At 60.5% G+C, this 57671-nt stretch carries 49 protein-coding genes (2 of these 49 cut by a window edge); 24 read left to right on the forward strand and 25 right to left on the reverse strand.

The window, feature by feature from the left end:
- The 3 genes from ACIGGE_RS08745 to ACIGGE_RS08755 form a co-directional block, all read left to right on the forward strand.
- Positions 1-222: the 3' portion of a sulfite exporter TauE/SafE family protein gene (locus ACIGGE_RS08745; protein ID WP_196846745.1), read on the forward strand. It extends 684 nt beyond the left edge of the window; only the last 222 of its 906 coding nucleotides appear in the window; its start codon lies beyond the left edge, outside the window; its stop codon occupies positions 220-222.
- On the forward strand, positions 219-971 hold the full coding sequence (locus ACIGGE_RS08750) for a TIGR02186 family protein (protein WP_375245302.1): 753 nt from the start codon (positions 219-221) through the stop codon (positions 969-971). Before ACIGGE_RS08745 ends, ACIGGE_RS08750 begins: the two co-directional genes overlap by 4 nt.
- Before the next feature lie 98 nt (positions 972-1069).
- A complete protein-coding gene (locus tag ACIGGE_RS08755; RefSeq protein ID WP_397490065.1) occupies positions 1070-3001 on the forward strand; it encodes a helicase HerA domain-containing protein in 1932 nt (643 codons plus the stop codon).
- A gap of 15 nt (positions 3002-3016) precedes the next feature.
- On the opposite strand, the gene ACIGGE_RS08760 is transcribed toward ACIGGE_RS08755, so the two are convergent.
- The 3 genes from ACIGGE_RS08760 to ACIGGE_RS08770 all read right to left on the reverse strand — a co-directional run bounded on the left by ACIGGE_RS08760 (position 3017) and on the right by ACIGGE_RS08770 (position 8152).
- Complete coding sequence (locus ACIGGE_RS08760) at positions 3017-4465, reverse strand: MATE family efflux transporter (RefSeq protein WP_397490066.1); 1449 nt, start codon at positions 4463-4465, stop codon at positions 3017-3019.
- On the reverse strand, positions 4462-5196 hold the full coding sequence (locus ACIGGE_RS08765) for a 7-carboxy-7-deazaguanine synthase QueE (RefSeq protein WP_397490067.1): 735 nt from the start codon (positions 5194-5196) through the stop codon (positions 4462-4464). Before ACIGGE_RS08765 ends, ACIGGE_RS08760 begins: the two co-directional genes overlap by 4 nt.
- A gap of 238 nt (positions 5197-5434) precedes the next feature.
- Positions 5435-8152: a valine--tRNA ligase gene (locus ACIGGE_RS08770; RefSeq protein ID WP_397490068.1), complete on the reverse strand. Its 2718-nt coding sequence runs from the start codon at positions 8150-8152 to the stop codon at positions 5435-5437.
- A gap of 102 nt (positions 8153-8254) precedes the next feature.
- Here ACIGGE_RS08770 and ACIGGE_RS08775 point away from each other — a divergent pair, with 102 nt between their 5' ends.
- From ACIGGE_RS08775 to ACIGGE_RS08790, 4 genes are read left to right on the forward strand one after another with little or no spacing between them, the layout of a single operon-like run.
- Positions 8255-9367, forward strand: coding sequence for an MlaE family ABC transporter permease (locus ACIGGE_RS08775; RefSeq protein WP_397490069.1), 1113 nt, complete (start codon positions 8255-8257; stop codon positions 9365-9367).
- Positions 9367-10269, forward strand: coding sequence for an ABC transporter ATP-binding protein (locus ACIGGE_RS08780; protein WP_103022725.1), 903 nt, complete (start codon positions 9367-9369; stop codon positions 10267-10269). Before ACIGGE_RS08775 ends, ACIGGE_RS08780 begins: the two co-directional genes overlap by 1 nt.
- A gap of 10 nt (positions 10270-10279) precedes the next feature.
- Complete coding sequence (locus tag ACIGGE_RS08785; RefSeq protein ID WP_103022520.1) at positions 10280-11230, forward strand: MlaD family protein; 951 nt, start codon at positions 10280-10282, stop codon at positions 11228-11230.
- Between the two features lie 11 nt (positions 11231-11241).
- Positions 11242-11835 (forward strand): ABC-type transport auxiliary lipoprotein family protein, encoded by a 594-nt coding sequence (locus ACIGGE_RS08790; RefSeq protein WP_196846741.1) that lies wholly within the window; start codon positions 11242-11244, stop codon positions 11833-11835.
- On the opposite strand, the gene ACIGGE_RS08795 is transcribed toward ACIGGE_RS08790, so the two are convergent.
- From ACIGGE_RS08795 to crcB, 6 genes are read right to left on the reverse strand one after another with little or no spacing between them, the layout of a single operon-like run.
- Positions 11832-12536, reverse strand: coding sequence for an ATP12 family chaperone protein (locus ACIGGE_RS08795; protein WP_397490070.1), 705 nt, complete (start codon positions 12534-12536; stop codon positions 11832-11834). The two genes, ACIGGE_RS08790 and ACIGGE_RS08795, sit on opposite strands and share 4 nt — an antisense overlap.
- Positions 12533-12742, reverse strand: coding sequence for a hypothetical protein (locus tag ACIGGE_RS08800; protein ID WP_103022523.1), 210 nt, complete (start codon positions 12740-12742; stop codon positions 12533-12535). The genes ACIGGE_RS08795 and ACIGGE_RS08800 overlap by 4 nt, the downstream gene beginning before the upstream one ends.
- On the reverse strand, positions 12729-13388 hold the full coding sequence (locus ACIGGE_RS08805; protein ID WP_397490071.1) for an HAD-IA family hydrolase: 660 nt from the start codon (positions 13386-13388) through the stop codon (positions 12729-12731). Before ACIGGE_RS08805 ends, ACIGGE_RS08800 begins: the two co-directional genes overlap by 14 nt.
- A complete protein-coding gene (locus tag ACIGGE_RS08810) occupies positions 13385-13984 on the reverse strand; it encodes an FMN-binding negative transcriptional regulator (protein ID WP_397490072.1) in 600 nt (199 codons plus the stop codon). The genes ACIGGE_RS08805 and ACIGGE_RS08810 overlap by 4 nt, the downstream gene beginning before the upstream one ends.
- Positions 13984-15105: an RluA family pseudouridine synthase gene (locus ACIGGE_RS08815; RefSeq protein ID WP_375245296.1), complete on the reverse strand. Its 1122-nt coding sequence runs from the start codon at positions 15103-15105 to the stop codon at positions 13984-13986. Before ACIGGE_RS08815 ends, ACIGGE_RS08810 begins: the two co-directional genes overlap by 1 nt.
- Positions 15102-15512: a fluoride efflux transporter CrcB gene (gene crcB / locus ACIGGE_RS08820; protein WP_103022527.1), complete on the reverse strand. Its 411-nt coding sequence runs from the start codon at positions 15510-15512 to the stop codon at positions 15102-15104. The genes ACIGGE_RS08815 and crcB overlap by 4 nt, the downstream gene beginning before the upstream one ends.
- Before the next feature lie 227 nt (positions 15513-15739).
- Here crcB and rpsU point away from each other — a divergent pair, with 227 nt between their 5' ends.
- From rpsU to gatB, 7 genes are all read left to right on the forward strand, one after another.
- A complete protein-coding gene (gene rpsU, locus ACIGGE_RS08825) occupies positions 15740-15946 on the forward strand; it encodes a 30S ribosomal protein S21 (RefSeq protein WP_011413239.1) in 207 nt (68 codons plus the stop codon).
- A gap of 80 nt (positions 15947-16026) precedes the next feature.
- Positions 16027-16602: an FKBP-type peptidyl-prolyl cis-trans isomerase gene (locus tag ACIGGE_RS08830; RefSeq protein ID WP_103022528.1), complete on the forward strand. Its 576-nt coding sequence runs from the start codon at positions 16027-16029 to the stop codon at positions 16600-16602.
- Between the two features lie 19 nt (positions 16603-16621).
- Positions 16622-18292: a DUF4153 domain-containing protein gene (locus tag ACIGGE_RS08835; RefSeq protein WP_397490073.1), complete on the forward strand. Its 1671-nt coding sequence runs from the start codon at positions 16622-16624 to the stop codon at positions 18290-18292.
- A 49-nt stretch (positions 18293-18341) separates the two neighbouring features.
- Positions 18342-18644 (forward strand): Asp-tRNA(Asn)/Glu-tRNA(Gln) amidotransferase subunit GatC, encoded by a 303-nt coding sequence (gene gatC / locus ACIGGE_RS08840; RefSeq protein ID WP_397490074.1) that lies wholly within the window; start codon positions 18342-18344, stop codon positions 18642-18644.
- Positions 18644-20125 carry an Asp-tRNA(Asn)/Glu-tRNA(Gln) amidotransferase subunit GatA gene (gatA, locus tag ACIGGE_RS08845; protein WP_397490075.1) on the forward strand — a complete coding sequence of 494 codons (1482 nt, stop codon included), beginning with the start codon at positions 18644-18646 and terminating at the stop codon, positions 20123-20125. The genes gatC and gatA overlap by 1 nt, the downstream gene beginning before the upstream one ends.
- Positions 20122-20262 (forward strand): hypothetical protein, encoded by a 141-nt coding sequence (locus ACIGGE_RS08850; RefSeq protein ID WP_158246564.1) that lies wholly within the window; start codon positions 20122-20124, stop codon positions 20260-20262. Before gatA ends, ACIGGE_RS08850 begins: the two co-directional genes overlap by 4 nt.
- A complete protein-coding gene (gene gatB / locus ACIGGE_RS08855; protein ID WP_397490076.1) occupies positions 20255-21751 on the forward strand; it encodes an Asp-tRNA(Asn)/Glu-tRNA(Gln) amidotransferase subunit GatB in 1497 nt (498 codons plus the stop codon). The genes ACIGGE_RS08850 and gatB overlap by 8 nt, the downstream gene beginning before the upstream one ends.
- A gap of 32 nt (positions 21752-21783) precedes the next feature.
- Here gatB and ACIGGE_RS08860 read toward each other — a convergent pair whose 3' ends face one another.
- The gene (locus ACIGGE_RS08860; protein WP_397490077.1) at positions 21784-22056 is read right to left on the reverse strand and encodes a hypothetical protein; all 273 of its coding nucleotides are present in this window, start codon (positions 22054-22056) and stop codon (positions 21784-21786) included.
- 209 nt (positions 22057-22265) lie between these two features.
- Here ACIGGE_RS08860 and ACIGGE_RS08865 point away from each other — a divergent pair, with 209 nt between their 5' ends.
- Together ACIGGE_RS08865 and ACIGGE_RS08870 are read left to right on the forward strand one after the other, a co-directional pair.
- Positions 22266-24446 carry a S46 family peptidase gene (locus ACIGGE_RS08865; protein ID WP_397490078.1) on the forward strand — a complete coding sequence of 727 codons (2181 nt, stop codon included), beginning with the start codon at positions 22266-22268 and terminating at the stop codon, positions 24444-24446.
- Between the two features lie 96 nt (positions 24447-24542).
- On the forward strand, positions 24543-25391 hold the full coding sequence (locus tag ACIGGE_RS08870; protein ID WP_103022533.1) for a hypothetical protein: 849 nt from the start codon (positions 24543-24545) through the stop codon (positions 25389-25391).
- Positions 25392-25478: 87 nt separating this feature from the next.
- Here ACIGGE_RS08870 and ACIGGE_RS08875 read toward each other — a convergent pair whose 3' ends face one another.
- From ACIGGE_RS08875 to ACIGGE_RS08885, 3 genes are all read right to left on the reverse strand, one after another.
- A complete protein-coding gene (locus ACIGGE_RS08875; RefSeq protein ID WP_397490079.1) occupies positions 25479-25784 on the reverse strand; it encodes a hypothetical protein in 306 nt (101 codons plus the stop codon).
- An 89-nt stretch (positions 25785-25873) separates the two neighbouring features.
- Complete coding sequence (locus ACIGGE_RS08880; RefSeq protein WP_397490749.1) at positions 25874-28738, reverse strand: M16 family metallopeptidase; 2865 nt, start codon at positions 28736-28738, stop codon at positions 25874-25876.
- A gap of 73 nt (positions 28739-28811) precedes the next feature.
- Entirely contained in the window at positions 28812-31040 is a 2229-nt protein-coding gene (locus ACIGGE_RS08885) for an acylase (protein WP_397490080.1), read from the reverse strand.
- 119 nt (positions 31041-31159) lie between these two features.
- Between ACIGGE_RS08885 and ACIGGE_RS08890 the strand changes: the two genes are divergently transcribed.
- The 3 genes from ACIGGE_RS08890 to clpB all read left to right on the forward strand — a co-directional run bounded on the left by ACIGGE_RS08890 (position 31160) and on the right by clpB (position 35766).
- Entirely contained in the window at positions 31160-32605 is a 1446-nt protein-coding gene (locus ACIGGE_RS08890; RefSeq protein WP_103022536.1) for an ATP-binding protein, read from the forward strand.
- Positions 32606-32636: 31 nt separating this feature from the next.
- A complete protein-coding gene (locus ACIGGE_RS08895) occupies positions 32637-32975 on the forward strand; it encodes a tRNA-binding protein (RefSeq protein WP_397490081.1) in 339 nt (112 codons plus the stop codon).
- Between the two features lie 214 nt (positions 32976-33189).
- The gene (gene clpB / locus ACIGGE_RS08900; RefSeq protein WP_397490082.1) at positions 33190-35766 is read left to right on the forward strand and encodes an ATP-dependent chaperone ClpB; all 2577 of its coding nucleotides are present in this window, start codon (positions 33190-33192) and stop codon (positions 35764-35766) included.
- Positions 35767-35841: 75 nt separating this feature from the next.
- Here clpB and ACIGGE_RS08905 read toward each other — a convergent pair whose 3' ends face one another.
- The 3 genes from ACIGGE_RS08905 to ACIGGE_RS08915 all read right to left on the reverse strand — a co-directional run bounded on the left by ACIGGE_RS08905 (position 35842) and on the right by ACIGGE_RS08915 (position 40600).
- Entirely contained in the window at positions 35842-38856 is a 3015-nt protein-coding gene (locus ACIGGE_RS08905; protein WP_397490083.1) for a TonB-dependent receptor domain-containing protein, read from the reverse strand.
- A gap of 190 nt (positions 38857-39046) precedes the next feature.
- Positions 39047-40045, reverse strand: a complete 999-nt coding sequence (locus ACIGGE_RS08910) for a hypothetical protein (protein ID WP_397490084.1) — start codon at positions 40043-40045, stop codon at positions 39047-39049.
- A gap of 81 nt (positions 40046-40126) precedes the next feature.
- Positions 40127-40600 (reverse strand): hypothetical protein, encoded by a 474-nt coding sequence (locus ACIGGE_RS08915; protein WP_397490085.1) that lies wholly within the window; start codon positions 40598-40600, stop codon positions 40127-40129.
- 330 nt (positions 40601-40930) lie between these two features.
- Here ACIGGE_RS08915 and ACIGGE_RS08920 point away from each other — a divergent pair, with 330 nt between their 5' ends.
- Positions 40931-43921 (forward strand): TonB-dependent receptor domain-containing protein, encoded by a 2991-nt coding sequence (locus ACIGGE_RS08920; protein ID WP_397490086.1) that lies wholly within the window; start codon positions 40931-40933, stop codon positions 43919-43921.
- Between the two features lie 99 nt (positions 43922-44020).
- Here ACIGGE_RS08920 and ACIGGE_RS08925 read toward each other — a convergent pair whose 3' ends face one another.
- The 3 genes from ACIGGE_RS08925 to ACIGGE_RS08935 all read right to left on the reverse strand — a co-directional run bounded on the left by ACIGGE_RS08925 (position 44021) and on the right by ACIGGE_RS08935 (position 47347).
- A complete protein-coding gene (locus tag ACIGGE_RS08925) occupies positions 44021-44842 on the reverse strand; it encodes a class I SAM-dependent methyltransferase (protein ID WP_397490087.1) in 822 nt (273 codons plus the stop codon).
- 79 nt (positions 44843-44921) lie between these two features.
- The gene (locus tag ACIGGE_RS08930; RefSeq protein WP_397490088.1) at positions 44922-46610 is read right to left on the reverse strand and encodes a tetratricopeptide repeat protein; all 1689 of its coding nucleotides are present in this window, start codon (positions 46608-46610) and stop codon (positions 44922-44924) included.
- Positions 46607-47347: a 2OG-Fe(II) oxygenase gene (locus ACIGGE_RS08935; protein ID WP_397490089.1), complete on the reverse strand. Its 741-nt coding sequence runs from the start codon at positions 47345-47347 to the stop codon at positions 46607-46609. The genes ACIGGE_RS08930 and ACIGGE_RS08935 overlap by 4 nt, the downstream gene beginning before the upstream one ends.
- 113 nt (positions 47348-47460) lie before the next feature.
- On the opposite strand from ACIGGE_RS08935, the gene ACIGGE_RS08940 reads away from it, so the two are divergent.
- The 4 genes from ACIGGE_RS08940 to ACIGGE_RS08955 all read left to right on the forward strand — a co-directional run bounded on the left by ACIGGE_RS08940 (position 47461) and on the right by ACIGGE_RS08955 (position 51122).
- The gene (locus ACIGGE_RS08940; RefSeq protein ID WP_221597868.1) at positions 47461-48633 is read left to right on the forward strand and encodes an acetyl-CoA C-acetyltransferase; all 1173 of its coding nucleotides are present in this window, start codon (positions 47461-47463) and stop codon (positions 48631-48633) included.
- A gap of 109 nt (positions 48634-48742) precedes the next feature.
- On the forward strand, positions 48743-49528 hold the full coding sequence (locus ACIGGE_RS08945; RefSeq protein ID WP_397490090.1) for an SDR family NAD(P)-dependent oxidoreductase: 786 nt from the start codon (positions 48743-48745) through the stop codon (positions 49526-49528).
- A 179-nt stretch (positions 49529-49707) separates the two neighbouring features.
- Positions 49708-50583, forward strand: a complete 876-nt coding sequence (locus ACIGGE_RS08950) for a crotonase/enoyl-CoA hydratase family protein (protein ID WP_397490092.1) — start codon at positions 49708-49710, stop codon at positions 50581-50583.
- Positions 50584-50651: 68 nt separating this feature from the next.
- Positions 50652-51122 (forward strand): MarR family winged helix-turn-helix transcriptional regulator, encoded by a 471-nt coding sequence (locus ACIGGE_RS08955; RefSeq protein ID WP_103022542.1) that lies wholly within the window; start codon positions 50652-50654, stop codon positions 51120-51122.
- 42 nt (positions 51123-51164) lie between these two features.
- Here the strand turns inward: ACIGGE_RS08955 and ACIGGE_RS08960 are convergent, their stop codons facing one another.
- The 6 genes in view from ACIGGE_RS08960 to cpaB are tightly spaced (at most 49 nt apart) and all read right to left on the reverse strand, a layout consistent with a single transcriptional unit that may run on beyond the window.
- Positions 51165-52163, reverse strand: a complete 999-nt coding sequence (locus ACIGGE_RS08960; protein ID WP_397490093.1) for a type II secretion system F family protein — start codon at positions 52161-52163, stop codon at positions 51165-51167.
- 20 nt (positions 52164-52183) lie between these two features.
- The gene (locus tag ACIGGE_RS08965; protein ID WP_397490094.1) at positions 52184-53155 is read right to left on the reverse strand and encodes a type II secretion system F family protein; all 972 of its coding nucleotides are present in this window, start codon (positions 53153-53155) and stop codon (positions 52184-52186) included.
- 49 nt (positions 53156-53204) lie between these two features.
- On the reverse strand, positions 53205-54497 hold the full coding sequence (locus ACIGGE_RS08970; protein ID WP_103022545.1) for a pilus assembly protein CpaE: 1293 nt from the start codon (positions 54495-54497) through the stop codon (positions 53205-53207).
- Between the two features lie 6 nt (positions 54498-54503).
- Complete coding sequence (locus tag ACIGGE_RS08975; protein WP_397490095.1) at positions 54504-55157, reverse strand: CpaD family pilus assembly protein; 654 nt, start codon at positions 55155-55157, stop codon at positions 54504-54506.
- Positions 55158-55171: 14 nt separating this feature from the next.
- On the reverse strand, positions 55172-56755 hold the full coding sequence (locus ACIGGE_RS08980) for a type II and III secretion system protein family protein (RefSeq protein WP_397490096.1): 1584 nt from the start codon (positions 56753-56755) through the stop codon (positions 55172-55174).
- A 41-nt stretch (positions 56756-56796) separates the two neighbouring features.
- Positions 56797-57671 carry the 3' portion of a Flp pilus assembly protein CpaB gene (gene cpaB / locus ACIGGE_RS08985; protein WP_397490097.1) on the reverse strand. Its footprint extends 193 nt past the window's final position, so 875 of the gene's 1068 nt are visible here — the last part of the coding sequence; its start codon lies beyond the right edge, outside the window; the stop codon is at positions 56797-56799.

Genomic DNA, 57671 nt, shown 5'->3' on the forward strand with positions numbered 1-57671 from the left:
CTCATGCACTCGCTGACCACCAAGGCGGTCGATATCGTGCTGGTGTTCCTGCTGCTGGTAGGTTCGGTGACGGGCGCGCAGATCGGCTCCCAGATCGCGGTCAAGGCAAAGCCCGAGATATTGCGCCTTATCCTCGCTGCGATCGTCCTGCTCGTGGCGTTCCGCATGTTCCTCGGCCTGTTCTATCAGCCGGACGAAATCTACACGCTGTATCCGTTGTGAGGGCGCTTCTTCTCATCCTCTTCGCTTTTGCGCTGATGGGTCAGCGGGATCCCATCCTCGTGCCCGAAGTGAGTCAGCATGAAGTGCGCGTACGGCAAGGCTTTACCGGAACCGAGTTGCTGCTTTTCGGCGCGGTGCTCGATCCGCTGGGCAGGGCGGCAGGCAGCGACTACGATATCGTCGTGGTTCTCAAGGGCCCGTCCGAACCGGTTCGACTGCGCGAGAAGGAGCGTTTCGTCGGCGTGTGGGTCAATGCGGCGAGCAGCGATTTCCGCTCCGTCCCGTCGTTCTTCGCCGTCGCCTCTTCGCGCCCTGTATCGGAGATCGTCGACGAGAAGACCGCCGCGATCTACGAGTTCGGAACCGACTACATCCAGTTGTCACCGAGCGGCGTGATCGATCCGGAAGAACAGGCGCGCTTCAAGGCCGGGCTTGTCGATCTCAAGACGCGCCAGCAGCTCTACAAGCAGGATTTCGAAGGCGTTCAGATCAGCGAACAGGTGCTCTACCAGTCGCGCATTTCGCTGCCGTCCAGCGTCTCTACCGGCACATATACGGCGGAAACATTCGCTGTTCGCGATGGGCGGGTCATTGCATCGGCTCAGGCGGAAGTCGAAGTGAAGAAGGTCGGCTTCGAACGGCTCGTAGCGGAATATTCTCAGGAATGGTCGCTGGCCTACGGCCTGATGGCGGTCGCTCTTGCCGTGGGGATGGGCTGGGCAGCAGGCCGGTTGTTCGCGTTGATGTAATCCTTTCTGGCGCGGCGGCGTTGACCACATCTTAAGCAGTTTCGGGCAGGCGATACGCTGGCGCAAATGGGGCGTCATACGTGGGGCACAGCTGACCGATGACCGAAATGGGCAATCCCAACTACCGTACCTTCGATCCGGCGATGGAAGATGGCGCAGAGCCGCCGCAGCCGCGCAGCAATTCGCTACGGGACCGGATCAGGCGCAGCGCCGAACAATCCGCTCCATATGTGTCCCCTTCGGGATATGTTCACCAGCCGCAGCCTTGCGGGGATGTGACATCTGACCAACCGGTGTCTGTCGAACCGATTGCGCCTGTCGAACGCATTACACCAACGCTGGGAGACGCGCCGCCGCGCCCGTCGGGCCTTGCACCGCAGCGCGAGCCTGCGAATGCGGTTGAAGCCACCGCAGAAGAAGAACCGGTCAGCGAGAATGCCACCCAACCCATTGGCGTGGTGCTGGAGATCGCCGGTTCGGGTTCGATGATTGCCATCGACCTGCAACGCCTCAACGAGTGCACCGAAGATGACGATCCATCGATCGCCATGGCCGGACAGGTCGGTTCGCAGGTCAAGATCCGCGTCGGCAACAGCTGGCTTCTCGCCAGCGTTCGCAATCAGCGCCAGGATCGCAAGGCAGGGTCCATCCTCGCCAATATCGATTTTCTCGGCGAAGGGATCGAGGAGAAGCTGACCGGAAAGCTCCATGGTTTCCGCCGCGGTGTGACACGCTATCCCGTTCCAGGCGGGATGGTCTATCCCGCGTCGACGCAGGACCTCAAGCAGGTCTATGCGAGCGACGGACGCAGCGCGGTAACGATCGGCAAGGTCTATCCCACGAAGGACATCCGTGCGGGCATCTATATCGATGCCATGCTCGGGAAGCACTTTGCGCTGCTGGGTTCGACCGGCACCGGCAAATCGACCAGCGCGGCCCTGTTGCTGCACCGTATCTGCGAGGCGGCGCCCGAAGGGCATATCGTCATGATCGATCCGCATGGCGAATATTCGGCGGCGTTCCGCCATACCGGCGTGATCCTCGACGTCTCGAACCTCCAGATGCCGTACTGGATCATGAATTTCGAGGAGCATTGCGAAGTGCTGCTCACCAGCAACGGCAATGAGCGCCAGGTCGATGCAGACATTCTGGCGCGCTGTCTGCTCAAGGCCCGGCAGAAAAGCCGCCTTGCCGAAAGCATGGGCAAGATCACGGTCGATTCCCCCATTCCCTATCTCCTGTCCGACCTGTCTAACGAGATTCAGGACGGGATGGGCAAGCTCGACAAATCGACCAACTCCGCCCCTTACATGCGGATCAAGAACAAGCTCGACGAGATCAAGGGCGACCCGCGGTACCAGTTCATGTTCTCCGGCATGCTGGTGGCCGACACGATGGCCGATTTCATCGCCAAGATCTTCCGCATGCCATCCAACGGCAAGCCGATTTCGATCATCGACGTGTCGGGCGTCCCCTCGGACATTACCGCGACCGTGGTTGCCGTGCTCAGCCGCCTGGTCTTCGACTTCGCCATCTGGGGCCGCGAGGAGCGTACATCGCCGATCCTGCTCGTGTGCGAGGAAGCGCATCGCTACGTTCCGAACGAGAAGAATGCCGATGGCAATTCGGTCGGCACCATCCTTAGCCGGATCGCCAAGGAGGGCCGCAAATACGGCATCTCGCTCGGCCTGATCACGCAGCGTCCGTCCGACCTTGCCGAAGGCGTGCTGTCGCAATGCGGCACGATCATTTCGATGCGCCTCAACAACGACCGCGACCAGGAATTCGTGCGGGCCGCCATGCCGGAAGGTGCGCGCGGGTTCCTCGATGCGATCCCGGCCCTGCGCAATCGCGAATGCATCATCTGCGGCGAGGGCGTGGCCATCCCCATGCGCGTCAGCTTCGACAATCTGGAGGAATCGCGGCGCCCGGCATCGGAAGACCCGAGCTTCGTGGAACTGTGGAACAAGACCGGCGGCGAAGAGGAAACCGTCCAGCGCACCGTGTTGCGCTGGCGTTCGCAGGGCTGATTCGATCTCGCGGCGTTACATGTCGGGCTTGAACCGCCCGACCGCTTCGCCATTCGTATTGACCTCCTCCGCCGCGCGTTCCGGCGAGATGGCGCGTGCCTTGAGGCGCCAGCCCTTGCGGCGATAGGCGACGATCGCCAGCGCAACGCCGACGAAGGAGCCGAAGGGGAAGCTCAGCCACAGGGCATCCTGTCCCAGCGTGTCGACCAGAGCGTAGTAGAAGCCGAGCCGCGCCGGGAACAGCGCGATCCCCAGCACGATCAGCGGCGCATAGACGACGCCGCCAGCGCGCATGGTGCCGAACAGCACGATCGTCACCCCGAAGATGATGAAGCTCCAGCTCGCCAGGAACTGGATGTGGCGGGCCAGCGCCACGGCAGGACTTTCGGGACCCAGGAACAGAACCAGCGCCGCGCGGTCGAACAGCAGCAGCAGCGCGGTCATGACGCCGGTCAGCACCAGGTTCGTGGTCACCCCGGCGCGGCTGATCTGGTCCAGCCGGTCCAGCTTGCCCGCCCCGATGGCCTGCGCCGCCATGGCACTGGCCCCGGCACCGATCGCCATCGCGGGCATCTGGAGATAGGTCCATAATTGCAGCGACGCGCTGTAGGCGGCGGCCGCAAGCAGCCCTTCGCGGTTGACGAGGCCGATGAAGACGATCCCCGCCGAAGACACCAGCAGCATCTGCGCCCCCATCGGCAGACCCTTGCCGAGGATGTAGCCCATTTCGGCCCGCCGCGGGATGAGATAGCCAATTTCCCTGCCGCGCAGCCGCAGGGGCAGATCGCGCCAGTAGACATAGGCGACCAGCCCGGCGAGCGACACATAGCCCGCGATCGCGGTGGACAGCGCCGACCCGGCAATACCAAGCCGCGGGAAGGGGCCGATCCCGGCAATCAGCAGCGGGTTGAGCACGATATCGAGCACGACCGTCAGCGCCATGAAAATGAAGGGCGTTCGCGCATCCCCCGAACCGCGCAGGCCCATGGCGATCATCACCGTGGCCATGGAACCGGGGATCGCGATGAAGATGACGCGCAGATATGACAAAGCGAGCGTGTAGGCCTGTTCCGGTGTGCCCAGCGCCTGCAGCAGGGCGGGCGATGCCAGCCAGCCTGCAATCGCCACAATCAGCGCGAGCGTAAGGCAGAACCCCATGGCGGTGCCGAATGTCCGCCGCGCCTGATCGGTATCGGATGCACCGAACGCCTGCCCCATCTTGACCGTTGCCGCCATGCCGAAACCGAAGACGGCGGCGAAGGTGAGGAACATGATGATATTGGCATTGGCGGTTGCAGCCAGTGCCGCTTCACCCAGCAGCCGCCCGACCCAGATCGAATTGACCGAGCCGTTGAGCGACTGGAGCAGATTGGATGCGAGCGTGGGCAGGCTGAACAGGACCAGTGTCTTGAGAACCGGTCCGCTGGTCAGATCGCGCGGCTTGGCTGGCGTCGGCGGTCTCATGTGGCCCGTGTGTCTCCGAACAGGTGGATGTGCAGGCGGTCGCTCAACCGGAAACCATGGCGCACGCAGAGCGGCGCGAGCCATTTCTCGCGCTCGCGCAAGGTCTCGCTATCGGTGCCTTCGGCCATCAGGAACACATGGCCGGGCCTGAAGCGGTACCGGTCGCGCAGCGCCAGGACCTCGTCGACGTCTGCGGGTTCCGCGATCACGAATTTGAACCACGCGCGCGGATCGGTGGCATAGGCATCGAGCCGTTCGGGCAGCAGCGCCAGTTCGGCGGGATTGCCGCTATGCGCCAGCTTGGGGCTGACGTTGAACTGGTCGATGCGGATATCGAGCGGGGCGGGGGCCCTGGTGGTCCCGTTGGTTTCGATCTCGACCGACACATCGGGCAACAGCTCGAGCAGGCGGCCAAGGGCAGGGGCCTGCAGCAAGGGTTCGCCCCCGGTTATGACAAGGCGGCTTTGCCCCAGCGCCGTGATGCGCGCGGCGACTTCATCTTCCGGCAGCGAGAGCTGGTTGGCCTTGCGGTCGTATTCCACGCCGCCGCGATGGGGGCGTTCGTCGCCCTGGAAATGCCAGGTATAGGCGGTGTCGCACCACACACAGGCAAGGTTGCAGCGCGACAGGCGCATGAAGGCGACCGGCATGCCCATGCTCGGCCCTTCGCCCTGAACCGACGCGAAAATTTCCGGCCCGCCTTCATCGTCGGTCGCGAGTATCAGCGCCATGCCAGTCCTGACGGGTTTACACCGACCCCATGCAAAATAAAAACTCCGGCAGGCCGCGACGCTGCGCTCAAATTATTGTGAGAAAACAGGAAAGTTGGCTTTCCCCAATTCGAAGGTGTCACCTTTCGCGCAGGCCCTGTCACGATGATTTCCCACATGCGTTTCGCGCAGATACGGATGGGCCGGGGATTCATATCCCCGGCATAGGCAAAATGTCCCCGTGTAGGAAAGAGCTACCTTACCCCAGCCGCGCCAGCGCAGCAGTCAGGCGTTCGACCTCTGCGGTGTGATGGGCGTGATCGGCGCGGGCCTTTTCGACCGCTTCGGGCTTGGCGCGATCGACGAAGTTCGCGTTGGACAGACGCCCTTCGAGCGACTTGGCTTCCTTGGTGGACGCTTCGAGCGCCTTGGAAAGGCGGGCTTTCTCGGACGCAATGTCGATCACACCTTCAAGCGGGATCACGAAGGCATCCTCGCCGGCTGCGATCTGCATGGCGGCACCGGCGGGGGCATCGGCCATGTGGATCGGGGTCAGGCGGGCAAGCCGCTCGATCGCTGCGCCATTGGCCTCGACCACCGATTTCGCCAGCGTGCTGGGCGCCGGGCAGAAAGCTTCGAGCTTCGCGCCCGGCGGAATGCCCAGTTCGTTCTTGGCGGTACGCACCGCGCTGGTCAGCGCGATCAGCCAGTCGATTTCCGCCTTGGCCGCCGCGTCGATCTCGGCCTGCGGATCGGGCCATTGCGCAGTGATCAGCGGGTAATCGGCGCGTTCGGCCTGCTTGGACCACAGCTCTTCGGTGATGAAGGGCATGAACGGGTGCAGCATGACCAGGATCTGGTCGAGCGCCCAGCCGGCTACCGCCTTCGTCTCGTCATCGAAATTGCCCTTGATCAGTTCGATGTACCAGTCGCAGAACCGGTCCCACACGAAGTGGTAGATCGTGTTCGCGGCCGCATCGAAACGCAGTTCGGCCAGCGCCTTGTCGAGCGCGTCCCTGGTTTCGATGACTTCGCCGATGATCCAGCGATTGACCGCCAGCTTGGGGGATAGCCCCGGGCCGGTATGATCGCCGATGCCGCCGACGATCCCGTTGGACTGGCAGAAGCGCGTGGCATTCCACAGCTTGGTCGCGAAATTGCGGTATCCCTCGATCCGCTTGTCATCCATCTTGATGTCGCGGCCCTGGCTTTCCATCGCCGCCATGAAGAAGCGCAGCGCATCGGCGCCGTACTGGTCGATCAGGCCCAGCGGATCGACGACATTGCCCTTGGACTTGGACATCTTCTGCCCGTCTGCCGCGCGGACAAGGCCGTGGAGATAGAGCCTGGGCCAGGGGTTCTGGCCGGTGTTGTACTGCCCCATCATCATCATCCGGGCATCCCAGAAGAACAGGATGTCGAAGCCGGAGATCAGCAGGCTGTTGGGGTAGTGCTTTTCGACGAGATCGGTCTTGTCCGGCCAGCCGAGGGTGGCGGACGGCCACAGCGCGGAAGAGAACCAGGTGTCGAGGACGTCTTCGTCGCGGGTCAGCGCGATGCCGTCGCCAGCCTGTGCCTGCGCCTCTTCTTGCGTCATCGCGACATAGGCTTTGCCGTCGGCGTCATACCACGCCGGGATCCGGTGACCCCACCAGAGCTGGCGGCTGACGCACCAGGGCTGGATGTTTTCCATCCAGTTGAAGAAGGTCTTCTCCCAGCTTTTCGGGACGATTTCGACTGCGCCGCTCTTCACGGCCTCGATCGGCTTCTTCGCCAGCGTTTCGGCATCGACATACCACTGGTCGGTCAGCCAGGGTTCGATCACCACGCCGCCGCGGTCGCCGAACGGCGTCGCGATGGTGCGCGGTTCGGCATCGTGCTCGACAGCGTTGCCTTCCTTGTCCTTCGTGACATGCGGAATGAGGCAATCCAGTTCCTTCAGTCGCCGGACGACCAGTTCGCGGGCGCCGTCCACGCCCTCGCGCTTGAAGCGGTGAAGGCCGAGGAATTCCTCCGGCACCAGCCCGTCCGCTGTCTGGCAGACATTGGCTTCGCCATCGAGCATGTTGAGCATGTCGGCTGGCTTGAACCCGGCGCGCTTGCCGACTTCGAAATCGTTGAAGTCGTGGCCCGGCGTGATCTTGACCGCGCCCGAACCGAGTTCGGGATCGGCATGTTCGTCCGCGACGATGGGCACGCGGCGGCCGGTGATGGGCAGCACGACATGCTTGCCCACGACCGATGCGTAACGCGCATCATCGGGATGCACGGCAACCGCCATATCGGCCAGCATGGTTTCGGGCCGCGTGGTGGCGACTTCGATGTAATCGCGCCCGTCGGCCAGCGTCACACCGTCTTCGAGCGGATATCTGAAGTGCCAGAAACTGCCCTTCACATCCTGCGTCTCGACCTCGAGATCGGAAATCGCCGTCTTCAGCTTGGGATCCCAGTTGACCAGCCGCTTGTCGCGATAGATCAGCCCGTCATTATGCAGGTCGACGAAGGTCTTGAGCACGGCCTGCGAAAAATGATCGTCCATCGTGAACTGTTCGCGCGACCAGTCCATCGAACAACCCAGACGGCGCAGCTGGCGGGTGATCGTGCCGCCGCTTTCTTCCTTCCATTCCCACACCTTCGCGATGAAATCCTCGCGCGAATAATTGGTGCGTTTGTCCTGACTGGCCTCGAGCTGGCGTTCCACCACCATCTGCGTGGCAATGCCTGCGTGATCGGTGCCGACCACCCACAACGCATCCTTGCCGCGCAGCCGTTCGTAACGGATCATCACGTCCTGCAGGGTGTTGTCGAGCGCGTGGCCGATATGCAGGCTGCCGGTCACATTGGGCGGCGGGTTGACGATGGTATAGGGTTCGGCCTGCGGGCGGTCGGGGCGGAACAGGCCCTCTCCTTCCCAATGCGCGTACCAGCGCGCCTCGATTTCGGCGGGATCGAATGTTTTCGGTAGCTCGGTGCTCATGGCGTCGCCTTTGCCAGCGCCCTTGTTGCGATGCAACGCTGCAGGTGATGTGCGGCGATAGTCGCTTGGCAAGCGACTCATTTCCCCTCATACCCGCCCGCAATGGGTGGTATTGCCGAATATGAGCTGGTCGAAGGGGATGACGGGGGCAATGTGCTCGTCCTGTCGGGACCCTTCCTGGTGTCCACGATCGGCCAGGTCGATCACGATCTGCGCGCGCTGGACGGGCAGATAACCAAGGTCGACCTGTCCGCAATCAGCGAAATCGACACGGTCGGCGCCTGGGTGGCCTGCAGTATTTCCAGAGAATTCAACGCCGACTTGACCGGGGCGAGCCCGCGGGCGGAACGTCTGATCGAAGCGCTGAAAGACACCGGCTCGAAGGAAGACATCGGCGCTCCGCGCCTGCCGGTGTTCGAACGCGTACCCGAAGCGATCGGCCAGAAGATGCTCAATGCCCGCAAGGGCGTTTACGGCGTGGTCGGCTTTCTGGGCGCGCTGCTTTTGTCCATCGGCAGCCTGATCCGCCATCCCAAGCGGTTCCGCTGGCTGGCGCTGGTCCGCCAGCTGGAACTGGTGGGTATTTCGGCCCTGCCGATCGTGGGGCTGATGAGCTTCCTGATCGGGATCGTCATTGCGCAGCAGGGGGCCGTGCAGCTGGCGCAGTTCGGGGCGGAAACGCTGACCGTGAACCTCGTCGGCCGGATTACCCTGCGCGAACTGGGCGTGCTGATGACCGCAATCATGGTCGCGGGCCGTTCGGGCAGCGCCTTTGCCGCGCAGATCGGCACCATGCGCCTGACCGAGGAAGTCGACGCCATGCAGACCATCGGCATATCCCCGATGGAAGCGCTGGTCGTGCCGCGAATCATGGCAGCAGTGCTGATGATGCCGCTGCTGGGCTTCTACGCTGCAGCCGTCGCCATCATCGGCGGCGCCGTGGTCGGGGAGTTCATGCTGGGCATACCGTTCTGGACCTTCCTGAGCCGTATTCAGGATGTCGTCCCGATCTACGATTTGTGGGTCGGCCTGCTCAAGGCGCCGGTCTTCGGCCTGATCGTGGCGCTGGCCGGTTGCTATCACGGCATGCAGGTGAAGGGGAATTCCGAAGACGTCGGCCTGCGCACCACAATGGCGGTGGTTACCGGCATCTTTGCCGTGATCGTGATCGACGCCTTCTTCGCGGTGTTCTTCACCAAGGTCGGGTGGGCCTGATGGCACAGGACGAAACCGGCCGGCAGCTCGAGCGCCACGAGCGTTTTCGCGGCGAATATCCGATCGAAGTGGAAGGGCTGACCAACCGCTTCGGCGATCAGGTCATTCACCAGGATCTCGATCTCAAGGTCAGGCGGGGGGAAATCCTCGGCGTGGTCGGCGGCTCGGGCACGGGCAAGTCGGTGCTGATGCGCTCCATCATCGGGTTGCAGCACCCTGCGGAAGGGGACATCCGTGTGTTCGGCCGTTCCGTGGTCGGCACCGATCCCGAACAGGATATCGGCATCCGCAATCGCTGGGGCGTGCTGTTCCAGGGCGGGGCGCTGTTCAGCACACTGACCGTGGGCGAAAACGTCGAAGTGCCGCTGAAGCAGTTCTATCCCGAAATCGATGCCGAGCTGCGCCATGAAATCGCGCGCTACAAGACGATCCTTTCGGGCCTGCCGGAAGAGGCGGTGAGCAAATATCCCAGCGAACTGTCCGGCGGGATGAAGAAGCGCGCCGGTCTGGCCCGCGCGCTGGCGCTCGATCCCGAACTGCTGTTCCTGGACGAACCGACCGCGGGGCTCGACCCCATCGGGGCGGCGGCGTTCGACAACCTTACGCGCGAGCTGAAGGAAACGCTGGGTCTCACCGTGTTCCTCATCACGCACGATCTCGATACGCTGCACGAAATCTGCGACCGCGTGGCGGTGCTGGCGGACAAGAAGGTGATCGCGGTCGATACGGTTCCCAATCTGATGGAACTGGACCACCCCTGGATACAGGAATATTTCAACGGGCCACGCGGCCGCGCGGCGCTGACGGCGCAGGCGCTCGACGAACTGCGCAGTCACATGGACAAGCCGCTCGCGGCGAACGTGGTCAAAGCGTTGGACAAACCGCCTGCGGGCAAGGCATAGGGCGAAACCAATGGAAACGCGGGCAAATCACGTTTGGGTGGGGGCGGTGTCGCTGCTGATCCTCGGCGCGCTCGCGCTGTTCATCGTCTGGCTCGCCAGGCTGGGCGGCGGCGCGCAGGACGAATACGACATCTTCTTCAAGCAGTCGGTATCGGGGTTGGCCAATGGCAGCGGCGTCGATTTTTCGGGCGTGCCGGTCGGTCAGGTCACCCAGATCGAACTGTGGGACAAGGATCCCGAATTCGTCCGCGTCCGCATCAAGGTGAAGGACACCGTGCCCATTCTCGTGGGCACCACCGCCACGATCCAGGGCAGCTTCACCGGCGTATCGACCATCACGCTCGATGGCGCGCGCACCGGTGCGCCGCCGATTTCGTGCGAGACGACCGCCTGCACCGAAGGCGTGCCGATCATTCCGCCCACGGCAGGCGGTGGCTTCGGCGCCGTGCTTGCCAGCGCGCCGCTGCTGCTGGAACGGCTGGCCACGCTGACCGAGCGGCTGACCGTCCTGCTCAGCGATCGCAACCAGGAACAGATTTCGCAGATCCTCGCCAATGCCAATGCCGCCAGCGCCGGTTTCGCCGATGCGGCCCCGCAGATGGAGCGCACGATGGCGGAACTCCAGGTGACGCTGCGCGAAGCGGCGGAAGCGCTCGACCAGTTCGAAACGGTCACCCGTTCGACCGATCGCATCATCAACCAGGAAGGCGAAGCCATCGCCCGCGATCTTCGCTCGACGCTGGAATCCGCCAGCGGTGCGGCCAAGGCGCTGGAAGACACGCTGAACGATGCCCGCCCCGCGACCAAGCAGCTGACCGAAAGCACGCTGCCCGCGGCAGAGGCGACGCTGCGCGATCTGCGCGCCACAAGCAAGGCGCTGCGCGACGTGACCGAGAAGATCGACGAAAAGGGTGCAGGTTCGCTGCTGTCGAGCCAGCCATTGCCTGATTACAAGCCGTGAGGGGCCTGAGCATGAAAAGCACCATTAAACTTGCCGCGCTGGCTCCGGCGCTGCTGCTGGGCGGCTGCCTCAGCTTCGGCGGCGAAGCGCCCGACAGCCTGCTGACGCTGACGCCCACCGCAACGGTTCCGGCCGGGGCAGGCGCGCCCATGTCGCAAAGCAACGCCATCGCGCTGGTCGAATTCGGATCGACCAAGGCGATCGATGTGACCCGCGTTCCGGTCCAGGTGACCGACACCGAACTGGCCTATCTGCAGGATGCCGTATGGGTCGATCGGCCCGCGCGCCTGTTCGGTCAGCTGGTTGCCGAAACCATCCGTTCGCGTACCGGCCGCATGGTCGTCGATGGTGACGATCCGGGCGTCGGCGCAATCGACCGGTTGCACGGCACGCTGCGCAGCTTCGGCTATGACGCGCGCAGCAGGGATGTGGTGGTCGTGTTCGATGCGGTCCGCAACGGCGCTTCGTCCAATGTGACGACGCGGCGGTTCGAATCGCGCGTTCCCGTTGCAGCGCCGGAAACGGCCTTCGTCGGTCCGGCGCTCAATCAGGCGGCCAATGATGTCGCCGGGCAGATCGCCGACTGGGTCGGCCAGGGCGCTTAACGCGTCGCGGCCAGCGTCGTAAAAACCTGCGCGGCCGAGAAATCGTCGGCCCGGCGTTTACGGACGGCTTCCGCTTCCTCGTCCCGGCCCCACCTGTCGGCCTGCCATTCTTCCTCGAGGTTGGCGTCCCGCCACAATGCCATGGGATCTTTGACGGCTTCCTCGCTCGCCAGCAGCGCAATGCACAGCGACGCGGCAAGCGATGCCATGGCCGTCACGCCGGCCAGCGCGAAATCGTCCAGCGTTTCCAGATGATGGCGCAGCGCCGCCAGCGTTTCTTCCGCCTGCGGGCGATGGACGATCCCGCTCACGCGCTGGAACCGCATGCCGAACCGGTTTTCCAGATGTTCGACCAGCGGCTCCCACCGGTCCTGCTGATGGCGATACAGCGCATCTTCGGGATCGGCGCGGTAACACAGCGTGTCGGTCTCGGCATAACCGATCAGCTTGTCGATCGCCGCGTCCCGGTCCGCCCGGACGATGTCGATGGCGAAATCCGCGTGATCGCGAAACAGGAACAGCCCGGGGTCGATCTTGTCGCCCTGATCCTGCCATTCGCTCGCCAGCGCATTCGCCAGAACGCGGCTCGGCACGATCTGCGGCTGCTTGCTGCCCTGCGTTCGGATGGCCCGGCCATCCAGCGAAACCTGCCAGCCGCCATCCACTTCGTCGACGGAAACGTCCTTGTAAAACCGCTTCACTTGCGGCTGCTCCACCGCTTGGCGAGCGTGGTCGGCACGATGAAAACGCCCACCAGCCCCAGCGCCATGAACAGGTAACCGAGCATTTCAGGGAACGGCAGGACTTCGCCCAGGATCAAGGCCCCGACCACGCCCAGCAACAGGCCGGACAGGCGCATGGCCTGAATCGCAAGGAACCGGGTTTTGGCGGGATCATGCTGGTCCACGGATCATCTCTCCTAATTGCGCTGCCGTATCGGCCACCGCGCTGGCCCCGGTGTCGATCAGTTCCTGCGCTTCGTGATAGCCCCACGAAACGCCGATCGCCCGCACGCCCGCGGCCACCGCCATTTCCATGTCGAAACTCGTATCGCCGATCATCACGGCCTCGCCCGGCGCCACTCCCGCTTCGACCAGGGCGGCTTCCAGCATCGCCGGGTGGGGCTTGGATGGATGGCGGTCGGCCGTCTGCAATGAAGTGAAGCGATGGCGGATGCCATGCGTGTCGAGGCATGAATGCAGGCCGCGATCGCTCTTGCCCGTCGCCACGGCCAGCAGCCAGTCTTCGGCCGCCAGTTCCTCGATCAATTCGGCAATTCCGGCAAACAGCGGCTCGCGCAGTCCGCCCGACTGGCGCAGGTCGCGAAATCCGGTCTTGTATGCTTCCACCACCGCATGGCGCTGTTCGTCGCTGACATCCGGCGCCAGTTCGCGCAGCGCATAGGGCAGGCTCAGCCCGACCATCCGGCGCACATGGTGCCGGTCGGGTGCGGCCAGCCCATTGCTGGTAAAGGCCAGTTCCATCGTCTCGCAGATCGCGGCCTGGCCATCCACCAGCGTCCCGTCACAATCGAACACCACCAGCCTGCTCATGCGGCATTTCCGCCGATGGCTGCGGCAAGCGCTTCGTTACCGTTCCCGGCAAGACCGGCGATGATCGCCGCGCGCTCTGCCGGGGTGCGTTTCTGCGATAGCTTGAAGGTCGGGCGCCATTCGCGCACCTCCATTTCGAAACCGACGATGGCCTTGAACAACCCGTTCCACATCGGCTCGCTCGCCTCCCCGGCGCTCCAGCGATCGCCTTCGATGCGGTGTTCGTGCGTGTCGATCAGATCGTAAAGCAACGTGTCGAGTTCGTCATCCGCGATGCGCCGCACCGGGCCTTCCATCTCGATCGCGACATAATCCCAGGTCGGCACCGTGTCGCGGTTGTCGTACCATCGCGGCGAAACATACCCGTCTGGGCCGTTGATCAGGGCGAGGGCGGTTGCTCCTTCCAGCGAACGGGTCAGGGCATTGCCCCGGGCAAGGTGGAATTGCAGCCGGTTCTCGTCGCGCAGGATAAAGGGGGTATGGGCAACCCGCGGCCCTTCGGGCGTGGTCAGAAACACCATGCCGAACGCCGCCCGGCCGATCCATTCGCGCATCAGCGCATGATCCTCGCTTCTGAAAAGCGGGTTGGGATGCATCAGCGCTTGCCCTTGGGCTTCGGCTTGCCGGTGGCTGCACCACGTGCGCGCCGCGGCGAACGCTGCGACTTGCGGAAGTTTTTCGCGTGCTGGCGCGCCTGCTGCTTCTTTTCCTCGCGGCTCTTGGGCGGCGGATCGTCGCGCATGGGGGTGGCGTCGCTGGCGTTCACATCGAAACCCAGCTGTTCGAGCGATGCGGCGAAATGTTCGGGCAGTTCTGCCGTTACGTCCAGCTTGCCGCCATCGGGACTGTCGATGATCAGGCGCCGCGCATGCAGATGCATCTTGCGGCTGATGGTTCCGGTAAGAAACGCATCCTTGCCGCCGTATTTCCCGTCGCCCACGATCGGATGGCCCATGGCCGCGCAATGGACGCGCAACTGGTGGGTTCGCCCGGTCATCGGCTGCAGTTCGAGCCAGGCGGCTTTCTTGCCCGCGCTGTCGACCACGCGATATTTGGTTTTCGCAGCCTGTCCGTCTTCATGGTCGACATGCATCTTCTCGCCGCCCGAACCGGGCTGCTTGGCCAGCGGGGCCTCGATCACACCTTCGCGGATATCGGGCACGCCGATCACCAGTGCCCAATAGACCTTCTTGGCGGAACGGCCCGAAAACCGCTTGGAAAAGAACGATGCGCTGCCCGGTGTGCGCGCCACCAGCAGCACGCCACTGGTATCCTTGTCCAGCCGGTGGACCAGCCGCGGGCGCACCTCGTCCTCACCCGGAGCATAGGCATCCAGCAGGCCATCGACGTGGTTGAACGTGTTGGTTCCGCCCTGCGTGGCAAGGCCCGGCGGCTTGTTCAGCACCAGCGCGCCCTTGGTCTTGGTGATGACCATGCCTTCGGCCTGCTCGATTTCGGCAGGCTTCAGCTCGCGCTTGGTCTTTTCCTTCTTGTGCGGCGCATCGCCGCCCGGGGGCACGCGGATCTGCTGGCCCTGTTCCAGCCGGTCGTCCGGCTTCACCCGCTTGCCGTCGACGCGCACCTGCCCGGTGCGGGCCCATTTGCTGACCGTGCCGAAGCCGACCTGGGGCAGGTGGCGCTTGAACCAGCGGTCCACCCGGATGCCATCGTCATCGGCCTCGACCGTGAAACTGCGCACTTCGTCGGAAGTCTTCATCCTGCCATCCTCATTACACCAAGGCCTACCATCAGTCCGGTGATGCCAAGCGCGATCGACAGGAAGGCGTAAAGCAGGGCGAACAGGTACTGACCGCGTTCGATCAGCAGCACCATTTCAAGGCTGAAGGCGCTGAAAGTCGTGAAGCCGCCCAGCAGGCCCACGCCCAGCAGCAGGCGCAGCTGTTCGCTCCCGCCCGATCCGTGGCGCGCCAGCCATCCGGCCAGCAGGCCCATGAACAGGCTGCCCGCGGCATTGGCGGCAAGCGTAGCGAACGGGAAAACGCTGATGATCGGGGCGCCCAGCCAGCTTGTCATGGCACGGCCAAGCTGCCAGCGGAGCACCGCACCGACCCCGCCGCCCAGAAAGACGTGCAGCGCTGCGACGAAGGGAGAAAAGGAGGACATCGCCGGTGCCCTTAGCCGCCATTTGCGCGTTCGTCATCCCGATGCGCGCGCCCGCATCTGCGATTGCTACAAACACTTGCCATTTACGGAGCGAATCCGTATGTGCGCACCCGTTCGAGCCGATCCGGAACGGATTCGGCGCGTATTTCGTTCTATTGGCGAAACCGTTTCAAGGAGGCAAAACCCGCTGCGCGGGCTCTGGCCCGCAAGTTGAGGTATTGAAGTTTATGCAGATCATGGTTCGCGATAACAATGTCGACCAAGCTCTCCGTGCGCTCAAGAAGAAGCTGCAGCGTGAAGGCGTATATCGCGAAATGAAGCTGCGCCGCCACTACGAAAAGCCCAGCGAAAAGCGCGCCCGTGAAAAGGCTGCTGCCGTTCGCCGCGCCCGCAAGATGGAACGTAAGCGCATGGAACGCGACGGCATCAAGTAAGTCGCTATTGCGGCTGCCACGAAGCTAAGCCATGAGGGCGCGGAGAAATCCGCGCCCTTTGCGTATCAGGACACTTTTTCATGACCGAGATTACCCGCGTTCCTCTCCAGCCCATCAAGAAAGGCTCGCTGACCAAGCTCTGGCTTGGCGTCGCGGTGGCCGTTTTGCTGGGTGCCGGCCTTGCCTGGGCCGCCATTCCCAAGGGGCTGGATGTCGAAACGGTAACCGCTGGCACGGGCGATTCGCCAAAAATGGGCGACGTGGTGTTCGTGAAATATGTCGGCAAGCTTGCCGACGGGACCGAATTCGATCGCTCGCAGCCGCTGCCGATCCCGCCCGGCCTGTTTCCGGAAGGTAATCCGCTGCTGCTCGAAGAAGGGGCGATCATCGATGGCTTCATCGAAGGGTTGACGCAGATGCAGAAGGGCGGCAGCTACGTCCTCACCATTCCGGCGGAACAGGCCTATGGCGCCGAACCGCCTCCCGGTTCGCCGATCCCGCCCAATGCCGATCTGACCTTCGATGTCGAAGTCGTCGATTTCATGAGCCGGGACGATTTCCAGGCCCGTGCCAATGCGCTCCAGCAGATGATGGGCCAGCAGCAGCAGGGCCAGCCGGGCGAACCCGGCCAGCCGGTGCCGCCGCCCGCCGAATAACCGATACGGGGGAGGTCGCATGAGCCAGCCCGGCGATCCGAATACGTCCTCCCTCCATTCCGACTGGCCGCTTCGCCCGTGGGGCCTTGCCGCCCTCCTGGGGCTGGCGGGCCTCGGTGTATATTTCCTTGCCGAATGGAATGCGGATGTGTGGGCGCCGTGGCGTGCCGCGCTGACCGCTGCTTTGGCCTTCGGGTCGCTCGCTCTCGCTTTCACCGTCGATCGCGGCCGCTGGAAACAGCCGCTCGCCTTTGCCGCCGTCGTGGCGCTGATCATGGGCGGGATCGCCTGGCGCGTCGCACTGGCCAGCGAAACCCATGTCGATGCGCCGTTCTGGTTCGCTGCCGGGATCGTCGCCATCGCGCTTGCGCTGCCGCTGTTCCAGGCCGGTTTTCATCGCTGGCGCTGGCGCACCTCCTACGATGAAACGCATTTCCATGTCTGGACCGATGCCATTTGCGTGGCAGGCGCGCTCGCCTTCGTCGGGCTATCGTGGCTGCTCCTGTTTCTCCTCGCGCAGCTCTTTGCCGCCATTAAGATCGATGTCCTGAAGACGCTCGTCGATCAGGGCTGGTTCGGCTGGATGTTTTCGGGCGCTGCATTCGGCGCCGCACTCGGCGTGTTGCGCAACCAGCTCAGGATCATCGGCACGCTGCAATCGGTCGTGATGCTGGTCTTCTCGATCATCGCCGTGCCGCTGGCGGTCGCGCTCGTCATATTCTTGCTGGCCGTCGTGGCCAGCGGCATTTCGGTGCTGTGGAACGCGACCGAAAGCCCCACGCCGCTTCTGCTCTCATTCGCCGCGGCCTGTTTCGTGCTCGTCAATGCCGTGGTCCGCAATGGCGATGCCGAAGCGAGCGGCAACCGCGTGCTGCGCTGGGCCGCGCTGGTGCTCGCGCTGGCGATCCTTCCGCTGGCGCTGCTCGCCGCGATCTCCACCGGCACGCGTATCTCCGAATACGGCCTCAGCCCGGAACGGCTGTGGGGCGTCGTCGCGGTGGCGGTGGCGGTGGCTTACGGTGTCGCCTATTTCATCGCTCCGATCCGCGGCCGGATGGCCGGGGCCATGGCCGGCTGGATGGACGGCGTGCGAACCGCCAATATGCACCTTGCGGTCGGCACCTGCGTGCTCGCCTTCATCCTTGCCCTGCCGCTGTTCGATTTCGGGGCGATCTCCACGCGCAACCAGCTCGCCCGGCTCGAATCGGGGGCGGTCACTGTTGAAGACTTCGATTTCGCTGCCTTGCGCTGGGATTTCGGTGACGCTGGCCGGCAGGCGCTGGCTCGCCTTGCCAAACGCAGCGGGCAGGTGGGGGAACTGGCGCAGGCCGCTGCCGCTCGGACGACCCGTTATTACGGGCGGACCGATCCCGATCGGGAACTTCGCATGACTTTCGACGATCCAGCGCTTGAGTCGCGCCTCCAAGCGTATGTTCGGGACCATTCATACAGTTGTTTTGACATGTGTATCGGTGTCGATTTGGGCGAAATTGGCGGTACGCGGCAGGTCGCCCTGCTGCAGGGCTCCACCTATACCCGCCTCAAAGTGCCCGCTTCCGGCCCTCTCACCGAAGCGCCGCCTCCTGCGCCAACGCCCCCGATTTCCGCCGATTCCGTGTTGGAAGTGCGCCCGGTCGAGCGCCGCTACATCGTCGTCGACGGCCAGCCTTTCGGCCCGCCGCTGGACTGATGCGCGATGCCGCTTGAAGCAGGCCCCCCGCACCGCTAACGCGCGCGGTATGTCAGTTACACGCGAAGAAGTGGCGAAGATCGCCTCGCTCGCCCGCATCAAGATGGGCGAGGATGAACTCGAACGCATGGTGCCCGAACTCAACGGGATCCTTGCCTGGGTCGAACAGCTGGGCGAGGTCGATTGCTCCGGCGTCGAACCGATGACCGCGGTCATCTCCAATACGTTGCGCCTGCGCGACGATGTGGTCGATGCCGACCCGAAGACCGCAGGCGGGCGCCGCGACGATGTGCTCGCCAACGCCCCTGCTGCGGAACACGGCTTCTTCGGCGTGCCCAAGGTGATCGAATAATGAGCGATATTCTCGACTTAGGCGTCAAGGACATCCGCGACGGGGTGGCCAAGGGCGACTTCACCGCGCGCGAAGTGGCAGATGCTTTCAATACCGCAGTCGCCGCCGCGAGCGAACTCAACGCATTCATCGTGACGACGCCCGACCACGCCACGGCGGCCGCCGACGCGGTCGATGCGCGGCGCGAAAAGGGCGAAGATCTCGGCAAGATGGGCGGCGTGCCGATCGGCATGAAGGACCTGTTCGCCACCAAGGGCGTACAGACCACCGCGGCAAGCCACATCCTTGAAGGCTTTACCCCGCAATATGAAAGCACCGTGTCGCAGAATCTCTGGGATGCGGGCGCGGGCATGCTGGGCAAGCTCAATCTCGACCAGTTCGCCATGGGCAGCTCTAACGAGACCTCCTATTTCGGCAATGTCTCGTCTCCTTGGAAGAAAGACGGCACCAATGCCGCGATGAGCCCGGGCGGGTCGTCCGGCGGATCGTCCAGCGCCGTCTCCGCTCGCATCGCACCGGCGGCGACTGGCACTGACACCGGCGGATCCATCCGACAGCCTGCTGCCTTTACCGGCATTTGCGGCATCAAGCCGACCTATGGCCGATGCAGTCGCTGGGGCGTAGTGGCCTTCGCCAGCAGCCTCGACCAGGCCGGCCCCATGGCGCGCAGCGTCGAAGATTGCGCCATCATGCTCGAAGCCATGGCCGGTTTCGATCCGAAGGATTCGACCAGCCTGGAAATGGACGTGCCAGCCTGGGAATCCGGGCTCGACGCGAACCTCAAAGGCAAGAAGATCGGTATCCCCAGAGAATACCGCATGGATGGCACCGACGAGGAAATCCTCAAGAGCTGGGAGCAGGGCAAGGAATGGCTGCGCGATGCGGGCGCCGAGATCGTCGATATCTCTTTGCCGCACACCAAATATGCGCTGCCTGCCTATTACATCGTCGCACCTGCCGAAGCGTCGAGCAATCTCGCGCGCTATGACGGCGTCCGTTATGGTCTGCGCGATCTCCCCGACGGGGCGGGGTTGCAGGATATGTACGCCGCCACCCGCGCCGCCGGTTTCGGAGATGAGGTCAAGCGCCGCATCCTGATCGGCACCTATGTGCTGAGCGCCGGCTTCTACGATGCCTACTACACGCAGGCGCAGAAAATCCGCACGCTCATCAGCCAGGATTTCTCCACGGCGTTCGGCGAATGCGATGCGATCCTTGCACCGACCACGCCGACGGCCAGTTTTCCGCTGGGCGAAAACCAGGACGATCCGCTGGCGATGTACCTGAACGATGTGTTCGCGGTCCCGGCAAGCCTTGCCGGTCTGCCCGCGATGAGCGTGCCGGCCATGCTCAACGCCGACGGTCTTCCGCTTGGCCTGCAGATCGTTGGCAAGCCTTTCGACGAACAGGGTGTGCTGAATGCCGGGCTGGCGATCCAGCAGCGCGCCGGGTTTGAGGCGAAACCGGAGAAGTGGTGGTGAACGAGGCCATCTTCACACTCGTAGCCGCCGTGGCGGTTCTCGGCGTGATGGCGGTGCCCGCAATCCTTTCGAGGCGCATCAGCCACGGCGAGGCACGTTTCAAGAGCGACAATGGAAAGTCGAAAGACGATGACTGATTATCGTATTCAGGGCGCAACGGGCGAATGGGAAGTCGTGATCGGCCTGGAAGTCCACGCGCAGGTCACGTCCAACGCCAAGCTGTTCAGCGGTGCCAGCACGGCTTTCGGTGCCGAGCCCAACTCGCAGGTCAGCCTCGTCGATGCTGCGATGCCCGGCATGCTGCCTGTGCCCAATCGCGAATGTATCCGCCAGGCGGTGCGCACCGGCATGGCAATCGAGGCGCAGATCAACAAATACAGCCGGTTCGATCGCAAGAACTACTTTTACGCCGATCTTCCGCAAGGCTATCAGATCAGCCAGCTGTACCATCCGATCGTGGGTGAAGGGCAGCTGCTGATCGATGCAGATGAAAAGGCCGGCATCCCGGAAGACAAGATCATCGGGATCGAGCGCATCCATGTCGAGCAGGACGCCGGCAAGCTGATGCACGATCAGCACCCCACCATGTCCTATGTCGATCTCAACCGCAGCGGCGTGGCCTTGATGGAGATCGTGTCCAAGCCCGACATGCGCAGCCCGGCCGAAGCCGGTGCCTATGTGCGTAAGCTGCGTTCGATCTTGCGCTATGTCGGCTCGTGCGATGGCAATATGGAAGAAGGTTCGATGCGCGCCGACGTGAATGTCAGCGTGCGCAAACCGGGCGAAGGATTCGGCACGCGGACCGAAACGAAGAACGTCAATTCGGTGCGCTTCGTCATGCAGGTCATCGAATACGAGGCGAACCGACAGGTCGATGTGCTGGAGAACGGCGGCACGGTCGATCAGGAAACGCGCCTGTTCGACGTGGCGAGCGGCACGACGCGGACCATGCGCAGCAAGGAAGATGCGCACGACTACCGCTACTTCCCCGACCCGGACCTGCTGCCGCTGGAGCTGGAAGACGGCTTCCTCGACGATTGCCGTGCGAGCCTGCCCGAACTGCCCGATGCCAAGCGAAAGCGGTATGAAAGCGAACTCGGCCTGACGCCGTACAACGCGCGCGAACTGACGGCGGAGGTCGAGACTTTCGCCCGGTTCGAGACCTTACTGGCCGCAACCGCAACGAAGATCGGCAAAAGCGAGGCGCAGGTCGCAACGCAGGTGGCGAACTGGGCTCTGTCGGTTGCGCCGGGCGTCCTGAAATCGCTCGGTGACGAAGCCGATCCAGCCAATGCGACCGCACAGGCGCAGGCCGGCATCCTCGCCATGCAGGACAAGGGCGAGATATCGGGTGGCCAGGCCAAGGAAATTTACGAAATCGTCCTTAAGACTGGCCGCGATCCGGAAGAGATCGCCGATGCCGAAGGCCTCAAGCAGGTCAGCGATACCGGTGCGATCGAAGCCGCGATCGACAAGATCATTGCCGACAACGAGGACAAGGTCGCCGAATATCGCGGCGGCAAGGACAAGCTCTTCGGTTTCTTCGTCGGCCAGACGATGAAGGCGATGCAGGGCAAGGCCAATCCTGCGGTGGTCAACCAGATCCTGAAAGACAAGCTGGGCTGACGCGAACGTCGAAGCGCGTCATGGGCGCTGTTTCAGGACGTTTGCGGACAGTCCGGATTGTCCGCGACTTCCCAGATGCGGTCCGATCGTCCGTCGCGTTCCCGCGCATAGCGAGCGAGTTGAACCAGTTGTTCCTGGGTATCCGGACGGTCGTTATCGCAGACTACGGCAAGGACCCGGCTTTCCAGCGCTAGGTCCGGACTGGGCTCGGAGGCTGAAGGGCTGTCGCTGCCATCGTCGGCGAGCGAGCAACCAGCCAGTCCGGTGGCGAGCAGTAAGCATATGGCTGTGTGTTTACCCAGCATGTTGCGGAAGGTGCGCGCCTGTTTTGTTCATTTCAAGGCAGCGACATTCGTCTGATCCCTTCCCAGAAGCTGCTCGTCCTGCTTGCACCGTTCTGCGCCTAAACTTTGTGTGTGGTCAAAGCCATGGCCTCGCTTGAACGGTGCGGCCAAGCGGACTAGCGATATCGGCGGGACGCGCGTTCTGCGCGCTGGAAGGGATCGTACCTATCATGTCAAAATCTGTTTTTGCTGCGGCGCTGCTCGCCGGCGCGGCCACATCCACTCTGTCGCTGGCAGCGCCGCTCGCTGCCAAGGAGGGGATGTTCACGCCCGGACAACTGCCAGAGATCGCAGACGATCTGCGCAAAACCGGCCTGGAAGTATCGCCCGAAGCCTTGTCGGACCTGACGGGCTTTCCGATGGGCGCCATTGTCCAGTTGCAGGGTTGTTCGGCCAGCTTCGTTTCGGACGAAGGGCTGGTGGTTACCAATCACCACTGCGCCCGTGGATCGGTGCAGTACAATTCCACGGCTGAGAACAACTATCTCGAAAACGGCTTCCTCGCCAAGGCGAAGGGCGAAGAATTGCCTGCCGCACCCGGATCGCGTGTGTATGTCACCACCGATATCAGCGATGTGACGGCGCGCGTCCGCGAAGGCATCGACGCACTTTCGCCAAATGAGCGTTACGATACCGTCGATCAGCGGGTGAAGGATATCACCGCGGAATGCGAACAGGACGCGGGATATCGCTGCCTAGTCGCCAGTTTCTATGGCGGCGAGGAATACACGCTGATCAAGCGGCTCGAGGTGAAGGACGTACGGCTGGTTTACGCGCCGGCCGATTCTATCGGCAAATATGGCGGCGATATCGATAACTGGATGTGGCCGCGTCACACTGGCGATTTTTCATTCTATCGCGCTTATGTCGCGCCGGATGGGACCTCTGCCGAATATTCAGAAGACAATGTCCCGTACCGTCCCAAGCATCATCTCAAGGTGAGTGCTGCCGGTCTCGATGACGGCGATTTCGTTATGGCTGCAGGCTATCCGGGATCGACCAATCGCTACACGCGGCTCGGCGAAGTGAAGAACACGTTCGAGTGGACCTATCCGACATTCGTCACACTGCTGAACAACTGGATCGACACGATCGAGGAAGCAGCACCCGAAGGTTCGGACGCGCGTGTGAAGTATGAATCGCGCCTCGCCGGTCTCAACAACTACGAAAAGAACCTGCGCGGCCAGATCGACGGCGCGCGCCGGGTCAACCTCGTCGGCCTGCGCGCAGAACGCGAAGCTGAGCTCGATGCCTGGATTGCTGCCGATCCTTCGCGCAGCGGCTACGGCGAAGCGATCGCGGCCCTCGATGAACTGTCGGAAGAAAGCGCCACGGCGGCCCGCACCAATTTCTGGTATGGTAATGTGACCAACCCGCAGTTGCTCGGCACCGCGCAGCGTCTCTATCGCCTTGCGAAGGAAAAGGAGAAGCCCGACGCCCAGCGCGAGAGCGGGTATCAGGAACGCGACATGGCGTTCTTCCGGCAGGGATTGCAGGCGCTTGACCGGCGGTACGATGCTTCGGTCGACAAGGCTGAATGGCTCCTGTTCCTGAACGGTTATCTGGCTCAGCCTGCGGCCGAACGCGTTGCCGTCTTCGATCAGGCGACAGGCCTGGCAGGCGTGACCGATGCCGCGCAGGCCGAGCCGATCGTCGATCGGTATTACGCCAACACGACGCTGGGCGATACTGAAACGCGCCTCGCGCTGATGGATGCAAGTGTAGCCGATCTGGAAGCCAGCAAAGACCCGTTCATGCAGCTCGCGGTCGCTCTTTACGACTACGGGATCGATCTGGAACAACAGAGCGAGGAACGGGCAGGGCGCGCGCTGGTGCTGCGTCCGGCCTATATGCAGGCAATCACACAATGGCAGCGCTCTCAAGGCATCGCCACCTACCCTGATGCCAACAGCACGCTCCGCGTCACGTATGGCAAGGTTCTTGGCGGTAGCCCGCGTGATGGCATGGCCTATCTGCCGTTCACCACGCTGGAAGGCATACTCGAAAAGGACACAGGCGAAGACCCGTTCAATGCGCCGGCCAAGCAACTGACCGAAATCCGTGCGGGCGATTATGGCGATTATGCGCTCGACAGTATCGGATCGGTGCCGGTCAACTTCCTGTCGGACCTCGACAGCACCGGCGGCAACAGCGGCTCGGCAACACTCAATTCCCGCGCCGAACTCGTGGGGCTGTTGTTCGACGGGACCTTCGAAAGCGTCAATTCGGACTGGTATTTCGATCCGCGCACCACGCGCACGATCCATGTCGATACCCGTTACATGCTGTGGGTGATGGACAAGGTCGATGGTGCACAGGCACTGATCGAAGAAATGGACGTAGTGCGTTAACGCATTGAGAAGTATGAGTGAACGAACGGATGGGACTTCGCAGTCTCGTTCGTTCGTTTCGCGATTGCACACATGATTTGCACCGGGGGGAGCAATATGAAGTTCTGGACAGTCTTGATACCGTGCGCGCTGGCAATGTCGGCACCGCTTTGCGCTGAAACGCTTACCAATGCCGATGTCCTCACTCTGCTCGATGCGGGGCTGGGGGACGAAGCCGTCATCGCCAAGATCGAAACCGATCAAGGCAGTTACGCTACCGATACGGCGACCTTGCTGGAATTGAGAACCAGGGGCGTGTCCAGCGCCGTGATCGCGGCGATGGTCAAGAAGACATCTGTCGCACCGGCCATGTCGGACAGCGCAGCCGATCCGCTCGCTCCACATTTTCCCGGCGTCTATCTGTACGACGACTGGTCGGCTGAGCCGCGGATGTGGAAGATTGATCCGACATCTTCCACACAGACAAAAACGGGCGGCATTTTCGGATATGCGCTGACGGGTGGAATCGCCAGCGCGAGCGTGAAGGCGGTCATTCCGGGGGAGGAAGCGCGATTTGTTTCTCCCAAATCCAACCCGGTATTTTATGTCTATCTCGGCAATGCCAATGGCGAGGCGAGCGGAACGTTCTCGACAGGGTTCGGCGCATCGGTCCAGTCGCCGAACGAGTTTTCGCTCGTGGAACTGGAGCAGAAGAAAGGCCGCCGCGAAGCGCGTATCGGCAGTATGAACATCGCCGGTGCCAAGGCGGGCGTGATGGACAAGGACCAGATCCCTTTCACCTACGAGCAGGTGGCGCAGGGAGTGTACAAACTTACGCCGGAGACTGCACTGGAGAAGGGCCAGTATGGCTTCATCTTCGCTGTTGGCGGAGGGGCCGGCCCCGGCCTCGTCGGTAGTGCGGGTACAGCCGGCGCGCGCGTTTTCGCCTTCGGCGTGGGCGAGTAGGTAAGGCCGAAAGATCCGGTTCGCGGCAGGCACAATAAAAGGCGCCGGGAAATCCTCCCGGCGCCTTTGTCATTTATCGGTTTGCGCTCAGCCCTGGCGCTGGCCGGTCAGCGGCATGTCGCCAAAGGCGCCTGCGTTCACCGTACCAGTCAGCTGGTCGCCGTTCACGTTGGCGGTGCAGTTGAGGGTCATCGGCATGGGGACGGTCATGTCCATCGCCCAGGTAAGCGCGTCGCCATCGATCTTGCCGTCCTTGACGTCCATGGAGCCCATGCCGCCAGCCATCGATCCGGTAAAGGTGTTCCCGTCGTCGCCGGGGACTACGGTGAAGGTGCCCTTCTGTTCGCCCATCGGGCTCTTGACGACGGTGTCATAAGTACCTGCTACGGACATGAAAATTCCTCTCTTCGGTTAGCAATCTGGAGTGGCCGCTAGATCGCCCTTGCTGACATCAATGTCAACAAGGGCGATCTCGATAGCAGTCACTGACCCATCTGTACGACTTCGACATCGAGGCCGAGCTTTTCGAGCTGCGGCTCCACGACAGTTGCATCGCCGACGACGACCCAGACAAACCGGTCGGCATCGATTGCGGCGCGCACCGCTTCGTCCAGACTGCTGCGGGTCTGCGAGCGATACCGGTCTGCGAGCAATTCGTAGTAATTGTCCGGGCGGCCATACATGGCGTTGTTCTGCATGGCTCCGAGCACGGCGCCGGAGGTTTCGAACTGGCCAGGCAATTCGCCGATTTCTGCAGTGACGATCCGGTCCAGTTCGGCTTCGCTGACGCCGCGGGTGTCGAGGAACTCCCCGGTTTCGCGGATCAGCTCGGCCAGCGCATCGCCGGTACGATCGGCCTGGACTGGAGCCGCAATGTTGTAAGCGACGGCCTTCTCGCGTGTCTGCGGAAAGCCGCTTACGCCATAGCTCCACCCCTTTGTCTCGCGCAGGTTCATATTGAGGCGTGCAAGGAAATTGCCACCCAGCGCGTTATTCCCATTGAGGAAGTCGACGTAGGTTTCATCACGCGCATCCACCGGCGTCCGCTGTCCACCGAGAATAAAGCTTTGCGGCGAGTTCGGACGATTGACCAGGACGATACGAGCTTTTTCCGGCACGGCGGCCATGTCGCCGAAACTCTTGGTTCCCTTTGCTACTGTGGGCGCCTGCCAGTCGCCGAACACCTTGTTCAGCGCGGCAGTGATTTCACCGATCGGGCGATCCGAAACTACGAAAATCTGACCATTGTCCGGCCGGATCCAGCGATCCTTGAAGCCGGTGATGTCGTCACGGGTCAAGGCAGTGACCGAAGCCACTGTGCCACTGTCGGCACCGCCGTAGGGGCTGTCTTCCCCGTAAATGATCGGAGCGAGCGTCCGCGCCGCGATCGACTGCGGCGTGCGCAATTCCTGCTCGATACCGGTGATCTGCTGTGCACGCACGCGCTCGATTTCAGCAGGTGCGAATGCAGGGTTGCGTACGATGTCAGACATCAACTCAAGCGACGGCGTGAGATTGGCCGACAGTGTCGACAGGGTGAAGCTGGACCGGTCGAAACCGCCGCCAACGGAGATCGATGCGCCGAGCCGTTCGCTGGCTTCGGCGATTTCCTGCGAGTCCATCGTTGTGGTGCCTTCGTCGAACAGGCCGAGAGCCAGCGCTTCTAGACCGCGTTTGTCCACCGGGTCGGAAGCGGTGCCGGCGTCGAACGACATCGTTATATATGTCGCGGGGACCGCGTCCCGCATAGCGTAATGAAGCTCCATCCCATTTGCGAGCCTGGTATGCTGGACGTCGGGGAAATCGAGCGTAGCGGTCGTCGCGATGGGCGGCTTTGGCCGTTCTTTCGTTACCGTGATCTCGCTCGCCCCTGCGGCTTCGTCAGTGGCCGCGGTGGCAGAGGCAACCGATGCCGCTTCTTCATACTCGCCTTCGCGCTCGCCCGGTTCGAGAACCAGCGTCAGGGCCGGCCGGGTCATCCAGCGCTGCATTGCGGACTGAACTTCGCCAGGCGTCAGCGTGGCAAGGATTTCGAGCTGGCGGGCGTAGAAATCCGGATCGGCGGCCAGCACTTCACCCGAAGCCAGTGTGACGGCCTTTCCACCGAACCCGCCTACCTGCTCAAGGCCACGGATCGTCTGGGAGACGGTCGACGTGGCTGCGCGGCGCACCTCGTCCTCTGTCGGGCCCTCGGCAATGAACTGCGCAACGAGTTCATTGAGCCGGGCTTCGACCACGGCGGGGTCGACACCTGGCCGCGCGGTAGCGCCCACGTTCAACACACCGACGCGCTGCCACGAATAATTGCCGGCTGAAACGCCGACGGCCAATTGCTCATCACGGACGAGAGTCTTGTCGAGGCGGCTGGAAGACAGGCCACCGAGGATCTGCGTTCCTACCGTCAATGCGGTAAGTTCGCGGTCGGTAATCCCGGGAGCGCTCCAGTATTTCGAAATATTGGTGGCTGCGACCTGGTCCTTCATCACCGTGCGCACATCCTGCGCCAGTTCGGGGACGTTCGCCTGAGCAGGATCGTTGACCGGTCCGCGGGAAATCGGGCCAAAATACTTTTCCACCAACGTACGGGCTTCGGCGGCCGTTACGTCGCCGGCAAGCACCACGGTCGCGTTGTTCGGACCGTAATTGTCGCGGAACCAGTTCTGGACGTCTGCCATGCTGGCCTGATCGAGGTCGGCCATAGAACCGATCGGCGTATGATCATAAGGGTGCGGAGCAGGGAACAGCGTCTTCACGATTTCATAGAAGACCAGACCGCCTGGCTGATTGTCGCCCTGCCGTTTTTCGTTCTGCACAACGCCGCGCTGGTTATCGAGCTTTTCCTGCGTGATCGCGCCCAGCAGATAACCCATGCGGTCGCTTTCCAGCCAGAGGGCGCGTTCGAGCGCCGGCTTGGGAACGGTCTGGAAATAATTCGTACGGTCGAAATTGGTCGTGCCGTTGTAATCGGTCGCACCCATTTCCTGCAGGTACTGGAAGTAGTCTTCCGGCGCGTTTTCGGATCCGTTGAACATAAGGTGTTCGAACAAATGGGCGAAACCGGTCTGGCCCTTCGGTTCGTCCTTGGAACCGACATTGTACCACACGGCCAGCGCGACGATGGGCGCCTTTTTATCGGTATGCACAATGACATCGAGGCCATTGTCCAAGGTGAATTTTTCATAGGGAATCTGGACTTCGTCGATCAACGTTGCGAGCGCTGCGGGCTCGTCCAGAGTGCCGGCTTCGGCAACGGGCGCCGATGCATTGGCCATGGACTGGCCATTCGGCGTTGTCGTGCATGCTGCCAGAACGAGCGAGGCGACGCCCGCAGCAAGTACCGATTTCATTTTCATGGAAAACCCCCTTCGATCAAGTCGTTTGATTCGACTCGATATAACAGACAGATGGCAGGCTAACCCGTCATCGAGAATGCGTCACGACCTTTCGGGACGCGGAATTGGCAAGCACGTCTTCGCGCCAGAAATGGACCGGCTTTAGGCGGTGCTGGACGAATAACGTCGCTTGGTCGGTGTAATGCGGCGACGCAGGCCGCGTCGTGGCCGCGCCGAATGGCTGGATGGAGCGTGAGGAAACCCGCTGGCCGGGAAGCCATTCCACCCACTGGATGAAACTGTCGCCATGTCGAACCGACAGACGGCCATCGTCGTCGACATCCCATAGGGTCGAGGCACGCAGCGTATCCGACCCACCATCCAGCGGCAGATCCACATCTCCCTGGCGCAGACGCAGCAATTCGCTCATCGGCGGATCGATGCGGCCGAAATAGTCCTTGAGATGAGCGACCTGTTTCGCCAGCTCTTCGCGGACATCGGGCCAGGGCTTGTTCTGATAGCTGGAAGCCATGAACTCACGGATCATCAGCAGTGCCAGCGCATCGGCTTCGCCGACGTTGTTGGCGGTAAAATCCCAGTTCATCAGCATGTCGCGCGCGCGCGCAAGCTCGGCGTCATCCGAAAGATCGAGTGCAGCCAGATCGTCCCACAGACGCGCGACATAGCCTTCGCGTTCGTAGGCGGTATCGTATTTGATCTTCTCCAGCGTCGCCCGGTCGAGCAACTCCGCCTCGCTCATGAGCTTCCACGCCCTGCGGGAACGGTTGGTCTGCTTGAGTTCGACGCCGAGTTCGGGGGCAAAATCGTCAGGCGACAGATCGCTGCCTTCCCCTGCGGCCGTGTAGGGCGCATTGTTCGCATTATAGAGCCAGCCGCTCGCCGGGTTCACATATTTGGGTAGTGACTGATAGGGCACCGGGCCAGACCAGATCGCGCGTGGATCGTCGCCCGGCAGGATCTTGCGCCAGTCGTAACCCTTCGCACGGTCGGGCAGGGCAGCATTGTAAATGAAGGCGATGTTGCCTTCCTTATCGCCATAGATGAAATTAGTGGACGGAATGTCCATCCGCGCAAGAATGGCCTGGAATTCGTCCAGATCGGTTGCCTTGTTAAGGCGATAATAGGCGTCGAGTTGCCCCAGATTTCCCATCCCGCCATAGCGGACGGCGAAATAGCCATTGTCGTTCTTGATCACCGGGCCGTGAACACTTCGATAGATCGTACGACGGATCGGCAGTGTGATGGGCCCCAGTTTTACCGGCAGGGTCACAGTCTGCTTTTCCAGATCGCGCCACTGGTCACCGATGCGGTACTGTGTCCCGTCATCGTTCACGACCAGCTTGTAGATGTCCACCATGTCAGGCGTGTTGACCGTATTGGTCCAGCCCAGATGTTCGTTGTGACCCAGGAAAGGGAAGGGGCTGCCCGGGAAGTTGGCGCCAGCATAATGCCAGCCCTCGTCGCTTTCGACCACCAGTTCGTACCAGGCGACGCCGCCGCGCCATGGCTGGTGGCTATTCGATACCAGAATGGTTGGCCCGCCTGATTTTTCGGGCATCACGGCAAAGGCATTCGATCCGGCCAGCGCCCCGTCCTCGCCCCATGGCAGGGGTCGTGCTTTCGTCTGCCTTGGCGGCGCAACTTCGTCGTCTCGGATGACTTCGACGGCATCCGTCGCCGGCGTGGCTTCACGGCTGCTGGGCGGGATCGCAGGGCCATGCTCGGGGCGCAGTTTCTTGCCATCTACCAAAGGCCCGATGACGTCCCCGAGGCCGAAGAAGAACGGTTGGCGAAGCGCGAAACCCGCAGCCACGTCGACACCATCGACGGGAAACAGATTGCCGAGCTTGACCTCGTCCGGATGTTGAAGGGCATAATCGTTCAGGCCCGTCGCATAGGCATCGAACAGCGCGCGCGTGTCTTCGGGCAGCCGCGGGTAACTTTTCTCCGCCGTGCCGCGCGCATCGAGCAGGTGATATGCATAATCGAATGCCGCACCGTCCTGCCCGGCGATCGCGCCATATCGCCCGCGGCTCATCGCAACCACATCCTGAAGGGTGAAGAAATCGTCCTCCGAATGGGCGATGGCGACGCCATAGGCGACATCGGCATCGGTCTTGCCGTAGATGTGCGGTACGCTGAATTCGTCACGACTTATTTCAGCAGTGTAGGCCCGATCGGGCAGGGCGATATCGTCGCGTTTGGCCCAGAAGGGCTCCCACGTGGCCAGCGCGATGAATGTTGCCAGCACAAGCACCAGCAGCGCAAAGCCGATGCGCCCCAACCATTTCTTCATGAAATCCCGTCCTCTCTTGCAACGGGGTTAGCGATACCGGGCCGAACTCGCAATGCGATTGGGCAAAACCCTGCGGCAGCTGTTTCCCGATCCGGATTCGGCTGTCTAACCCGCCAGCAGTGACAGCGCAGATCACCATCGGCCACGAATCTTCCGGCAAACCGGTCGAGTTCGACATCGAGGAACTCCTCGCAACCCGTTTGCTCGTGCAAGGCAATTCGGGAAGCGGCAAATCACACCTGCTGCGTCGCCTGCTCGAAGAGAGCGCCGGCATGGTGCAGCAGGTTGTCATCGATCCCGAAGGCGACTTTCCCTCGCTCGCGGACAAGTTCGGCCATGTTGTCATCGACGGCGCGGCCTATTCGCCGCCCGAAATCGAAGCGCTTGCCCGCCGTATCCGTGAACATCGTGCCAGCGTTGTGCTCGATCTCGATGGCTTGGAAGTGGAACAGCAGATCCGCTGCGCTGCACAGTTCCTTACTGCTCTGTTCGATGCCCCGCGCGAACATTGGTATCCCGCCCTGGTCGTGGTGGACGAGGCGCAGATGTTCGCCCCTGCGGCGGCGGGCGAGATGGCTGAAGATACGCGCCGCATGACGCTGTCGGCGATGACCAATCTCATGTGCCGCGGCCGCAAGCGCGGACTGGCCGGGGTGGTCGCGACCCAGCGACTGGCGAAGCTCGCCAAAAACGTTGCTGCCGAAGCTTCGAACTTTCTGATGGGGCGAACCTTTCTCGACATCGACATGATCCGTGCAGCCGACCTGCTCGGCATGGAGCGTCGGCAGGCGGAGCGTATTCGTGAACTGCAGCGCGGCCATTTCCTCGCGCTCGGCCCTGCCATCACCAGGGTCCCGCAGGCGGTGAAGATTGGCCCGGTAAAAACCGGTCATACGGTTCGCAGCGAAGGCCTGATGGCGCTTCCTGACACGGCACCCGAGGATATGGCGGCTCTGCTCACCACCGATCTCGCGAGCGAGGTGGCCAAGGCGCCCCCGCCGCCCGCGCCGCCACCCGCGCCGCGGATCGACGAGATGGAAGACAGCATCGCTCATGCAGAAGAACGGCAGGTCGCCGCGCCGGAGCCAATCGATACGTCTGCCGTTGCGACACGAATCGCGGAGATTATCGCCGAGCTTGCCGGCGAAGAGGGCATCGCATTCCAGTCTGCCAGCGCACAGTACCAGACGTTTCTCACCCGATGCCGCCGTGAACGCCTGATTGGACCCATGCCCGACATGCGCGGTTTCCGCCGGCGCTTCGCTGTTGCCGGGGCCGGGCTCAGTGAGCTGGAGGAACCCGTGCAAGCGAGGATCATGCAACTCGCCGGGACCGTCGAAGAGGATTTGCTCGGGCCCTTTCTGGTCATTGCCAAGGCTGCGCATGCCGGTGAAACGCAGGTTGACGAACATGCGCTCGCACGGGCCTATGGCACCAGTTCGCCCGGCCGCATCCGGCGCCTGCTCGATCACCTCGAACGGCAGGGCCTGGTCGTAGTGCGCGAAGACTTTGGCGGCGACCGGACGATCATGGTGCCGGGACTGGAACCGCTCACCCAGGGTTGATGACCCTCACCGTGCTGCATAAGTCCGCGCGATGGACTATGCAGACTTTACGCATTTCGCAGCGCTCGACATTCGTGCCGGCACGGTAACCCGTGCCGAGCCCTTCCCGGAAGCCCGCCGCCCCGCCATCAAGCTGTGGGTCGATCTGGGGCAAGACATCGGCGAGCGTAAAAGCTCGGCACAGATCACCGAACACTACGCTCCTGAAAGCCTCGTCGGGCAGCGGGTCATGGCAGTAGTCAATTTCGCCCCGCGCCAGATCGGGCCCTTCATGTCGGAGATACTCGTGCTCGGCTTCCCGGACGCAAACGGCGCGATCCTCCTCGCACGGCCCGAAGCCAGCGTAGCCAACGGTGCTCGTCTGGCTTGATTGCGCACAAAAATGTAAAGCTTTGCGCGCCGGTCAACCGATCGTCCGCCGTTGAATTTCGCAGATGGCATGACACTGACGAACGGCGCGATCGCAGCCCGGTCGCTTTACACCGCGACCGTCAAAAGTGGACTGCGCCGAAAATAACGACCGCGACCTATTGTGTTGTATATACGTCACACCATATCGCGTTGGTAATCACACGGGGATATTCATGAATCTCGAAAAGTTCACCGACCGGGCCAAAGGCTTTCTGCAGGCTGCGCAGACGGTTGCCATCCGCATGAACCACCAGCGCATCTCGCCTTCGCATCTGCTGAAGGCGTTGCTGGACGATAGCGAGGGCATGGCTGCCCAGTTGATCCAGCGTGCCGGGGGCAATCCCGGTGTGGCGATTACCGAGGTCGATAATGCTTTGGCCAAGGTGCCGGCCGTCTCGGGCGGCGGGGCGCAGCAGACGCCTGGGCTTGATAACGATGCGGTTCGCGCACTCGACCAGGCCGAACAATTGGCTAAAAAGGCGGGCGACAGCTTCGTCCCGGTCCAGCGGGTTCTGCAGGCGCTTACGATGGCCGATAACGATGCGGGCAGAGCGCTGAAATCTGCTGGGGTCGATGTCAAATCACTGGAAGCGGCGATCCAGGACGTGACCAAGGGACGCGCTGCGCACAGTGCGGGCGCGGAGGAAAGTTACGACGCCATGAAGAAGTATGCGCGCGACCTTACGCAGGCGGCGCGCGACGGCAAGCTCGACCCGGTGATCGGCCGAGACGAGGAAATTCGCCGGACGGTCCAGATCCTCGCCCGCCGTACCAAGAACAACCCCGCTCTTATCGGCGAACCTGGAACGGGCAAGACTGCGATTGCCGAAGGCCTCGCCCTGCGTATCGCCAATGGCGACGTGCCCGACAGCCTTAAAGGCCGAACATTGATGGCGCTCGACCTGGGTGCATTGATTGCGGGCGCAAAATATCGCGGCGAATTCGAGGAGCGGCTGAAGTCGGTACTCGACGAGGTCAAAGGCGCCGAAGGGCAGATCATCCTGTTCATCGATGAAATGCACACGCTGATCGGGGCTGGCGCATCGGAAGGCAGCATGGATGCCGGCAACCTGCTCAAGCCTGCGCTTTCGCGGGGCGAATTGCATTGCATCGGTGCGACCACGCTCGACGAATACCAAAAGTATGTCGAGAAGGATCCCGCGCTCCAGCGTCGGTTCCAGCCGGTTTATATCGATGAGCCGAGCGTTGAAGACACGATCAGCATATTGCGCGGGATCAAGGACAAATACGAACTGCACCACGGCGTGCGCATTACCGACGGCGCAATCGTGGCAGCGGCGCAATTATCAAACCGCTATATCCAGAACCGCTTCCTGCCCGACAAGGCGATCGACCTGATGGACGAGGCTGCCAGCCGCATCCGCATGGAGGTCGAAAGCAAGCCCGAAGAAATCGAGGGGCTCGACCGCCGGATCATCCAACTGCGGATCGAAGAGCAGGCGTTGCAGAAGGAAACCGACGACGCTTCGAAGGACCGTCTCGAAAATCTGCGCAAGGAACTGTCCGAACTCGAACAGCAGTCGAGCGAACTGACGACACGTTGGCAGAACGAACGCGACAAGATCCATGCCGAAGCCCGGATCAAGGAAGACCTCGACCAGGCGCGTATCGAACTCGAACAGGCACAACGCGGCGGCGATCTGCAGAAAGCCGGCGAGCTGCAATACGGCAGGATTCCGGAACTGGAGAAGAAGCTCGCCGAAGCGTCCGGGCAGACCGACAACGCTCTGCTCAAGGAGGAGGTGACCGAAGACGATATCGCTGGCGTGGTCTCGCGCTGGACGGGTATCCCTGTCGATCGGATGATGGAAGGCGAGCGCGAGAAGCTGCTCGACATGGAGAACATCCTATCGCAGCGGGTCATCGGGCAGTCCCAGGCGATCGACGCCGTATCGAAGGCCGTACGCCGCGCTCGGGCGGGCTTGCAGGACCCCGGGCGCCCGCTGGGCAGCTTCCTGTTTCTCGGCCCGACCGGCGTTGGCAAGACTGAGCTCACAAAGGCATTGGCGGGCTTCCTGTTCGACGACGACAGCGCCATGGTGCGCATCGACATGAGCGAATTCATGGAGAAGCATGCGGTCGCCCGTCTGATTGGCGCGCCTCCAGGCTACGTCGGCTATGAGGAAGGCGGCGTCCTGACCGAAGCCGTCCGTCGGCGACCGTACCAGGTGGTCCTGTTCGACGAAGTCGAAAAGGCGCACTCAGACGTGTTCAATGTGCTGCTGCAGGTTCTCGACGATGGACGTCTGACCGATGGGCAGGGCAGGGTGGTCGACTTTTCCAACACGCTCATCATCCTGACCAGCAATCTGGGCAGCCAGTACCTGGCGAATATGGATGACAATCAGAAAGTTGCGGATATCGAACCGCAGGTGATGGATGTCGTACGCGGCCATTTCCGGCCCGAGTTTCTCAACCGGCTGGACGAGATCATCCTGTTCCATCGCTTGGCACAGGAACACATGGCGCCAATCGTGGATATCCAGATCGAGCGCGTGCAGAAGCTGCTCAGGGATCGCAAGGTCACGCTCGAGCTTAGCGAGGCGGCAAAGAAATGGCTCGGCCGTGTCGGCTATGATCCTGTTTACGGCGCCCGCCCGCTAAAGCGCGCCGTGCAGCGCTACGTTCAGGACCCGCTGGCCGACATGATCCTTTCGGGCAAGGTGCCGGACGGGTCGACCGTGCAGATTGACGAAGGGGATGGGGAACTGGAGATGGTGGTCATGTGACGCTTCATCTCCTCGCAATGGAATCAAAAAGGGCCCCGGTTTCCCAGGGCCCTTTTATTATACACTTAGCTGCGCTCAGAAATCAAAATTTGCTGCCGCAAAGAAAGTACGACCACGGTAATCGTAGCCGGAATAAAGCGGCGCATTGCCAACTGTGCTAAAGCCGATGGCGGTGATGCGCGGTGGGGCCGTATCAAAGATATTACGGACACCAACGGTGAGTTCGAAACGATCTGCAACGTTGAACTGTACGGAAGCATTATGGAGGAAATAATCGTCCACTTCGAGTAGATACGCATCGCGATATGCTTGCACAAGGTCGGGATCAGTGATCCCAGTTTGCTCGTCGAAGGCGAAGTATTCATACGTTCTGTTGTTATCGCCATCGGTCCAGTCAACACCGTATCGGATAGTAAACCGGTCGAATGCCATCGTCGCGTCGAAGTTGCCCACCCAGTCAGGAGCGGTCACGATGCCATTGGCGTCGGTCAGAAACTCCTCTGGGAACAGGCGCGTAGACTGCTCAGTGTACTTCGTGACGTTCGCGTTTAGAACCAACCGGCCGCCAAGCATATCGCGCGAGTAACGTCCGTTAAATTCATAGCCCTTCACGATGTCTTCCGACAAGTTCACAAACGAACTCGTGACCGACAAGGCGTTGTTTTGGTCACGTTCAACAAAACGACAGAAGCCGGCGTTCGGATCGAAGTTTGGATCCGAATAGCAGCGGGTCAGAATTGTACCGCCTGCTAGATCCTGAACGCCGTTCTCGACTTTGATGTCAAAGTAGTCGAGCGACAGCGAGAGCGTACCCACCGAGGTTGGTAGAGGAGGGTTGATCACACCACCGACAGACCAGTTAGTCGATGTTTCTGCTTCCAATCCAGCATCGGCTCCTCCGACGCGGAAAACCGATACGCCGCTTGTTTGCTGGAAGTCGGCAGGAAGGCCGATCGCCGCACAGTTAGCTGCAATAATCTGCTGGGTAGGAGACTGGTCGACTGATCCAGGAAGATCGTCACAGGGATCTGCCGTCGAGGACAAGAAGCCACTGGTTGCACCTAGGAACTGCTCTGCGAGCGCTGGCGCACGATACGACGTGCCGTAGCTCCCGCGCAATGCAAAGCCACGAATGGGCTCCCACTCCGCACCGAGCTTATAAGTGACGTCCGAGCCATAGGAAGCATAGTCGGTGTAGCGGACTGAGCCATTAAAGTTCAGACGATAGAACCCAGGTGTGTCTGCCAGGATAGGCACAAACAATTCGCCAAACACTTCCTTCACATTGTCAGATCCCACCGTGGGCGTTCCGGCAGTAAGACCGAAAAGGTTGCCGTTCGTTGCATTAGGATCGGGCTGATCGTTGATCGACTGTTCTCGGTATTCGGCACCCAAGGCGACTTGCACATCACCGCCGGGCATGGCGAAAATCGGGCCATCTATGTTCAATGCGTAGGTTGTTTCACGGAATTCCGTCGTCCCACGAATGTCGGCCAAAATGTAATCGCGGAAATCTTGGGGCAAGTTACCCCCGATGACGTCGGCAGTCAGGAAGGGAGCCGCCACGCAGTTTGCGTTAGACGCTTGGCTTGCACAGCTGAAAGAGCCGTCCGCGTTCTGAACAGCGTTCAAGGAATTTGCGAGGCGATCTGTCAAGAATGACTGCTGATTATATTCTGCATCGTTCCAAGATTTGCCGACATACGCATCGTAACGCCAGCCGGAAAGCGGGAGATCGCCGCGAAGGCCACCGCCGACGCGAACATAATCGACGGTCTGGCTGGAATCGGTCAAACCAAACCCGATAAACGCGCGGGCAGCAATGATTTGGCCGTTGGAAACTTCATTCGGTGCCAGAAACGCACCGTCACGAAGGCTCAACGGAAGAAGTGGGCTGCCCTGCGCATAATCTAGCGAGAGTTGACGATAGAGAGGCGAAGTCGACTTACGGCGGGTCGCAAGAACTTCGCCATAGAGTTCGGCATTGCCGAGGGCATCCAATTCGTACCCACCAGACAGGTAGCCCGTGTAAATCTCGGCTTCTGTAATTAGTGGCTCATTCTCCTGTTCCCGATCAAGCGTATCTCGACTGTAGAAGTCGACACCGAGAAATCCGGGGAACGGACCAGTCGTCACCCCAGGAGCGGGGACAAATCGATTAAATCTGCCAATCGTACCGTCGGTACGGCTGATAGCCTGGCGGGTTGGGGCACCAAGAGTATTAATTGTCACGCCGCCATTATCCAGCGTGAAACAGGTCGAACCGTCGAAACCAGGCGTGTCGCCCGATCCAAACGCTGTGCCTTCGCCAGTAAGAAAACCACCAACCGGGCAGTCAAAGAACCGAACATCGTTACGCGAAAGCTGGTCGCGTTTACGATATTCCAAAGATCCCACGAGATTGAGACGATCGGCTTGTACGCCGAATGATGCAGCAATGCGGCGATCGATCCCGGCACCGACTTCCGGCACGTTGACCTGCATATCGAGATTGAGGCCGGAGAGAGACTGATCAGTGAGGATGTTGACCACCCCAGCAACTGCGTCCGACCCATAAACAGAGGATGCGCCAGCCTTCAGAACTTCGATGCGATCAATTATGGCGGTTGGCAGAACGTTTAGGTCAGCCGAAACGACCGAGCCGCGCGTACCACCGGGCGCCAGGCGACGACCGTTGAGCAGAATCAACGTGCGTGCCGGGCCAAGCCCACGGAGGCCTAGCGTGTTGGCGCCGGTACCGCCGTCGGTAACGAAGCCGCCATAAAAGTTATTAATCTGGCCAGCGCCCTGAGTAACAGCGTTACTTTGCAATGCGTCGGTAATGCTGTTGAAACCTGACTGCGTCACTTCTTCTGCAGTGATGACGGTGATCGGTTCTGCCGTGGTGAATTCATCGCGGCGAATACGCGATCCCGTGACGACGATAGCACCCGCTTCAGGCGTGCTGGTATCCACGCTCGCAGGAGCGTTACTTTCGGTACTCGCCTCCGTATCCTGTGCAATTACAGGAGTAGAACAAGCGATCGAAGCAAGGCCGACGCTTGTAAAAAGTGCGGCCCGTCCGCTCATAGCGGAGAAGGTCTTTTTCATCTGATTTAGTCCCCTACTTGAACCGGGGAAACCGGCCCACAGCAGAGTTGAAGCAAGGACCGACGCTTTGGGCAAGAGTTGCAGAGGTAAAATTATTGCTGTCGCTGCTGTTATCTCATTCGCGTATCAAATATGTCACAATGCCATGCCAGCAATTTCAGGTGCAGAATGGTCATCAACAAACCTTGGTTCAGGCGAGGCTTTGCCTAACAGGAGCAATGATCGGTAACTGCGCTTCAATTTCCTTTAACCAGCGCTGTACCTGCTGTATTTCCTCGCTTTGAGTTGGCCCCTTTTCGCGAGTTACGCTCAAACTTTTGTCGGCGTACTCTCCGCCGAGTTTCGAGTGGGTTGCAAAGGCGGGCCCGTTGGCGGCTTGCAATGCATCCTCTTGAGACAATGCGATGCCCACAAATTCAAGGATTGCCTCTAGGGTTTCAGCTCGATGTTTATTGAACCATTCGCCATCGACAACCCGTATCCGATTACCTAACGCGCTGGATGCGACAAGATGAAAGAAATTTTGATTTAACAACCAGGCTAGGGCCCCGGATTGCATGTCGGTCAATAGATATGTTTCACGTGCATCCATCTGGAAATCAATCCCGGCGTAGGCTTGCAATTCGAGATAGAGTTTTCGAACCCAGTTGCGGCCGAGTAAACCTCGTCGTTGCACGCTTTCGAGAAAATATGGGACATCATTCGTTATCAAAATAGCTTTGGCATTTGGCGCTGCTTTCAGCAGTGTCGGTATCAGTCGGTTAGAGTGGTTGGTCGGCTTAACAAAAACTACGTGCTGGCTCCCTCGTGGCCTCGCTAACAGCCTGAGTATCGGCCTAATAAGTGGACCGGCGTCCTCGCCGGCGTTTGTCAGCGCGGCGAATATCCCAGGCTCGTTTAATCCGTCTGACACAGATGGTATGTTGAGTGCACGGGTTAATAGAGTGGAGCGACAGAAGGCCGTATGAAAAATGAAATGGAGCGAGCCCCGAGGAGGTGCCATCGACAAAACATCGTCGAAGGCGATGAAAGTTCTGTCCTCGATGTGTTCCGGATTGAATTCGGCAAGAAAACCCGGAAGAGCGAGTTGTGCAGACGGAATTCGTAAAAATTCGACTGTCTTAGTATTTAGATTTAGTCCGTGGGGCACCCAATCCGGATTATGCTCGATTTCAGCGATATTTATCATTTTTTTGGGCAACGTTAAGAATTTCAGGCAACCGGCCGGCGCATAAGCCAGTATCGTTCAATGCAAGGGTCGTCTTGAGGCCTATTCGATTCTTCGACCTTTAACCCCAATCTGGCCATCGACTCTGACCCAGTACGAGCCCATCGCCGCGCGTTCCAGCTCAACTGGAGCCCCAACGCGGGGTTTGAAACCGCGATGGGCATCGGAAATGCGCCATACACTCCCCTCAGCAATCGTCATTATCCAGCTATCGGCATCGATCCGGCGAAGCGAGGTAATTTCCGTCTGCATGGATTTTTCGAGATCGTCGCCCGATGTGCCGGCGAAAATGCCCAACTTTGGAAGGGAAAAACCAAACAGGCCGCGGCTAGTCTTCTGCACTTCTTGGCGGTCGACGATTTGGAACTCGCCTGTACTGGTTGCTTCAACGAGCCTTGCTGACTCCTGGTCAAAGCATGCGAGCCGGCTCGTCGAATCCGAAAGCTCACGGCAGCGCTCTAGGCCCGCAAGTCGATCAAGCGCTTGTTGATCTTTCTGATCCTGCGCAACTGACATGGAGGGAACAAGAACCGTGAATCCACAAACGATCGCAATTCTGCATCTCAACACTCGTAGCCGCAAATTGTCTCTGTTCTTCTTTATGATTAGGGGCATATGAGTCCGACCTCCTGTATGATCCTTGTTCTCTATGCGATTTTAACGTGTGCGCAAAGTGGCGCGCTCTGTAACTAGAATGTCACACCGAGAAAACTCCGTTACGTAAAGCACCAACATCTGATTGCTCAGTTACTGCCCCATTGCGTAGATCGCACCATTCGGACATTGGTCTGAATCCAGTTTATGGAAGGGCGCCATCAGGCGGCGCTCGTAATTGAGGGGTTACAAATGGCTTATCGCTTATCAAAAGCTTCGCTGTTGACCGGCACCGTCATGGCGGGTGCCATGATTGCTGCGCCAGCATATGCTCAGGTTGACGATCAGGAGAATGAACCGGCAACGCAGCCGGCCGCGCAGGTTGAAGAAGCTGCGCCTATCATCGTAACCGGCTCGCGCATTGCTCGTCGTAACGTTGAAACGGCTGCGCCGGTCGCAGTTGTTCAGGACGAAGAATTCCAGTTGTCGGGCACCGTCAACGTTGAAAACGTCATCAACCAATTGCCGCAGGTTGTTCCAGGAACGACATCCTTCTCGAACAATCCAGGTAACGGAACGGCTACCTTGAACCTTCGTGGTCTTGGTGCTGCTCGGACTCTGGTCCTTGTCAACGGTCGCCGGTGGTTGTCTTACGATACGGCGCAGGTTGTCGATCTTAATACCATCCCATCGTTCTTGCTTGATTCGGTTGATGTCGTAACCGGCGGTGCTTCGGCTGTTTATGGTTCGGACGCTCTGGCCGGTGTTGTGAACTTCCGCCTCAAGCAGGTCGAAGGCGTCGAAGTCGGTGGTCAGTATTCGATCACCGAGCGTGGCGATGGCGCACGTTATGAAATCCATGGTGCGATCGGTACGAGCTTCGACGAAGGTCGCGGTCATGCCACGGTCTTTGCTGAATATTACAATCGCGATTCTATTTTCCAGGGGCAGCGCGGTTTCTCCAACTTCGCTCTTGGCGGTGAATCGTTTGGCGAACCGCAACAGCAGTTCGGTTCGGCTACGACGCCGAATGGTACGATCACATACGTGGGTGGTGCCAGCGGCCTTGGTCCGCGCTTCCGTCGGGACAATCCGAGCACCCCTGCTGTAGAACCTACCGATAACGGAATTGGCGATTTCAACCAGGCTACGAACGCGGTCTTCTTCGACGATCCGGGTTCGTTCCGTCCGGGTACGGGTTCGTTCAACTACGCCCCGGCTAACTATCTCCAGCTTCCCCAAGAACGTTATCTGATCGGCGGCTACGCTGATTACGACATCGGGGGCGGCCATACGGCTTATACCGAAGTTGCCTACGTCAACAATCGCGTGGCGACCGAACTTGCTGCAACGCCGGTTACCGGCGCATTCAACATCGACATTGACTCGGTGTCTGCGTTTTTGGATGCAGAAGCGCTTGCCACGTTCCAGGCGATCGATGCTGAAGAAACTGCCCGGAATTTGGCTGCCGGAGAGGCTGACGACCCGGGCGTAGTACGTGCGAACATCAATCGGCGCGTCGTCGAAACGGGTTCGCGCAACTCGCTTGATGAGCGCAACGCTTTTCGTTTGCTCGCCGGCATGCGTGGCCCGATCAATGATTACCTGAGCTACGACGCGTATTACATGTATTCGCGCACGCGGAATGCAAACGTACAGGCTGGTAACATCTCGCGCTCTGCATTCCAGGCAGGCCTTGATGGCTCGGCAGCGCCGATTAACATCTTTGGTCCGAACACTCTGACGCCTGCGATGGTGGATCAGATTTCGATCCTCGCACAAAACGGTGATGTTTCGAGTCAGCAGGTTGCTAACGCTGTCATTTCCGGGACCTTCGGCGACTTCGCTCTCGGAGCGGATTCGGATCCGATTGGCTTCGCGGTCGGCGGTGAATATCGCAAGGTCGCTTCGCAGTTCATTCCGGATACGGCGCTTTCATCCGGCGATGTGATCGGCTTCAACGCGGGTCAGGCAACTGAAGGCGAGTATGACGTCAAGGAACTGTTCGCTGAAGTTAACGTCCCGATCCAGTTCGGTACGGCACGTCTCGAACTGTCGGGTGCAGGTCGCTATTCCGACTATTCGCTCGACGCAGTCGGCGGTGTTTGGACTTATGCTGGGGGCGTGGAATTCTTCCCGATCCCCGACATCGGTCTTCGTGGTCAGTACCAGCGCGCAGTCCGTGCACCTAACGTGGGCGAGCTTTTTGGCGGGCAGGCGTTGGGCTTCCCTGGCGCAACCGATCCTTGCTCGGTTGCGGCAAATGCAACGAACCCGACCATCGTAGCGCTGTGTGAAGCTACGGGCGTACCGGCCGGCACTGTCGGTGGGGGAACTCTCATCCAGCCAAACACGCAGATTCCTGCGACGTTCGGTGGTAATCCGAACCTGCAGGAAGAAACGTCGACAAGCTGGACTGCGGGCGTCGTGTTCCAACCGTCGTTCGTTCCGGGCTTCACGCTGACCGCCGACTACTTCAATATCGAAATCGAAGATGCGATTTCGACGATCACGTTGGCACGTACGTTTGATCTCTGCTTTAACCAGGTTCAGGATCTCGCTGATCCGATCTGTGCTCCGTTCATTGGCGGAATCAGGAATGGTGCAGGGCAGATTGACGTCGATGCCCCGCCTGCGCTGGGTGGTCAGAATATCGCGACGTTCAATGTGTCGGGTGTCGACCTTCAAGCTACCTACACCACCACGCTGCCGTTCTCCTTGGCAACCGACACGGGTGAACAGGACTTCAACATCTCGTTCCTCGGAACGTGGACTGAAGAATCTTCGGTCGTTGAATTCCCGGGAGCTGATCGGCTCGATTGTGCAGGTTTGTTTGGTGCGACGTGTGGTCAGCCGACATCGACCTTCAAATGGACGGCTCGCGCATCGCTGATCGACGGTCCGATCACGACTTCGGTTCGCTGGCGCCACCTCTCGGCTGTCAACGATGACGATGACTCGATCGATTATGCCGCTTTCAACGGTGTCGAACGTATCCCGGCATACGATCTGCTTGATCTTACGTTCTCGTTTATGGCGTCGGAAAAGATGACGTTCACCTTCGGCGTGAACAACATCTTTGACACGTTGCCGCAGACCCCGACTTTCGGTCCTGACGGCGTCGTAACTTCGACCAACAACGGTACGTTGCTTGGTGATAACCAAGAACAGGCAAACACCTACCCTGGCGTCTTTGACGTGCTCGGCCGCGACTTCTTCGTTTCTGCGAACTTCAAGTTCTAAAGAGCGTCGAATAGACGACAAAAAGAGGGCGGCGGACTTTAGTCCGCCGCCCTTTTCATTTGCTCTCCTCTCAGCCGGGCATTGGCTTTGATCAGTAGTTTACCGCGTTTCAAGAACGATCAGGCTAGCGAAGCGACGTCCCGAATTTTCAGCGACGTCTATCGTTTCAACAACAGCCAAACCTGCCGACGTAAAGATATGTCGCAAAGCATCACGATCGTCGGCTGCGCTGCACGCTTCTGCTAGACAGTCGATCCGCTCCACCTCGCTGCGCGCTTGCCTTTCAATGGCGTCCAGCGTCTCATGCAATTTCTCACGGGGTCCATTACTCCCCAGCATGAGTGTCAGCCTGATAGCTTCCGGTATTTCCCACGCAGCGGAACCATGGCCCCATCGGCGTTCGCCATAGCGCGCGCGCGCGGCCGCCAGCTCTGTGACCTCGCGTAAAGCCGTCGGGCCTTCGTTTGCGGCTGCCCGCACTCGCTCGAGCAATCCAGTTTCATTAATGACCCAGGCGATTTGTGCGCGCCTATGGACATTATGTTGAAGGATTGGCCCGTCCCCGCGGTGAAGCATAAGTCCTGCTCGCCCGCCTGTCGTTAGTACCCGGTTGATTTCCCGGGCCGTCAGTTTGCAGTCTCCATATTCAAAGCCGAACTGACTCGTAACAACGTCAAAGCTATCATCTGCAAATGGAAGGCGCTCCATCGCGACACCACAGTGGATTTCAGTTCCGTTCGGAGAAGGTGGTAGGTGAGGAGATAGATCAATACCTACCGCATTGATATTGTTCTTAAAGTTCAGCAGCCAAGCTAGTACTCGCCCGTTTCCGGTCGCGAGGTCGAGGACCTTTGCGTTTTCGGGCAAGCGGGAAGAAAAATTGTGCCACGCGGCTCGCTGGGCTTCTTCGATGTTTTTCATTTGCTGGGGAAGGCACCCACCATCACTTCCGCTTTGGCGGGCCCAGAATTCCGCCCACGCACGAGCCTTGTTTCGACCTTCAATCATCGCGCTGTTGTCGACTAGAGATGATGTCGAAAGCTACCGACATGCGACTACCTTCTGAAAACGGAGTAGTGCCGTGATACAGCGTTGAGGGAAACAGCGCGAGCTCGCCGACTTCTGGGGCGATAGTAGTTAATGGACCAAGTTCGAGGTTCAGGTCAGGTGGAGGTCGTCCGATTTCCAGACAAGCCTCCTTGTTATTACGCGAGGATGCCTCGGGTAACTGAATATAAAGCGCGGAGGAAATAATTCCCTGAGGATGGATGTGTGAGGCATGGTGATCCCCGCCCCCATTAAGGCGGACAGACCAAGATCCTCCCAATCGCCATGGTTTGTCGCGATAGCTAAGTAGGGGGTGTGTCTCGTCGCTCGGCGGAAGTGCGCTACGGTAGGAACGCAGAGTGTGGACGATGGCATCATGCAGCTCGGCAAAAACCGGTTCGCATCGCGCAAATAGAATGTGAGGGGTCTGCGTGCCGCCACGCAGTGACTGAGCAAGCGGGAAACTCGACCGATCATGCAGGGCGTTTAGGGCCTCACTTATGCGTTCCAGCAAAGTCGATCGGCCTTCCAGTGCACGTGTTTGAACCAAAGCCGGTTGCTCATGCATCCAATAAGCGCGTTCATCTCCAACGAGGCGCCATACCAGCCCTTGCAAAGCCCACGCTGAAACATCATCGGGTGCGTGCGTCAAAGCCTGTGACGCAAGAAGGTTAGCCTTGTCGAAATCGCGTTGGCGGAGCCGATGACGGCACTCCTGCACAAACCGGTCCACGGTATCCAATTGCAATTCGGCAAAAATCCCTTCTGCGCGGAGGGTCTGGCCAGCTGCGCTGGCATAGCTGGCTTCGGCAAGCGCAAAAGCAGGCTGATCCGGAAACCGCATCCGTGCAGCATGTGATATTTCGGCGGCCTCGCTAGGCCGATCCGCCGAAGCAAGCAAATATGCATGGATCTTGGGGATGTTTTGATCATTAGGCGCAGCAGTCGCAGCCATGTGGAAATGCTGGGCGAATTCCCACTCGCCCGCCGCAAGCCGCAACTGCGCCAAGAACCGTAATCCCTCAAGGAATGCTGGGGCTGCTGAGACGATTTGCTCAACTACGTGGCGGGCTCCCGCATAGTCACCTTCGGCGCTCAGAGCTTGCGCCTTTCCCAACCAAAGATCTGCATCTCCTTGATTGCGGGCTAGAGCACGATCGAAATACTGCGACGCAAGCGGTTCGCCACGTTCAAGGGCGACTCTGGCTCGTCCATGCAAGGCGCGTACATGCGCATCGTCTAGGGATAAGCATTGTTCATATGAAGTGGACGCAGCTGAAAGCCTGCCAGACGATCGCTCGGCATTAGCTCTTATAGACCAGTATCTCGCCCAATGTCTGGCACGCTGCTCGATCTCATGCAGTAGCGCTAATGCAGCCTCGTAGTTTGGTATTTCTGTCAACGAGATCGCGAGATTTAATTTAAAGTCTAAGTTGTCCGGCTGAAGTTCAGAGGCTTTTTTGAAATGGGAGGAGGCCGAACTTGCCTCATTCCTACGAAGAGCGAGAGAGCCTGCACTATTTGCCAGATCCGCACTGCTCGGGTGTTCTGCCAAACCTAGATCGAGCAGCTTGGTAGCATCGTACAGATTTCCAGCCTTTTCGGCAGCCTCTGCGGCGAGATACCATTCCTTGGGAGTCACTTGTCGCGCAACCATCCGGTGATTGCCAACCTACCCAATGGCGCAAAAGGCGGCACGTAACTGACTAAGTGGCTTTGTGGGACAGCGAACAGGTTCAGAGCGTTGAATCGAGGGCGGAACCCTTCGATCACATCGCCGTCTTCATCTAAAAATAGCAAATATCCGCCCCAGTCGGGGTGCCAGTCCTCGCGTGTAAGGTTGAGGACGTAGGCTACCTTCCAGCCTTCGGCGACGTGACTATCGATATGACGACCAAGGTAATGGTTTGCTGCAAATAACGTTGCTTGCCCATCCGCTTTTACAAGATCGTCAAAACCAGTGACCTTTCGCACAAGCTCTAGAAATGCCGGAGCGTTCAAGTGTTCTAAAAGCATTTCATGAACCCCGCCGGGATCCCATTTCTGATTGATTGCCTCTACAATCGGATAGTGGGCAAAGCGAAACGCGTATTCGCCCTGCGCTGAGGCCGAGTGGGCTGCGTTGGCGGCACGGTTCACTCGTTCCGAGCCTTCTGCCGTGACGATCAACTTCCTGTCAAAGGTCTCCGGCTTAGCACCACCTTTCTCCCCCGCTTGGACGGCCATACCCCAAGGAGTGGCCCGAGTAAGGATCATTTGGATTTCTCTAGCGGTTTCGTCCGTCAGCACATTACGAATTTGAACGCGGCTATGGGCTGCAAATCTAGCCGCGTAGGCCTCGCGATCAATCAGCGGGTTCAGTTCAAACAGCTTCTTCATGTTGTTAACAGGTTCGCATCGCACCCTTCGACATGCAAGACCGAACCGAACTTGACCTTTACGTTAACGCTACATAACCCAGTAGCAAATCGAAACGAAATGGAGCCCGTTGAATGCCCCAAGCCTACATAGTCGAAGCCGTCCGTACCGCCGGGGGGCGCCGTGGGGGTCGTCTTGCCGGGGTGCATCCGGTTGATCTCGCCGCGAAATCGCTGGACGCGATCATGGAGCGCAGCGGTCTCGAGGCCACGGCCATCGACGATGTGGTCATGGGATGCGTCAGCCAAGGCGGCGAGCAGGCGATGCAGGTCGGGCGCAACGCGGTGCTCGCGTCAAAGCATCTGGGCGAGGGTGTTCCTGCGGTCACGATCGATCGCCAGTGCGGTTCAAGCCAGCAGGCGATCCAGTTCGCCGCGCAGGCGGTGATGAGCGGTACGCAGGATGTCGTGATCGCAGCAGGCGTCGAAAGCATGAGCCGGGTGCCAATGGGTTCGACCGCCATGTTCCACATGAAAGAGGGTCTGGGTAACTACAAGTCACCGGGTTTGGAGGAGAAATATCCCGGCATTCAGTGGAGCCAGTTCATGGGTGCCGAGATGATTGCGCAGAAGCACGGGTTTTCGAAGGACGATCTTGATCGCTTCGCCTTCGCCAGTCACCAGAAAGCGATTGAGGCCACCAAGTCGGGCGCGTTCGACCGGGAAATCGTCGGTGTCGAGATCGATACGGCCGAGGGCGAGGAATGCCACACGGTCGATGAGGGCATCCGCTTCGATGCGACGCTCGATGGCATCGCGGGAGTCAAGCTGCTCAGCCCGGAGGGTAAGATTACCGCGGCCACCAGCAGCCAGATATGCGACGGCTCCAGCGCGGTTCTCGTCGTGTCGGAACAGGCGCTGAAGGACTACGGCCTGACGCCGATGGCGCGGATTCACAACCTTACAGTCACTGCCGGCGACCCTGTAATCATGCTCGAAGAACCGCTGTTTGCCACCGACCGCGCTCTTCAGCGCGCCGGTATGAAGATCGGCGACATCGATCTCTACGAGGTGAACGAAGCATTCGCCCCTGTCCCGCTCGCCTGGCTTAAGCATACCGGAGCCGATCCGGACAAGCTCAACGTCAATGGCGGTGCGATTGCGCTGGGCCATCCGCTAGGGGCGTCGGGCACGAAATTGATGGCCACGCTCGTTCATGCGCTGAAAGCGCGGGGCAAGAAGTATGGCCTGCAGACGATGTGTGAAGGTGGCGGCGTTGCCAATGTCACTATCGTCGAGGCGCTTTGACGAAGCGCGCCAATCCGGCCAAAGCCGGAAAGCGAAATTCAGTTTCGAACCCGTGCGAGAATGATACCGGCCATGGCCGGATCCTATAGAGTGATTGAGAGGAATATTCATGGAAGTCAGTAGCAATACCCCCGCAGTCGTCACCGGTGGGGCCTCCGGCCTCGGCGAAGCTACCGCCCGCGCAATTGCCGCGAAGGGGGCGAAGGTCGCCATCTTCGACATGAACGAGGAAAAGGGCGAGGCGGTTGCCAAGGACATCGGTGGCATCTTCTGCAAGGTCAATGTCACCAGCGATGAAGATGTCGATGCGGGTTTTGCCAAGGCGCGCGAAGCCCATGGCCAGGAACGCATCCTCGTCAATTGCGCCGGTATCGGCAATGCGATCAAGACCGCCAAGCGTGACAAGCAGAGTGGCGAGATCAGCCACTTCCCCCTGTCCGCCTTCGATTTCGTCATTCAGGTGAATCTCGTTGGCACCTTCCGTTGCATCGCCAAGTCGGCGGCCGGCATGATGACGCTCGATCCGCTGTCGGAAGACGGTGACCGCGGCGCCATCGTGAATACCGCATCGGTTGCAGGCGAAGATGGCCAGATGGGTCAGGCCGCTTATTCCGCGTCGAAAGGCGGCGTCATCGGCATGACCTTGCCGATCGCACGCGACCTGATGAGCGAAGGCATTCGTGTGAACACGATCCTGCCCGGCATCTTCAACACCCCGCTGATGAACGCGGCACCTGTGCAGGTGAAGGAAGCGCTGGCGGCCAGCGTCCCGTTCCCCAAGCGCCTCGGCAATCCCGACGAATATGCCCGGCTGGCCATGACCATGATTGAATGTGGCTATTTCAACGGTGAAGATGTCCGCCTCGACGGCGCAATCCGGATGGCGCCACGGTGATCCGCGCCATCGGACTTTCCTACTCGCCCGATCTCTGATTGGGTTCAGCTGATGATGGTCCGCCGTTCCTCTTTCGCGTGCTTCGACAGCGATTTCGGGAACGGCGGATTTTGTGCGCCTGGACTGTGTAACATGCGGTCCATGTGTTCTGTGACGACGACGAACGGAGCGCCGAATCGATGACCGAATTCACCCAGATCAAGCTCGATACTGCCGACGGTATCGCCACCCTCACGCTCTCCCGCCCCGAAAAGATGAACGCCTTCACCGGCGTCATGATGCAGGAGATGATCGATGCCATCGACATCACCGATGCGGACGACGGCGTGCGCGCCGTGATCGTGACGGGCGAGGGTGATCGTGCATTTTGCGCCGGTGCCGACCTGACGCCCGACGAGGGCGCGGGCAATGTATTCGCGCGTCACGATCCGGTCGACGATCTTTCGGATACCCGCGTTCGCGACGGCGGCGGCCGCCTCGTCCTTCGCCTGTTCAATTCGCAAAAGCCGCTGATCGGTGCCTGCAATGGTGTCGCGGTGGGCGTGGGCGCGACAATGCAGCTTCCCTTCGATATGCGACTTTGTAGCGACAACGCGCGCTTCGGCTTCGTCTTCGCCCGGCGCGGGATCACGCCGGAAGCCTGTTCAAGCTGGTTCCTGCCGCGGCTCGTGGGCATGCAGACGGCGCTGGAATGGTGCATGACCGGGCGTATCTTCGATGCCGGGGAAGCGCGTGAGCGCGGCCTTGTCCGATCGGTACATCCCCAGGACGAACTGATGGATGCGGCGGTGAGCCTGGCGCGCGAGATTGCCGACAACACATCCGCCGTGTCGGTCGCCATGACGCGGGCAATGCTGTGGCGGCTTTCCGCGACGGACCATCCCATGATGGCCCACCGGATCGACAGCCGCTCGATCTACCGGCTCGGCAAGAGCGAGGACAGCAAGGAAGGTGTCCGCAGCTTCCTCGAAAAGCGCCCGCCCGCCTATCCTGACACGGTCAGCGAAAACATGCCCGACTTCTACCCGTGGTGGGACGAACCCGGCTACGAATAGTTTCGCTTGAGACGGTCACAGTCGTAACGGCCTTGCCAAGGCCAACGCGGGAATCCAAGGTCGTCGGCATGTCGAAACACCAGCCTGCCCAGCGCCTTGCCGAGTTCCTGCCTTATCAATTGTCCATCGCTTCGAATGCCGTATCGACGCGCATCGCGGAACAATATCGCAAACGGTTTGCGCTGAAGACTACCGAGTGGCGCATCATGGCGGTGCTGGGTGATCATGGCGCGCTGACCCAGCGCGAGCTTTCGCAGCAGACGCTCATGGACAAGGTGCCGGTCAATCGAGCGTGCAAGCGGCTGGAGCAGCGCGGTCTCGCCCAGCGCTCTCCAAACGCCAGCGATGGCCGCTCGCATCTGCTCGAACTGACCAGTGAAGGGCGGGCCGTGCACGCCGGCATCATGCCGTTGGCCCTGAAGATCGAGGAGGAGCTGTTTTCCGTGCTGAGCGAGCAAGAACGAGTGGATCTACTCGATATGCTCGGGCGCGTGCGCGACCAGGCCGGAGACTTCGACGCGGAAAGCCTGGCCGACTAACGCAGTCGACCAGGGCTTTCAGATCACTTACGCGTTGACCGGTTAGCCAATGCCGCCGCTGAAGGCGTCGGCAATCGAACAAGCCGCCGGGCCGAGAATGACGATAAACAGCACCGGCAGAATGAACATGATCAGCGGTACGGTCATGATGGCAGGAAGGCGCGCGGCCTTCTCTTCTGCGCGCATCATACGTTCGTTGCGGAACTCTGCCGACAAGACGCGCAGTGCGGAGGCCAGCGGTGTACCATAGCGCTCTGTCTGGATCATGGTCGTGACCACACCCTTCACCGCGTCGAGGTTCACGCGGTAGGCAAGGTTGTCGAAGGCCTTCTTTCGTTCGTTGAGGAAGGACAGTTCGATCGCGGTCAGCGTAAACTCTTCGCCGAGTTCGGGATAGGCGCGGCCAAGTTCGCGAGCGACGCGGTTGAACGCCGCATCGACGGTCAGTCCGGCTTCCGCGCAGATAACGAGCAGGTCGAGCGCGTCAGGCAGGCCTTTGCGAATGGCGTCTTCGCGCTTCTTGGCGATGTTGCTGAGATAGATTTCGGGGCCCTTGTAACCCAGGAAAAGGGCCAGACCGAGCGCAGCGACGCGCTTCATCTGCCAGTCGGGATAAACCTCAACCAGGTAGAGCATGACAAAGGCAAAACCGCCCAGCAGAACGGGAAGAACGGCACGCAGGCCGATCACGACAATCGCCAGTTCCTTGTTGCGGATTCCGGCATGGGCCAGCTTCTGCTGTACGCTTTCGATCTGGCTTTGCTGCAGCACCTTCATGCTGCCCAGCGTGTCCTTGATTCTCTCGGTCGTGTCCGTCTTGCGAACCAGGCTTTGCCGTTTCTTGGCGCTCGACGTGACGAGGCCCATCTTGAGTTCTTCGCGACGACCCTCGAGGGCTCTGACCCGCTTGGCCATCGGATCCTTGATGGTCACCGCGGTGTAGATCGCAAAGACGACTGCTGCGGCAGCTATGCCGACAAGGATCGAGCCGACGACATAGACGTCGAAGCCGAGGAGGGTGGGGCCGGTCACGGGGTCCATTGCTCTAGTCTTTCCTCAACTCAGATTTCGAAACTGACCATCTTGGCCATGATGAAGCCACCGATGCTCATCCATACGAGGCCGCCCAATCCGGTGACGATCAGGCGATCGTCTTCGAAGAAGCCGCCGATATATGTTGGATTCACCCAGTAGATCAGAACGAAGACGATGAAGGGCAGCGATCCGACAATGTAGGCAGACGCCTTGGATTCAGAGCTCATCGCCTTGATCTTCAGCTTCATCTGCGCGCGCTTGCGCAGCACGTCCGAGAGGTTGGAAAGCGTTTCTGCAAGGTTGCCGCCGGTTTCGCGCTGAATGGCCAGCGTGATGCAGAAGAAATTGAACTCCGCAATCCCCAGGCGATCGGCGGTCGCCTGCAGCGATTCCTCCATCGTCCGGCCGATCTTGGTCCGTTCGACGATGCCCTTGAATTCTTCACCTACCGGACCGGGCACTTCCTGTGCGACAACCGAAAGCGTTTCGGTGACGGGCAGGCCCGAGCGCAGACCGCGAACCAGCAGTTCGATGGCATCGGGGAACTTCTTGTTGAAGTTGTTGGTCCGCTTTTTGATTGCGCGATTGACGATGAAATGGGGAAGCCCTGCACCGACCAGTATCCCTACGCCGAACGAAAGCGGCAAGGACCCGCTCCGCAAGAAAAGTAGCAGGGCGACCACAAATCCCAGGCCAAGCGAGGCGTAGGCATATTGGCTAAGCGTCCAGCCCTTGCCGGTGCGGTCAAGGCGGTTGGCCAGAGCTTCGATGCGCGACCCCGACCCGGCTACTTTATAGGCCGTCGGGCGGCGGGCAGCGATGGCCTTCTTCAGCTGCGATTCGACCTTTGTATCCGTGCTGTCCGAATGGCGGTATCGCACCTGCTGCAAACGCCGTTGGCTGGCCTTTCCTGCGTCAGGGCCGGAGAACAGAACATAGCCGATCGCCAGTAGGGCGAGGATACCCCCTGCCATCAATGTCAGCTGGATTATGTTCATGCCAAACTCCGTCCAAACCTAATGCGCGCGAGCCCAAAGCTTCGCGTCGTTACTGCGCGGGTTCCTTGACCCGCGTGTCTTTCTTCTTCGCCAGAAGGCTCTTGAGATCGAGATTGCCGAGAAGTGATTTCTTGGCGCCGCCGCCGTTGCCGGCCCCTGCGATATTCTCGTCACCGGCACCAATGACCTGAGCGGAAAGCTGCTTGATCGCGGCCGTCGCTTTCGATCCATTGTTCGCATCGACGAACGTCTTGCCCAGTTTCGCGGCATTGGCAGCGGCTTTCTGGTCGAAGGGCACCATCACGTCGATCTTGCGTTCGATCGACGCTTCGAAGTCGGCCTTGCTGATTTCGGCGACACCCGGCTGAACTTTGTTGGCGACGATCACGACCTGCGAATGCGGTGCGTTGTTCTTGAGCCACGAAAGGATGCGGATCGTATCGCGTGCCGACGCGAGTGACATTTCCGTTGCCAGAACGACGACGTTCACGTCGTTGAGCAGGTGCGGGAAATTGATCATCATGTTGCGCGGCATGTCGAGCACCGTCATTTCGAACGTGTGCTTGAATTCTTCCTGCAGTTGCATGAAGGCCGAGCCATCCGTCATGAGCGGCTGGTTGATCGGAGCTTCCGCGGAGAGAATGGCCAGGTTGTCATTCGCCCGGATCATGGCGCGTTCAATGAACAGGCCATCGATACGACTGGGATTGTCGATTGCATCGGTCAGTCCGCGTCCCGGTTCGAGATCCAGCGTAAGCGCACCGGTGCCGAAGTGGACATCCAGATCGAGCAACGCTGTCGGCATGCGCTTCTCTGACGAGAAGATCCAGGCAAGCGACGTTACGATTGTCGATGCGCCGACGCCGCCGCGTGTGCCGATGACGGCAGTGGAAACGTGATGCTTCACACCTTCTTCTTCGCCCCCGCGCGGAGCCATGAAGACGGCCTGCGCCTGGTTGAGGGAATCCCGCAGCATGCCGGCGGATAGCGGCTTGAGCAGGTAGTCATGAATGCCGCTGGCGAGCAGATCCCGGTACAGACGGACATCGTTGACCTGTCCGATCGCGATAACGACGGTTCCCGGCTCGCAGACTTCTGCAAGCGCATTGATGTCGTTCAGCGGGTCGCCACTTTCGGAAAGATCGACCATCAGGATGTTCGGGCTGGCCGATACCGACAAGGACTGGATTGCGTTGCGCAGTCCACCCTTGTTGCATTTTTCAGGTTGCCAGCCGAGTTCGATCACCACCGGACGAAGGACGTCGAGGGCGTTTTCATCACAGATATAGGCCGCAAAAGGATCGCGGTTTCCGGCCAGACCGGGTTTCAGTGAAGCGCTCATGGCTGGTTAGCCTCCTTCTTGGGTGTTGACTTCGGCCAGTCCGCCGGTCGCTCCGGTCGGCGCAAGGTCGCGATACGCCTTGATGGCTTTGGTAGAGGTGCTGACGACCGTTTCGCCGGTGCCTTTCTGGCCGGTGATGAGGTCTTCCGGATTGGCGACCATTGCCGCCAGATTACCGTTCACAGCGCAGCCATAACCCGGTGATGTCGCATTCGTCGGGTTGTGTTCGCCATTGGCCGACCAGTCAGGGCATCCCGGAACACTGGCGGTCGAGCGGGTCACGACAATTCTGGCCTGACCAGGGTTCACATACCCTGCCGTCACGGGTGCTTCTTCGCTGATCAGCACGCCGTGCCGACCCGCAAGCGCCGCCAAGTCACGCTTCACAGCCGGGTTGACGCTCGGATCGTCGATCGAGACGCGGTCGCCGTAACCCAAATTCATCGCATCGAACCAGTCGGCGATGCGCTGCTGCTCGCTAACCGCCAGGCCATCGCCACCGGTGCTGGCATCGAGAGTGAAATTGGTGCGTTCGACTACCGGTTGGTGCACGCTGTACAGTGTGCGATTTTCAGTCCCCATGCCCCCGCATGCGCCGAGCACGAGGCTGAGCGAGACGGCCAGAGATCCGGCGAGCTTGCGATTGATTGCCTTTGCCATTGTACTCGTCTCCCTTAGTCGAAGCTGAAGCCGGGCTTGGCCGACGCCGTGCGTTCATTGCGGCGCGCATCGGGCTGGAGGGCCGCCTGCGGTTCGCCATTGTTCAAAGGCTGGCCGCCAGAAATGCCGGGCTCGCCCGGCGCGGTTTCGACCGCCCGCGGCTTCGGCCGTTCACCGCCCGAAACGCCATCGCTCTGCTGGAAGCCGAGCAAACGCTGAAATTCGTCCGGTTTGCGGAAGCCATCGGTCGGCAAATGGATGTCGTTCGCATCGACGGGCTTCACGAGATACGGTGTCACCACGATCACCAGTTCGGTTTCGCCTTTGCGATAGGTGGTCGAACGGAACAGGTTGCCAAGGATCGGGATGTTACCGAGGCCCGGGGCCTTGTCGATCGTGTTCGTGGCATTGTTGGACAACAGGCCCGCAATCATGAAGCTCTGGCCCGAGCCAAGTTCCACCGTCGTTTCTGCACGCCGCGTTACGAGTGCCGGGATCTGGAAGCCTTCGAAGACAACAGCGCCTTGGCTGGAAAGCTCCGATACTTCTGGACGTACCCGCATCGAGATGCGCCCATTGGCGAGCACGGTGGGCGTATAGGCGAGGCTTACGCCGTAGTTCTTGTACTCGATGGTGGTAGTGCCGAGACCCTGACTAAGGGGGATCGGAAACTCGCCACCCGCGAGGAATTCTGCCGTTTCGCCGGAAAGAGCGGTCAGGTTTGGCTGCGAGAGCGTGGTCACGAGCCCTTCGTTTTCAGCGAGGTCCAGCGCGGCTCCAATGTCGAGCCCAAGAAATCTTCCCATCGCACCGAGCGTGGTGCCCGGGGAAACTCCCCCAATCCGAGTGCCTTCTGCTTGTACAAGCTTGGTCGGATCTGCCGGATCAGGGAGCAGTCCAATCGGTGTGTTCCCCACACCGAGAGCGGGAAGCCGTCCACCATTGATGAAACCACTGCGCCCCTGACCGACGCCGAACTGAAAGCCTCCCGTGCTGTCGATGCTGGTCAAGTTGACCCCAATCGCACGTACGAAGCTGCGACTGACTTCGGCAATACGCACTTGCAGATTGACCTGCAGCGGCGTCGCCATCCGCAGGCGGCTGATGACATTCGATTCCGTGCCGACGAAGGCTTCGACAAGACGCTGCGCTTCTTCGGCATCTTCCGGGGCGGCGACCGTCCCGGTTAGAAGAATGACATTCGACCCCATGGTAGCGACCGAAATGTTGGCTTCCGGCATGGCGAGGGCGAGTAGCTGGTCGATACTGCCGATATTCGACCCGACGCGGACATTGGCGGACCACACGATATCGCCGGCATTATTGCTAGCGTAGATCGTCGTTTCGCCACCGGCCTTGCCGAAGACATAGAGCTGGCGTTGCGATTTGACCTGGACGTCGGCGACATTGTCGTCGGCGACAAAGACATCGGCCATATTGCCCGGTACATTGACCAGTTCACCGCGACCGATGGAGAGAACGATCTCGGAGTTGGGACGAACCACAGACTGGGCAGTGGCGGTGGTAACCGGGGCTGCCGCCAGCGGCGTCAACGCCAGGCTGGAGAGCAGGAGTTTCGTTGTAAGGCGACGTGTCATGGAATTGCCCCCTGAATGGCGTTCCTGTTGCTTTTTCCTGCTCATCTCACACCTACAGCTTGGGCGGCAGGCAATGTCTGTGCGGCACTTGCTGCACCGCGCGCCGTGCTCGATCCGACTGCACCAATCGATACATCCTCGGTCTGCTTGCCGCGGGTGACCCGCACGCTGGGACCACTGCGAACCGGTGGTCCGTCGCCGTAAGCGGCTTGCGGTGCGCTGGTGCCCTGCGCAGGGGCCGTACGGCGCTGGAAGCGCGATACGTCGCCGCCGGTCACGTAGGTGCTCTTGCCGTCATCCGGACGCGCCATGGCTTCGCGCAGGAGCCGTTCTTCCTGCTCGGGCGTGGCGTTATCCGGAATAGAAACGTCACCCGAAGCGATGGCCCGTTCGAGTTCGCTCTGATTGTCGGCGAGTGAGCGCAGCGACAAGCTGAGCGTGCCGATCGTCTGCGCCACGGCGACCTTCTCGGCAATGACCGGGGTTACTTCGAGCGTGACAGTGCTGAATGCCTTGACCACGGTCGATCCGTCTTCCGCCTTTTCCGAAACGGTCGACTGGTCCGTTGCCAGAACGCGAAGGTTACGAAGAATGGTTTCCGATGCCTTCAGGCTGGACTCTTCGCTACCTTCGACCTGCTGGGTCAGAACCATGTCCACCCGGTCGCCTGGGAAGACGAACCCGGCTACACCCGACTGGGCGGTAACCGGAACCGTTATGGCGCGCATGCCCGGCGTCAGAGCGGCAGCGAGAAAACCCCGATCTCCGGGGGCAACCAGAGAGCCCTGCGTCACAGGTTCGCCAGCCGTGATCGGATGGCGGACGACAGTGCCGAGAAGCTTCGTGATATCCGCCTCGCCGTCGAGGAAATACGCATCCTGGACCAGTTCGGCAGGCCACGCTTGAAAGCCGATGG

The organism is Qipengyuania sp. NPDC077410, from assembly GCF_044543405.1.
In the GTDB taxonomy this organism is placed as follows: domain Bacteria; phylum Pseudomonadota; class Alphaproteobacteria; order Sphingomonadales; family Sphingomonadaceae; genus Qipengyuania; species Qipengyuania pacifica.

Coding starts and splice junctions, on each gene's coding strand:
- ACIGGE_RS08755 (WP_397490065.1), top strand. CDS start 1,070: ATGACCGAAATGGGCAATCCCAACTACCGTACCTTCGATCCGGCGATG.
- ACIGGE_RS08760 (WP_397490066.1), bottom strand. CDS start 4,465: ATGAGACCGCCGACGCCAGCCAAGCCGCGCGATCTGACCAGCGGACCG.
- ACIGGE_RS08765 (WP_397490067.1), bottom strand. CDS start 5,196: ATGGCGCTGATACTCGCGACCGACGATGAAGGCGGGCCGGAAATTTTC.
- ACIGGE_RS08770 (WP_397490068.1), bottom strand. CDS start 8,152: ATGAGCACCGAGCTACCGAAAACATTCGATCCCGCCGAAATCGAGGCG.
- ACIGGE_RS08775 (WP_397490069.1), top strand. CDS start 8,255: ATGGGTGGTATTGCCGAATATGAGCTGGTCGAAGGGGATGACGGGGGC.
- ACIGGE_RS08780 (WP_103022725.1), top strand. CDS start 9,367: ATGGCACAGGACGAAACCGGCCGGCAGCTCGAGCGCCACGAGCGTTTT.
- ACIGGE_RS08785 (WP_103022520.1), top strand. CDS start 10,280: ATGGAAACGCGGGCAAATCACGTTTGGGTGGGGGCGGTGTCGCTGCTG.
- ACIGGE_RS08790 (WP_196846741.1), top strand. CDS start 11,242: ATGAAAAGCACCATTAAACTTGCCGCGCTGGCTCCGGCGCTGCTGCTG.
- ACIGGE_RS08805 (WP_397490071.1), bottom strand. CDS start 13,388: ATGAGCAGGCTGGTGGTGTTCGATTGTGACGGGACGCTGGTGGATGGC.
- ACIGGE_RS08810 (WP_397490072.1), bottom strand. CDS start 13,984: ATGCATCCCAACCCGCTTTTCAGAAGCGAGGATCATGCGCTGATGCGC.
- ACIGGE_RS08815 (WP_375245296.1), bottom strand. CDS start 15,105: ATGAAGACTTCCGACGAAGTGCGCAGTTTCACGGTCGAGGCCGATGAC.
- crcB (WP_103022527.1), bottom strand. CDS start 15,512: ATGTCCTCCTTTTCTCCCTTCGTCGCAGCGCTGCACGTCTTTCTGGGC.
- rpsU (WP_011413239.1), top strand. CDS start 15,740: ATGCAGATCATGGTTCGCGATAACAATGTCGACCAAGCTCTCCGTGCG.
- ACIGGE_RS08830 (WP_103022528.1), top strand. CDS start 16,027: ATGACCGAGATTACCCGCGTTCCTCTCCAGCCCATCAAGAAAGGCTCG.
- ACIGGE_RS08835 (WP_397490073.1), top strand. CDS start 16,622: ATGAGCCAGCCCGGCGATCCGAATACGTCCTCCCTCCATTCCGACTGG.
- gatC (WP_397490074.1), top strand. CDS start 18,342: ATGTCAGTTACACGCGAAGAAGTGGCGAAGATCGCCTCGCTCGCCCGC.
- gatA (WP_397490075.1), top strand. CDS start 18,644: ATGAGCGATATTCTCGACTTAGGCGTCAAGGACATCCGCGACGGGGTG.
- gatB (WP_397490076.1), top strand. CDS start 20,255: ATGACTGATTATCGTATTCAGGGCGCAACGGGCGAATGGGAAGTCGTG.
- ACIGGE_RS08860 (WP_397490077.1), bottom strand. CDS start 22,056: ATGCTGGGTAAACACACAGCCATATGCTTACTGCTCGCCACCGGACTG.
- ACIGGE_RS08865 (WP_397490078.1), top strand. CDS start 22,266: ATGTCAAAATCTGTTTTTGCTGCGGCGCTGCTCGCCGGCGCGGCCACA.
- ACIGGE_RS08870 (WP_103022533.1), top strand. CDS start 24,543: ATGAAGTTCTGGACAGTCTTGATACCGTGCGCGCTGGCAATGTCGGCA.
- ACIGGE_RS08875 (WP_397490079.1), bottom strand. CDS start 25,784: ATGTCCGTAGCAGGTACTTATGACACCGTCGTCAAGAGCCCGATGGGC.
- ACIGGE_RS08880 (WP_397490749.1), bottom strand. CDS start 28,738: ATGAAATCGGTACTTGCTGCGGGCGTCGCCTCGCTCGTTCTGGCAGCA.
- ACIGGE_RS08885 (WP_397490080.1), bottom strand. CDS start 31,040: ATGAAGAAATGGTTGGGGCGCATCGGCTTTGCGCTGCTGGTGCTTGTG.
- ACIGGE_RS08895 (WP_397490081.1), top strand. CDS start 32,637: ATGGACTATGCAGACTTTACGCATTTCGCAGCGCTCGACATTCGTGCC.
- clpB (WP_397490082.1), top strand. CDS start 33,190: ATGAATCTCGAAAAGTTCACCGACCGGGCCAAAGGCTTTCTGCAGGCT.
- ACIGGE_RS08905 (WP_397490083.1), bottom strand. CDS start 38,856: ATGAAAAAGACCTTCTCCGCTATGAGCGGACGGGCCGCACTTTTTACA.
- ACIGGE_RS08910 (WP_397490084.1), bottom strand. CDS start 40,045: ATGATAAATATCGCTGAAATCGAGCATAATCCGGATTGGGTGCCCCAC.
- ACIGGE_RS08915 (WP_397490085.1), bottom strand. CDS start 40,600: ATGTCAGTTGCGCAGGATCAGAAAGATCAACAAGCGCTTGATCGACTT.
- ACIGGE_RS08920 (WP_397490086.1), top strand. CDS start 40,931: ATGGCTTATCGCTTATCAAAAGCTTCGCTGTTGACCGGCACCGTCATG.
- ACIGGE_RS08925 (WP_397490087.1), bottom strand. CDS start 44,842: ATGAAAAACATCGAAGAAGCCCAGCGAGCCGCGTGGCACAATTTTTCT.
- ACIGGE_RS08935 (WP_397490089.1), bottom strand. CDS start 47,347: ATGAAGAAGCTGTTTGAACTGAACCCGCTGATTGATCGCGAGGCCTAC.
- ACIGGE_RS08940 (WP_221597868.1), top strand. CDS start 47,461: ATGCCCCAAGCCTACATAGTCGAAGCCGTCCGTACCGCCGGGGGGCGC.
- ACIGGE_RS08945 (WP_397490090.1), top strand. CDS start 48,743: ATGGAAGTCAGTAGCAATACCCCCGCAGTCGTCACCGGTGGGGCCTCC.
- ACIGGE_RS08950 (WP_397490092.1), top strand. CDS start 49,708: ATGACCGAATTCACCCAGATCAAGCTCGATACTGCCGACGGTATCGCC.
- ACIGGE_RS08955 (WP_103022542.1), top strand. CDS start 50,652: ATGTCGAAACACCAGCCTGCCCAGCGCCTTGCCGAGTTCCTGCCTTAT.
- ACIGGE_RS08960 (WP_397490093.1), bottom strand. CDS start 52,163: ATGGACCCCGTGACCGGCCCCACCCTCCTCGGCTTCGACGTCTATGTC.
- ACIGGE_RS08965 (WP_397490094.1), bottom strand. CDS start 53,155: ATGAACATAATCCAGCTGACATTGATGGCAGGGGGTATCCTCGCCCTA.
- ACIGGE_RS08970 (WP_103022545.1), bottom strand. CDS start 54,497: ATGAGCGCTTCACTGAAACCCGGTCTGGCCGGAAACCGCGATCCTTTT.
- ACIGGE_RS08975 (WP_397490095.1), bottom strand. CDS start 55,157: ATGGCAAAGGCAATCAATCGCAAGCTCGCCGGATCTCTGGCCGTCTCG.
- ACIGGE_RS08980 (WP_397490096.1), bottom strand. CDS start 56,755: ATGACACGTCGCCTTACAACGAAACTCCTGCTCTCCAGCCTGGCGTTG.